This window comes from Sphingomonas yantingensis, from assembly GCF_014199325.1.
In the GTDB taxonomy this organism is placed as follows: domain Bacteria; phylum Pseudomonadota; class Alphaproteobacteria; order Sphingomonadales; family Sphingomonadaceae; genus Sphingomonas; species Sphingomonas yantingensis.
In genome coordinates this window covers 338007-394544 of sequence record NZ_JACIJJ010000002.1, presented here as the reverse complement: position 1 = coordinate 394544, position 56538 = coordinate 338007, and the positions used below count along the sequence as shown (strand labels likewise).

Here is a 56538-nt window from a genome sequence, read left to right as displayed (position 1 = left end):
CGGCATTCATGCCGGTGCCGGTGTCGGCCACCGACAGACAGATATAGCGCCCCGCCGCCGGCCCGCCGGGCGTCGCCGCCACGTCGCGCAGCGACAGCGCGATCTTGAGCTCGCCGCCCTCCGGCATCGCATCGCGCGCGTTCACGGCAAGGTTGAGCAGCGCCATTTCGAGCTGGTTGCGATCCACCACCGCGGGCGGCAGGCCCGTCTCCGCCGCCAGCACCAGCCTCACCTGCGGCCCGAGCGTCGTCGCGAGCAGCGCCGACATGTCGTGCATCATCGCCGCCAGATCGACCGCATCGGGCTGCAAGGGCTGGCGCCGGGCAAAGGCGAGCAGCCGCTGGACCAGCGTGCGCGCCCGCTCCGCCGACTGGATCGCGCCGTCGATCAGGCGAAGGTTGCGCGTGTCCCCCTCCGACTTGCGACGCAGCAGGTCGAGGCCGCCGAGGATCGGGGTGAGAAGGTTGTTGAAATCATGCGCGACGCCGCCGGTCAGCTGGCCCATCGCCTCCATCTTCTGGCTCTGGCGCAGTGCCCCCTCGGTCCGGCGCAGCGCCTCGTCCTTTTCCCGGCTCTCGGTCACGTCGCGGCCCGAGGCATAGATGAGGTCGCCGTCGATCGCGGTCAGCCACGATATCCAGCGGATCGTGCCGTCGGCGGCGAGATAGCGGTTCTCGAACACCGGCACCTGCCCCACGCCGCCCGCCACCGCCGCGCGGGTCAGTTCGGCGTCATCGGGATGCAGGAAGTCGAGATAGCTGCGCCCGACCACCTCGTCCGGCCGGTGGCCGAGGATCGCGGTCCAGGCTGGATTGACGGTGCGGAACACCCCGTCGAGGCCGAGAACCACGAGCAGGTCGCGTGACATCGTCCACACGCGGTCGAGCTCGGCCGTCCGTTCGGCCACGCGCCGCTCCAGCGTCTCGTTGGCGGCGGTGACGGCGGTCAGCAGCCGGGCATTCTCGATCGCCACCGCGGTCTGGGCGGCGAGGCCGACGATCAACGCCTCGTGCCGCGCGGTGAAGACGCCGGGCCGCGGATGCCCGAACAGCAGCCCGCCGAGCACCCGGCCCTGCCCCGACACCACCGGCACCGCGAGGTAGCTTGCGACGTCGGGATGGCCCGGCGGCATCCCATTGAACGGCGCGTTGCCGCCGTATCGCGGATCCCGGGTGATGTCGTCGGACCGGATGACGACGTTGCGGAAGATCGGCTCGAACAAATCGGTCGCGCGCGGGCGGCCGAGGCGCACGAAATCCTCGCGCTCGTGCCCCGCGAGCGTGAACAGGTGCAGCCGCTCGCCGCTTTCGTCCATGACGTTGTGGAAATAGGCGCCGATCGACGCGCCGGTCAGCTCGACCCCGGCATCGGTCACCATCTGCACCAGTCGCTCGACATCATGCTCGGCGGCGAGCGCGGTGTTGATGCGGTTGAGCGCCTCGACCGCGCGCTGGGCGCGGCGTTCCTCGGTCACGTCCTCCGACGCGACGCCGACCGCGACCATGCGCCCGTTCGCGTCGCGGATCGGCATCCAGTGCTGGCGCCAGACGCTGGTGCGGTCGGGACTGCCGCCCGTCGCACCCACCAGCTCGACGCCGCGTACGGCCTCGCCCGCCATCATCCTTGCGAAGATCGTGCGCGCCTGTTCGGCAAGGTCAGGCACGATCTGGTCGATCGTGCGGCCGAGATGCGCGGCGGGCTCGATACCGTTGAGCGCGGCGAGCCGGTCGTTGACCCAAAGATAGCGAAGGTCGAGGTCGAGCATCGCCAGCGCGATCGGCGACGCCTCGTGCATCGCGGCGAGCTGTTCGGCGACCTGCTCCACCGAGAATCCGTTTTCGCCCAACTGAACTGCCGCAACCTTCAACGAATCGCACCTCCCGATCGCCCGCTATACGCGATCGCCCCGGAAAGGCTCCGCGCGAAGCGGACGACTGACCCCAAGTGGCGGGGCGCCGACACGAAAAGGGCCCGCGGACCGATGCCCGCGAGCCCCTGGAAATCGCGATAACCTCGGCGGTCAGAACGGCACGTCGTCGTCCAGATCGTCGGGGAAGCCGCCATAGTCGTTCGAGCGGCCACCGCCCGACCCGCCCGCGCCGCCGCGCGACCCGCCGCCGCTGCGGCCCGACGACTGGCCCGCGAAATCGCCGCCGCCGCCGAAATCGTCACCGCCGCGCGAGCCGGCGCCACCGCCGCCCTGGCCGCCGCCCGGACCGTCGAGCATCGTCAGAACGCTGTTGAACCCCTGCAGGACCACCTCGGTGCTGTACTTGTCCTGGCCGTTCTGGTCCTGCCACTTCCGGGTCTGGAGCTGGCCCTCGATATACACCTTCGATCCCTTGCGCAGGAACCGCTCGGCGACGTTCGCCAGCCCTTCGTTGAAGATCGCGACCGAGTGCCACTCGGTCTTTTCCTTCTTCTCGCCGGTATTGCGGTCCTTCCAGCTTTCCGATGTCGCGATGCGCAGGTTCACGACCTTGCCGCCGTTCGAGAAGCTGCGCGATTCGGGATCGCGGCCAAGGTTGCCGACGAGGATCACCTTGTTCACCGAACCTGCCATGTCTTGTTCCCTTCTTTATCTTAAATTCAACGCGTTCGCGTCGTTTCTCCCCACCAAGACAGTCTGGATAGGCGTCACGCTCGGCCGCAGCTGCTGCGTATATAATGCCCGTTTTCGGCGGCGTCACGCCTTCCGGTCACGACCCGGGATCCCGGCCGCGCACGCCCCCGTAATGTTACGGGTGCGACGGGTTAGGCAATTCTTATCCGTAATGCGTCAGTACCGGATCGTACTCAGCGACAGCGGGAAACGTGGGACGAGGATCGGTATTTGGAACGGCTTCCGGTACAGGTTGCGCAGTTGCTCCATCTGCGTCGGCAGATTCCCCCGCTCTACGCGCTGCTCGCGGTCAATGCTTCCGCGCTTGCCTTTACCCATCGCCATCTTGCGCCCGCGTGGCTGACGATCGGCGTCGCCGGGGTGCTCGTCGCCGCCTGCGTCGTCCGGCTGCTGGCCTGGACGCTGCCGGTCGACCCGGCGCGGCTGACCGTCGAGGCCGCGACCGCGCAGATGCGTCGGACCACGCGGCTTGCCGTCGTCCTTGCCGCGGGGTTCGTCACCTGGGCGCTGAAGCTCGACCAATATGGCGGCCCGTACGAACACGGCCATGTCGCGATGTTCATCGCGGTCACCGTGCTCGGCTGCGTCTTCTGCCTCACCTATCTGCCGCGGGCGGCCGAGCTTGTCTGCGTGCTCGTGATCGGCACCTTCCTCGTCTACTGCCTCATCAAGGGAACGGAGGTGCTGGTCGCGGTGGCGATCAACATCGCGCTGGTCAGCGCGGTCATCATCAAGGTGCTGAACGATTCCTTCTCCTCTTTCCTGAAGCTCGAACAGTCGCAGGCCGAACTGAGCCGGGAGCGGCAGCAGGCCAACCGCCTCAGCGAGCAGAACAAGGTGCTCGCACATACCGACGCGCTGACGGGCCTGCCGAACCGGCGGCTGTTCTTCAGCGAGCTCGACCGGCTGCTCACGGTCGACGGCGCCGGGCTGACGGTCGGCGTCGTCGACCTCGACCGGTTCAAGCCGATCAACGACATCTACGGCCACACGCAGGGCGACCGACTGCTCCAGGCGATCGGGGAGCGGCTGCGCACGCTGGTGTCGCCCGACGTGATGATCGCGCGGCTGGGCGGTGACGAGTTCGGCCTTCTCGTCAGCGGCGGCACCGACCGGGTCGCCGGGATCGCCGAGGCGGTGTGTGCGGCGATCAACGACCCGATCCGGGCGGGCGACACCCGCCTGTCGGTCGGCTGCTCGCTCGGTCTAGCCTCGTTCCCGGAGGGCGGGCGGACCGCCCACGACCTGTTCGACCATGCCGACGCCGCACTCTATCACGCCAAGGAGAACCGGCGCGGCGGCTGGGTGTCGTATACACGCGAACTCGACCAGGTGCTGCAAACGGGCAAGCTGGTCGACGCTGCACTCCAGACCGCCGACCTGACGCAGGAACTGAGCGTCGTCTTCCAGCCGATCTACGCGGCGCGAAGCCTCGACATCGTCGGCTACGAGGCGCTGGCACGGTGGCATTCGCCCCGGATCGGCATGGTGCCCGCCGACATCCTTATCGCCGCGGCCGAGCGGACGGGAATGATGAACCGCCTGACGCTCGAGCTGTTCGACAAGTCGCTGTCGGTGCTGGGCGCGCTGCCGCCGGGCAAGCGGATCAACTTCAACCTGTCGGCGCTCGACCTCGTCAGCGATCCCACGGTCGAGGCGCTGCTGCGAAAGATCGCGCGCGCGAACGTCGACCCGTCGAAGGTCGTCTTCGAGCTGACCGAATCCTCGCTCATCACCGACATGGAGGCCGCGGGCCGATCGCTGCGCCGGTTGCGCGAGGGTGGCTGCATGCTGGCGCTCGACGATTTCGGGACGGGCTATTCGAGCCTGTCGTCGCTGCACCAGCTGCCGTTCCAATATGTGAAGATCGACCGCAGCTTCACCGCCCGCCTGTCGGATGCCGAGGGGCGCAAGCTGATCGGCGCGATCCGCGGCCTGGCGCAGTCGCTGTCGCTGCAATGCGTGCTCGAGGGGATCGAATTGGAGGCCCATCTCCTCGAGGCCGGGCTGATTGGCATCGATTTCGTCCAGGGCTATTATCTCAGCCGCCCGCGCACGTGGGAGGAGATCATCTGCGAAACGCCGCAGTTGCTGGCGGGCTAGCGGCGGCGCGAAACGAGGATGACTTCGCCGCCGCGGCCCGCCAAGATGCCGGCGAACTGCGGAGAGCCGTTGATGGGCGACCTGATAAACCTGAACCGCGCGCGCAAAGCCAAGGCAAAGGCCGCGCGTACCGCGATTGCCGACGCGAACCGCCTCCGCTTCGGCCGGACAAAGGCCGAAAAGGACGCCGCCGCGATCGACAAGGCGCGGGCCGAGCGGCTGCTGACGGGCGCCAAGCGCGAGGAGGCCGAATGAAAGCCGCCCTGCTCGCCGCCGCCTTCTTCGCTGCGCCCGCCTTCGCGCAGACCGCCGCGCCGCCGCCCGCCGCGGCGAGCACCGCCCCCGCCCCGGCCCCGACGCGCTGGCCTGTAAAGGAAGGCAACTATGTCATCCGCGACTTCGCCTTTCAGAGCGGCGGGCGATTGCCCGCGTTGCGGATGCACTACCGCACGCTCGGCAAGCCGCATCGGGACGCCTCGGGTGCGATCGACAATGCGGTGATGGTGCTTCACGGCACCGGCGGCACGGGCGCGCAGTTCCTCCAGCCGCAATTCGCCGACCGGCTCTATGGCCCCGGCCAGCCGCTCGACATCGCCAGATACTGGATCATCCTGCCCGACAATATCGGCCATGGCGAGTCGTCGAAGCCGTCGGACGGGCTGCACATGCGCTTTCCCGCTTATGACTATGACGACATGGTCGATGCACAGGTCGCGCTAATGACCAAGGGGCTGGGCGTCGCGCATCCGCGCCTCGTCTTCGGCACCTCGATGGGCTGCATGCACGGCTTCGTGATGGCGGAGCGGCATCCCGATTTCGCCCGCGCGCTGATGCCGATGGCGTGCGAGCCGGTGGCAATCGCGGGGCTCAACCGGATGTGGCGGCAACTCGCGATCGACGGGATCAAGGCCGATCCGGTCTGGGCGGGCGGCGATTACAAGGCGCAGCCGGCGGCGGGACTGCGCACCGCGGCGAGCCTGTTGTTCGTCGCGGGCGGCGCCCCGCTCTATCTTCAGGCCACCTATCCGACGCGGACGAAGGCAAGTGCCTATGCGCAGGAGCGGGTCGCCGCCTCGATCGCGGGGCTGGATGCCAACGACCTCATCTATCAGCTCGACGCCAGCCGGAACTACGATCCGTGGCCGCGGCTGGAGGCGATCCGCACGCCGATGACGTGGATCAATTCGGCCGACGATTTCATCAACCCGCGCGGGCTGCCTTATCCGGCCGAGGCGCTGAAGCGGATGCCGACCGCAAGGTTCCGGATGATCGCCGAGACACCCGAAACGCGCGGGCACGGCACGCACACCTGGGCGCGGTTCTGGGAAAAGGATCTGGTCGAGCTACTGGCGCGGACGGCTAGCCCAGCCCCGCCGCCACCGCGATCCAGTAGGTGATCCCCGCCGCGACGTACGCCACTGCGAACAGGTAGCCGACCATGAACAGCGGCCATTTCCAGCCATTGGTCTCGCGCCGCGTCACCGCGATCGTCGAGATGCACTGCGGCGCGAACACGAACCACGCGAGGAAGGCGAGCGCGGTGGCGAGGCTCCAGCGCTTCTGAAGCTGCTCGCGGATCGTCGCCTGTCCCTTGTCCCCCTCGGCATCGTCGACGGCATAGACGGTACCGATCGCCGCCACCGCGACCTCGCGCGCGGCCATCGCGGGGATCAGCGCCAGCGCAATGTCGTGGTTGAAGCCGATTGGGCGGACGATCACCTCCAGCCCGCTCGCGATCCGGCCGGCGACTGAATATTCGGTCTGCGGCACACCCGGCGGCGCCTTGGGGAAGCTGAGGAGCGCCCAGAGGATCACGGTGGTGAGGAGGATGATCGTCCCCGCCCGCTTCAGGAACGCCACCGCGCGGCTCCACAGGCCGAGCGCGAAGTCGCGCAGGTTGGGCATCTGGTAGCGCGGCATCTCGAGCATGAAGCCCGAAGACGCCCCCTTCGTCACCGAGCGGCGCAGCGCCAGCGCGGCGACGAACGCCCCCGCGATCCCGGCGATATAGAGCCCGAACAGGACGATCCCCTGAAGCCCCACGCCCGGCAGCACCGCGCGGTCGGGGATGAACGCGCCGATGATGATCGTGTAGACCGGCAGCCGCGCCGAACAGGTCATGAGCGGCGCGATCAGAATCGTCGTCAGCCGGTCCTTTTCATCGTCGATCGTCCGCGTCGCCATGATCCCCGGCACCGCGCAGGCGAAGCTGGACAGCAGCGGGATGAACGCCCGCCCCGACAGCCCGACGCTCGCCATCAGCCGGTCCATCAGGAACGCGGCGCGGACCATGTAGCCCGACGCCTCGAGCAGCAGGATGAAGCCGAACAGGATCAGGATCGGCGGCAGGAACACGATCACCGCACCGACACCGGCGATGATGCCATCCACGATTAGCGAGCGGACGAACCCCTCGGGCAGCGTCGCCGAGACGGCGCTGCTCAGCGCAGCCATACCGTCCTCGATCCAGCCGACCGGCACCGCCGACCAAGCGAAAACCGACTGGAAGATGACGAACAGCAGCGCCAGCAGCACCGCCATCCCCCAGACCGGATGGAGCAACACACCGTCCAGCCGGTGCGCGAGCCGGCGCGAGCGCGTCTCGCTGACCGTCGCGGCGGCGGCGAGCTGGCGCGCCTCGCGCTGGAGCATGGCGATGTCGAGCAGCACCGGCTCGGCGGGCGTGTCGGAGACGTGGCGCAGCGCCTCGACCAGCGCCTCGCGAAGCGCGTCGAGGCCGCGGCGGCGGACCGCGACGGTGGGCACGACGGGCAAGCCCAGCGCCTGCGACAGCCGCTCCGGATCGAGCGTCAGGCCGTCACGCTCGGCGAGGTCGATCATGTTGAGCGCCACGACGATCGGCATCCCCAGCGCCTTCAACTGAAGGACGAAGCGCAGGTGGTTGTCGAGATTGCCCGCGTCGACGACGACGAGCAGCGCGTCGGGCCGCCGCTCGCCCGCCAGCTTTCCGAGCACCACGTCGCGCGTCACGCGCTCGTCGGGGCTCGACGGATCGAGGCTGTAGGTGCCGGGCAGGTCGATGAGTTCGGCCGGGCGCCCGTCGGCAAGCGACAGACGGCCGGTATGCCGCTCGACCGTGACGCCGGGATAGTTGCCCACCTTCTGCCGCGCGCCAGTGAGGGCGTTGAACAGCGCCGACTTGCCGGCATTGGGATTGCCGACCAGCGCGATCAGGGGGGCGGAATGCACTAGGTTGCGGGCGCGACGTGAATCGCGCGCGCCACGTGGCGGCGGATGGCGATGGTCATGCGGCCGATGCGGCAGGCGATCGGCCCGCCGCCAAGCGTCGAGCGGTGCACCATCTCGACCGCCACCCCTTCGTCGAGCCCGAGTTCGCGCAGCCGCCGCGCCTCCGGCAGCGAAAGCGACTGCCAGTCGACCGCCTGCACGACCGCGCGGGCGTCGCGCGACAACTGGACGAGGCTGAGCGTCGGCGAAAGCATTGCGAGCGATTATCAATAGAAGCGCGCGAGCGCCAGCGTTAATTGTACGAACGACGACGACGCCGCCGCCGGGCGAGGCGGGCAGCGGGGCTGGCCTGTCGCGGCCCGACGCCCTATCTTCACTCAATGACCTTCCTCGAACGTCTCTCGCCGCTGCGCGCGTGGCGCGACCTGCGCCTGTTCCTGTCGTACCGGCAGCCCTATGAGCTGATCTTCCTCGCGCTGGCGATCATCGTGACGACGGTCGTCATCGCCGCCTTCTACGTCGATTCGAAGATCGAGAAGCCGTACAAGCCGCCCGAGATCACCTATTTCGAAAGCTGGCCCGCCAACCGGACCGACGCGCAGATCAAAGCGCAGCAGGCGATCGACCAGGCCAAGAAGGAAAAGCTGATGGCCGAGCTCAAAGCCAAGCAGGAAGAGCGAAAGGCCGAATTCAAGCGCCTCAATGACAAGCTGGAGCGCTGGGGCCTTTGACCGACGACGAGCGCTGGATGGGGGCGGCGCTCGCGCTGGCATCGCGCGGCGTCGGGCGCACGTCGCCCAATCCCAGCGTCGGATGCGTGATCGTGAAAGACGGGCGCGTCGTCGGCCGTGGCTGGACCCAGCCCGGCGGTCGTCCCCACGCGGAGGCGATGGCGCTTGCCATGGCGCGCGACGCAGCGAGCGGCGCAACGGCCTATGTAACCCTGGAGCCTTGCGCCCACCGGTCGGTGCGCGGGCCGGCATGCGCCGACCTGCTTGCTGAATCGGGTATCGCCCGCGTGGTCGCCGCCATCCGCGACCCCGATCCGCGCACCGACGGCGCGGGGCTCGCTCGCCTCGCCGCCGCGGGAATCGAGACTTGCTGCAACGTGCGCGCGGCAGAGGCGCGGGATACGATGGCCGGTTTCCTCACCCGCCGGACGCAGGACCGCCCGCATGTCACGCTGAAGCTTGCGCTCTCGCTCGATGGCGGCGTCGCGATGGGCGACGGACGGAGCCAGTGGATTACCGGCGCGGAGGCGCGCGCGCACACGCATCTGGAGCGGAGCCGCCACGACCTGATTCTCGTCGGCGCGGGCACGCTCGCCGCCGACACGCCTCGCCTCGATGTGCGTTTGCTGGGCGTTGAGGATCGTGCGCCGCGGCGCGTCCTGCTCAGCCGCGGTCTGGACGCGCCCGATGGCTGGCTGACGGTCCGCGACCCGGCTTCAATTGCCGAGTTGCCGGGCGACCTGTTGCTGATCGAGGGCGGCGCGGTTGCCGCCGCCGCCTTTCTCGCGGCCGGCCTTGTCGACCGGCTCCTGATCTACCGCGCGCCGATTTTGATCGGGGCGGCGCGGACGCTCGGCGATATCGGGCTTAGGGATTTGGGGCAGGCGCATGGGCGCTGGCGGCTGTCCGACCGGCGGACGCTTGGCGTCGATACGCTTGAGGTGTACGGGCGCGCCTGATGTTTACCGGAATCGTCACCGATGTCGGCCGGATCGAGGCCGTCGAAACGCAGGGCGACCTGCGCGTCATCGTCTCCACCGCCTATGACACTGCCGCGATCGACCTCGGCGCGTCGGTCATGTGCTCGGGCGTCTGCCTGACCGTGGTCGACAAGGCGCCCGGCCGCCTTTCCTTCGACGTGTCGGCCGAAAGCGTGTCGCGCACCGCCGACGGCATGTGGACCGAGGGGCGCGCGCTCAACCTCGAACGCGCGCTGCGGCTGGGCGACGAACTGGGCGGGCATATCGTCACCGGCCATGTCGATGCGGTCGGCACCGTCGCCGCGGTCGTGCCCGAGGGCGGGAGCCTGCGCGTCACGATCCAGGCGCCGCGCGATCTCGCCCCCTATGTGGCGGCCAAGGGTTCGATCACCGTCGACGGCATCTCGCTGACCGTCAATTCGGTCGAGGACACGGCCGACGCCGTCCGCTTCGGCCTGAACATCATCCCTCACACGGCCGAGGTCACGACCTTTGCCGATCTCAAGCCGGGCCGCGCCGTCAATCTCGAGATCGACGTGCTCGCCCGCTACCTCCAGCGCATGGAACAGGCGCGTGCCGCAACCTGAAGTCTCCCGTCTCCGCCACGCTTTCCTCTCCAGCCCCGAGGAGATCATCGACGAGGCGCGCAACGGGCGCATGTTCATCCTCGTCGACGACGAGGATCGGGAGAATGAGGGCGACCTCGTCATCCCGGCTCAGATGGCGACGCCCGCCGCGATCAACTTCATGGCGACGCACGGCCGCGGCCTGATCTGTCTCGCCATGACCAAGGCGCGGACCGATCAACTCGGCCTGCCGCTGATGAGTGCGGCCAACGGCACCCGGCACCAGACCGCCTTCACCGTCTCGATCGAGGCGGTGAAGGGCGTGACGACCGGCATTTCCGCCGCCGACCGCGCACGCACCATCTCGGTCGCGATCGACGCGTCGAAGGGGCCGGAGGAAATCACCACCCCCGGCCACGTCTTCCCGCTGGTCGCGCGTGAGGGCGGCGTGCTGGTCCGCGCCGGCCATACCGAGGCGGCGGTGGACGTGTCGCGGCTCGCCGGGCTCAACCCCTCGGGCGTCATCTGCGAGATCATGAAGGAGGACGGGACGATGGCCCGCCTCGACGACCTCGTCTCCTTTGCGCAGTTCCACAACCTCAAGATCGGCACGATCCGCGACCTGATCGCCTATCGCCGCCGCTACGACCATCTGGTCGAGAAGCGCGCGGAGACCCGCTTCGACAGCGCCTGGGGCGGCGAGTGGCGGGCGATCACCTATTGGAATCGCGCGCAGGGGACCGAGCAGATCGCGCTGGTCAAGGGCCGGATCGACCCGACCAAGCCCACCCTCGTCCGTATGCACGCGCTTTCTCCCCTGCCCGACCTGTTCGGCGAGGCGGGGCAGCGCGGCTCGCTTCTCCGCCGCTCGATGGAGATCATCGGCGAAGAGGGCGCGGGCGTCATCGTCGTCATCAACAAGCCGCGCAGCGACGCCTTCACCACCGCGCTGATGGCGCGCGAGGGCAAGCTCGCGCCCGCGGACATGGACGAACTGCGCGACTATGGCGTAGGCGCGATGATCCTGACCGAACTCGGCGTCGAGGAGATGACGCTCCTCACCAACACCCACCACACGCTCGTCGGGCTCGAGGGCTATGGCCTGTCGATCGTCGGCGAGCGGCCGATCACCCTGGAAGAGGACGCCGCCTGATGGGCAAGCTGTTGATCGTCGAGGCGCGCTTCTACGACCATTTGAACGACATGCTGATCGCGGGCGCCCGCGCCGCGATCAAGGCCGCGGGCCACACGTCGGAGACGGTGACGGTGCCCGGCGCGCTCGAGATTCCCGCCGCGATCGCGCTTGCCGATCAGAGCGGGCTCTATGACGGCTATGTCGCGATCGGCGTCGTCATCCGCGGCGAAACCTATCATTTCGAGATCGTCGCGGGCGAGAGCGCGCGCGGCATCCTGGCCATGACGATGGACGGCCTCGCCATCGGCAACGGCATCCTGACGACCGAGAACGAGGAACAGGCGATCGTCCGCGCCGACCCGGCCCAAAAGGACAAGGGCGGCGAGGCGGCGAAGGCCGCGCTCGCGCTGATGGCACTGCGCGAACGCTTCGCGTGACGACTGGGCCGGTCCTCTTCACCGACCGGCTCCTCCTTCGCCTGCCGGAACCGCAGGACCTCGACAGTTGGGCCGAGATGGCCGCCGATCCCGAGACGATGCGATTCCTCGGCGGGGCGCGCGGGCGGGAGGAGGCGTGGCGCGACTTTGCGCTGCGCCGCGGTGCATGGGACGTGCGGGGCTTCTCGATGTTCTCGGTGATCGAGCGCGCGACCGGCGCCTGGGTCGGCCGGATCGGCCCGTGGCAGCCCGAGGGGTGGCCGGGGACCGAAGTCGGCTGGGGCGTCCACCCCGCCTTTGCCAGGCGCGGTTACGCGCATGAGGCGGCGTTCGCCTGCATCGACTTCGCATTCGACCTGCTCGGCTGGGACGATGTGATCCACACGATCGCGCCCGAAAACACCCGCTCGATCGCGCTCGCCGAGCGGCTGGGATCGCGCGATCGCGGGCCGGTCGCGCTGCCCCCGCCGCTTGACGATCTGGCCGTCCACGCCTGGGGCCAGACGGCGGCCGAGTGGCGCGCCCGCCGCCGCTGACAAACTTTGCGACAAACGCGTCGTTGCGCACTGCGGCGAAAGCGGCGACATGGTCCAAAGTCCGTTGGAACCCAAATCGTTGATGGTCCGTTCCGGTCGGCGTTTCACCGCAGCATGCTGCGGTGCCCTGTCATGCCTGCAATCTTCGGAAGGCCCGCCTTGCGACCCGTCCTAGCGCTCCTGCTCCCCGTCGTGCTGATGATCGCCGCCTGCTCGGGGGGCGGCAAGGATCAGGAAAAGGCGAAGGGCAAGGGGCCGAGCGGCCCGCCCGAAGTCGGCTATGTCGTGATGAAGAGCGAGGCGGTGCCGCTCGTCAACGAACTCGCCGGTCGCACCGCGGCGTATGAGACGAGCGAAGTGCGGCCGCAGGTGTCCGGCGTCATCCAAGCACGGTTGTTCACCGAGGGCAGCGTCGTTCGCAAGGGCCAGACGCTCTATCGCATCGACCCCCGCCTCTACCGGGCCGCGGTGAACGAGGCGGCGGCGAACGTCGCCAATGCAGAGGCGAACCGCGTCGCGACCACCGCCAAGGCGGAGCGGTTCCGCCCGCTGGCCGAGATCGAGGCCGTCGCCAAGCAGGATTACACCGACGCCGTCGCCGCCGCGCGCCAGGCCGCGGCGCAGGTGCAGCAGGGCCGCGCCCAGCTCGACACCGCGCGCATCAATCTTCGCTTCACCGACGTGCCCGCGCCGATCACCGGGCGCATCGGCCGCAGCCTGTTCACGACCGGCGCGCTGGTCACCGCGAACCAGGCCGATCCGCTGGCGATGATCCAGCGGCTCGACCCGATCTTCGTCGATATACAGCAAAGCTCGACCGAGCTGCTCCAGCTTCGCCGCGCGCTCGCGACCGACGGCGTGATCCCGTCGACCGCCGAAGTGCGGCTCAGCCTTGAGGACGGCAGCGACTATGGTCAGGTCGGGACGCTCCAGTTCGCCGAGGCGATGGTCGATGCCACCACCGGCGCCGTCACGCTGCGCGCGCGATTCCCCAATCCGCAGGGCATCCTCCTGCCCGGCATGTATGTCCGCGCCCGCTTCAGCCAGGCGACGGCCGAGGAGGCAATCCTCGTGCCGCAGGCGGGCGTCGCCCGCGACGCGCGCGGCAACGCCACCGTCTTCGTCATCGGCGCGGACAACAAGGCGGTGCAACGCAAGGTGCGCGCGACGCGAACGATCGGCGACAAGTGGCTGGTCACCGCGGGGCTCCGAGCCGGCGAGAAGGTGATTACCGAGGGGCTGGCGAACGTGAAGCCCGGCACCGCGGTGCGCCCGGTCCCCGCCGGCTCGCCGCCCCGCCAGCAGCCCAAGCCCAGCGGCGACGCCGCCAAGAGCGGGCGCTAACCCCTCGTGATTTCACGGATCTTCATCGATCGGCCGATCTTCGCCTGGGTCATCGCGATCGTTATCATGCTGGCGGGCGTCGGCGCGATCCTGACGCTGCCGATCGAGCAATATCCCGACATCGCCCCGCCGCAGATCAACGTGCGCGCCAATTATCCCGGCGCGTCGGCGGAGATCCTCGAAAGTTCGGTCACGCAGGTGATCGAGCAGCAGCTCACCGGCATCGACGGCCTGATCTACTTCTCGTCGCAGTCGAGCTCGGCGGGCTCGGTCACGGTGACGGTGACGTTCGAGAAGGGCACCGACCCCGACATCGCGCAGGTGCAGGTCCAGAACAAGGTGCAGCAGGCGCTCCCCCGCCTGCCGGCGCAGGTGCAGCAGCAGGGCCTGACCGTCACCAAGTCGAACGCCGACTTCCTGATGGTCGTGTCGGTCTATGACGAAAGCGACAAGACGACCGCGATCGACGTCGCCGACTTCCTCGTCTCGAACCTTCAGGATCGGCTGGGCCGCGTCACCGGGGTCGGCGACGTCAACGTGTTCGGCACGCAGTACGCGATGCGCATCTGGCTCAATCCCTATGCGCTGTCGTCCTACCAACTCATGCCCAGCGACGTAACGGCCGCGATCGAGGCGCAGAACACGCAGGTCGCCGCCGGCCAGATCGGCCAGCAGCCCGCCCCGCCGGGCCAGATGCTCAACGCGACCGTGACCGCCAAATCGCGCCTCCAGACGCCCGAGCAATTCAAGAACATCATCGTCAAGACGCAGACCAACGGCAGCCGCGTGCTCCTGTCCGACGTCGCGCGCGTCGAGCTCGGCGCGGAGAACTACACGACGATCAGCCGGCTGAACGGCCATCCGGGCGCGGGTATCGCGATCCAGCTGGCGCCGGGCGCCGACGCGCTGAAGACTGCCGAACTGGTCAAGGCCGAGGTCGAGAGCCAGGCGGCGTCCTTCCCGCCGGGTTACAAATACGCCTATCCGAACGACTCCACCGCCTTCATCAAGCTGTCGGTCGAGGAAGTCGTGAAGACGCTGATCGAGGCGATCATTCTCGTCGTCATCGTCATGTTCGTCTTCCTGCAAAGCTGGCGTGCGACGCTGATCCCGGCGATCGCGGTGCCGGTGGTGCTGCTCGGCACCTTTGCGATCCTCGCCATCGCCGGGTTCACGATCAACACGCTGACGCTGTTCGGCCTCGTCCTCTCGATCGGCCTGCTCGTCGACGACGCGATCGTTGTCGTCGAGAATGTCGAGCGCGTGATGGAGGAAAATCCCGAGATGTCGCCCAAGGAGGCGACGATCATCTCGATGGGCGAGATCCAGATCGCATTGATCGCCATCGCGCTCGTTCTGTCCGCGGTGTTCGCGCCGATGGCGTTCTTCGGCGGGTCGGTCGGCGAAATCTATCGTCAGTTCTCGATCACCGTCATCTCCTCGATGATCCTGTCGGTGATCGTCGCGCTCGTCCTGTCGCCGGCGCTGACCGCCACGCTGCTCAAGCGTCCGGCGGACAAGAAGAAGCCGAAGAACAAGGTCGGCCAGTTGGTCGAGAAATTCGGCGAGAAGTTCAACCGCGGGTTCGAGCGGACGTCGGAGAAGTATCGCGACACGGTGAAGTGGGTGTTCGGCAGGCGCGTGCTGGCGCTTGCCGTCTATGCCGGGCTTTGCGCGCTCTTCGTCCTCGTCTTTATCGGCCTGCCGACCAGCTTCCTGCCGAGCGAGGATCAGGGGCGCGCGCAGATCCAGTATACGCTTCCCGCCGGTGCGACGCAGGAACGCACGCTCGCCGCCGCGCAGGCGATCGAGAAATATTTCCTCGGCCCGGCCAAGAACAATGTCTCGATCGTCTACACGATCAGCGGATCGGGTCCGGGCGGCGCGGGACAGAATGCCGGCCGCGGCTTCGTCGCGCTTGCCCCCTGGGACCAGCGCGAGGGCGCGGAGAACAGCGCGCAGGCGATCACGCGCCAAGCGACACAGGCGCTGCGCGGACTTCGCGACGTGCAGTTCTTCGCACTCAACCCGCCGCCAGTCCGGGGCCTCGGCCAGGCGGGCGGCTTCACGCTGCAATTGCTCAACACCGGCGGTCTCGACCGCGAGACGTTCAAGGCGCGGCGTGACGAGCTGCTGGCCAAGGCGTCGGCCGATCCGGCGCTGTCGAACGTCCGCCAGAACGAGTTGCCCGACGTGCCGACGCTCCAGATCGAGATGGATCAGGCCAAGCTCGGCGCACTCGGCCTCAGCGCCACGCAGGTCGACCAGACGCTGTCGGCGGCTTGGGGCGGCGTCTATGTTAACGATTTCGTCGACCGCGGCCGCGTGAAGCGAGTCTATGTCCAGGGCGATGCCGGCTATCGCTCGCGGCCCGAGGACCTGTCCAACTGGTTCGTTCGCGGATCAAGCGGCCAGATGGCCCCCTTCACCAGCTTCGCCAGGGCCGAATGGGGCGTCGCCCCCACCGTCCTCGCCCGCTTCCAGGGCCAGCCCGCCTATCAGATCCAGGGCGAGCCGGCCGCTGGCGAAAGCTCCGGCGCGGCGATGGACAAGATGGAGGAACTGGTCGGCCAGATGCAGGGCGTCAGTGTCGCCTGGTCCGACCTCTCCTATCAGGAGCGGCTGTCGGGCGGCCAGGCGCCGCTACTCTACGGGCTGTCGATCCTCGTCGTGTTCCTGTGCCTTGCCGCACTCTACGAAAGCTGGTCGGTGCCGTTCTCGGTCCTGCTGGTGGTGCCGCTCGGCCTGCTCGGCGCGGCGATCGCGGTGTGGCTGCGGGGCCTTGAGAACGACGTCTATTTCCAGGTCGGGCTGCTCACCACCATGGGCCTGTCCGCCAAGAACGCGATCCTGATCGTCGAATTCGCGGAACAGTCCGAGCGCGAGGGGATGAGCCCCGTCGAGGCTTCGCTTGAGGCGGCACGCCTTCGTCTGCGCCCGATCCTGATGACCAGCTTCGCGTTCATCTTCGGCGTCGTGCCGCTGGCGATCTCGACCGGCGCGGGTGCCGCCAGCCGCGTCGCCATCGGCACCGCGGTGATCGGCGGCATGATCGCCGCGACCGTGCTCGCCATCTTCTTCGTGCCGCTATTCTACGTGCTCGTGCGCAAGCTCTTCGGCGGCAAGGTGCACGGCGCCGACGAGGAAGAAGCGCATCGCCGCGACCAGCGCGAACGCGGGACCGAGGGTGAACCCACGCTATGATCCGCCGCCTGACTTTCCTTACCCTGCCGCCGCTGGCGCTCGCGGCATGCAGCCTCGAGCCCGCGTACGAGCGCCCCTCCCCCGCGGTGCCCAGCGCCTTCCCGGTCGTTCCGGGCGGCGACCAGCCGCCGCTGCCCGCCAGCGGTGCGCGGCCGGTCGGCTATCGCGAGATCTTTCGCGACCCGCGGTTGATCGCCGTCATCGACCGGGCGATCGCCAACAATCAGAACCTGCAGGTGTCGCTGGCGAACGTGCGCGAGGCGCGCGGGCAGCTTCGCGTCGCGCGGGCCGAGTTCCTGCCGCAGATCGACGCCACCGCCGGCGCCTCGATCGCACGCAATCGCGGCGCGGCGCAGGGGCTGGGCGCGAACGGCGGCAGCGTCAGCGAACAGTACAACGCCTCGATCGGGCTCAGCGCGTTCGAGATCGATCTGTTCGGCCGCATCCGCTCCCAGTCCAACGCCGCGCTTGCCGAGTATCTGGGCACCGTCGCGGGCGTGCGCGCCGCCCGGCTGACGCTCGTCGCCGAAACCGCGACCGCCTATTACACGCTGGCGAGCGACCGCAGCCTCCTCGCCATCGCCGAGGAGACGGTGAAGAGCGCCGAGCGCACGGTCGCGCTTACCCGCGCGCGGCTGACCGGCGGGATCATCGCACGCACCGACCTTCGCCAGGCGGAGACGGTGCTGCGTCAGGCGGAGGCCGATCGCGCCGACCTGACCGCGCTGGTCCAGCAAGATCGCAACGCGCTGCAACTGCTGGTGGGGGCGCCCGTCACCGATGCCGAGCTGCCCGCCGCGATCGAAAGCGCCGAGCCGCTGATCGCCGATGTACCCGCCAATCTCGATTCGCGCGTACTGCTCGCCCGGCCCGACGTGGTGCAGGCCGAATATACGCTGCGCGCCGCCAATGCGCGGATCGGCGCGGCGCGCGCTGCCTTTTTCCCGACGATCAGCCTGACGGGCCTTGTCGGATTCGCCAGCAATGCGCTCACCTCGCTGTTCACGGGCAACACGCTGATCTGGAACGCCGGTGCCGACGTGAATGCGCCGATCTTTCAGGGCGGCGCGCTGACCGGCAATCTGGAAAGCGTGCGCGCGCGGCGCGATGCGGCGACGGCGACCTATCGCCAGACGATCCAGACCGCGTTCCGCGAGGTCGCCGATGCGTTGGCAAGGCGCGCGGTCATCGCCGACCAGTTCAGGGCGCAGCAGGGACTCTACGAAGCGGCAGCGGACACGCTGCGGCTGTCGGAGGCGCGCTATCGCGAGGGGATCGACCCGTTCCTCAACACGCTGGATGCGCAGCGGACGCTCTATTCGGCGCGGCGCGCGCTGGCGTCGGCGCGGCTGGTGCGCGCGACCAATCTGGTCGAGCTCTATCGCTCGCTCGGCGGGGGCGAACTGGTGCCCGACGCGGTCGAGGGGCCGCCGGAAAACCCGCGCGCGGGTGAGGCTCTGAAGACCAACCGGTAAACCGTCACCCCGGACTTGATCCGGGGTCCCACTTCTTCTGCGACGTGGGAGAAGAAGCGGGACCCCGGGTCAAGCCCGGGGTGACGAGACAGGTTTACGCGCGCGTGCCGGTCAGCGGGAAGCTGCCGAAGGCCCCTGCGGTCACCTTGCCGTCCAGATTGTCGCCCGACACCTGCGCCTCGCAATCGAGGGTCATCGGCATCGGCACGGTGATGTCCATCTTCCACGTCAGCGTGTCGCCCGAGAGCGCGCCGTTGACCTGGCTGGTGCCCATTCCGCCCGAAAAGGTGCCCGAGAAATTGTCGCCCGCGCTCTGCACGTCGAGCGTCGCCTGCTGGTCGCCCAGCGGCGACTTGACCGTCACGTTCCACTTGCCGTCGACGTTCGCCATCTCATCCACTCCTTAATTGGCCGCGGCGCGCGCCGGGGCGGCGCCGCTCTCTACCACCTCGACAGGCAGGCCGAGGCTGTCAAGCTGGCCGCGCACCTTGGCGGCGTCGCCGACGACGACCCAGACGAAGCGGTTGGGGTCGATCGCCCGCCTTGCCGCAGCGTCAAGTTGCGGCGCGGTCAGCGCGCGATATTTTTGCGCGATCGTGTCGTAATAATCGTCGGGCCGGCCATAGAGGTCGTTGGTCTCCATCGCGGTCAGCACGCTCGCGCTGGTCTCGAACGTGCCGGCCAGCTCGCGCGTCTCGCCGTCGATCGTGCGCGTGAACTCCACCGGCGTCACGCCCTTGGTCGTCAGGAACCCGCCGATCTGGTCGCGCAGCGCCGCGATCGCCGGCCCCGTCTTGTCGGCCTGTACCGGCGCATTGATCGTGTAGGGGACCGCCCCCTCCATCCGCGAGAAGCCACCGCGCACGCCATAGGACCAGCCCTTCGCCTCGCGCAGGTCCATGTTGATGCGGCTGAGGAAGCCCGACCCCAGCACCTCGTTGGCCGTCAGCACGGGGAGTAGGTCGGCGCGCGCGTCCAGCGGGGTCAGCTGCCCCGCGGCGATCAGCGACTGCGGCGAATCGGGCCGGTCGATCAGGACGATGCGCGGGGTGGCGGTGGCCCCAGCCGCGACCGCCGGCTTGGTCCCCGCCGGGCCGCCCGCACGCCAGTCGCCGAACGCGGCGTCGAACGCCGCCTTCACCTCAGGCAGCGGGCGATCGCTGACGACGAAGACCTTGGCCTTGTCGGGCCTCAGCCACGCCTGCTGATAGGCGATAAGGTCGGCGCGCGTCGCCGCCTTCACCGCCGCCGGATCGCCGGTGCCGGCCGCGAGCTTCGCATAAGGCGACGCCGTGCCGTAGACGAGCGGCGGCAGCGCGCGCGCGGACAGCCCCTGCGGGCTCGTCGTCTCGGCGGCGATGCGCGCCAGCGTCTGGCCGCGCACGCGCTCGATCTCGGTAGGCGCGAAGGCGGGATTGCGCACCACGTCGCCCATCAGCGCAACGGCGCCCTTGAGGTTCACGCTCGGCGCGAACACGCCGACGCGCGCACGGTCGGCGTCGTTGGAGGTGGAAATCTGCGCGCCGAGCCGCTCCTGCGCCTCTGCCAGCGCCAGCGCGTCGCGGGTTTTCGTCCCCTCGTCCATCAAGGCGAGGGTGAGGCTGCCGAGGCCGAGCTTGTCCGCCGGATCGGCAACGATGCCCGCGTCGAAGCTCATCACCGCGCGCGTGACCGGCAGCGCCGCCTGACGCGCATAGACGAGCTCGATGCCGTTCGACAGGCGAGTGCGCTCGACCTTGGGGAAGGCGATGTCGCGGACCTCGCCGACCGCGGGCAGCGCGCCGCGCGTACCCTTGGCGGGACCCTCGGCATTGGCGGGCTGCGGCGCGGCATTGTTGCCCGGCGTCGCAGCGGGGGCGCCGCCGACCTCGGCATAGGCCTCCCGCTTGCCCGGCACGACGGCGAGCGAATAGACAGGGCGGGACAGCCATTTGGTCGTAACTGCCTTCACCGCCGCGGGCGTCGCCGCTGCGAGTTCGGCCAGCTCCTTCTTGTAATAGTCCGGATCGCCCGCGAAGATGAGGCCGGAGGCGAGCGTTCCCGCCTTGCCCCCGCCGCCGCCGACCGACTCCAGCCCGGCAAGCCGCCCGGCGATCGCGGTGGTGGCGATGCGCTTCACCTCGTCCGCGGTCGGACCAGTGGCGAGGTAATCGGCGATCGCCTTGTCGAGCGCCGCCTCTGCCACCTTCCGGTCCGTGCCCGGCGCCACGTCCATCGTCACGCCGAAGATGCCGACCTGCGTGAACGACTGATTATAGGCCGAAACGCTGACCGCCACCTTCTGCTTGCGGACCAGTTCGGTATCGAGCCGCGAGCTGGCGAGGCCGCCCAGTGCCCCCGCCGCCACGTCGAGCAGCGCGGAATCGCCGTCGCGAAGGCCCGGCACCGCCCAATAGCGATAGAGCCGCGTGGTCGCGACGCGATCGGTGATCGTCTCGCTGACCGGCGCGGGCAGCGTCGGGACAGGCGCGTCGGGCGCGACGACCTTTGGTCCGGCGGGGATGCCGCCGAAATATTTCTCCATCAGCGGGCGGGCGGTCGCCACGTCGATATCGCCCGCCAGCGCGACGACGGCATTGTTGGGGCCGTAATAGCTCCGAAACCACGTCTTCACGTCGGCAAGGCTGGCGGCCGACAGGTCCGCCATCGAACCGATCGTCGAGTGGTGATAAGGGTGGCCGACGGGAAACAGCCCCTCGACCGACTTGTAGCGGACGAGGCCATAGGGCTGGTTGTCGCCCTGTCGCTTCTCGTTCTGGACGACGCCGCGCTGCTCATCGAGCACCCCTTGCGTCACCGCGCCGAGCAGATAGCCCATGCGGTCGCTTTCCATGAACAGCACCCGGTCGAGCGCCGCGCGCGGCACCGTCTCGAAATAATTTGTGCGGTCGAAGCTCGTCGTGCCGTTGAAGTCGGTCGCGCCCGCTGAGCGCAGGGGATCGAAGAAGTCGCCGGGCGAGTTCTCGGTCCCGTTAAACATCAGATGCTCGAACAGGTGCGCGAAGCCGGTCTTACCCTTGGGCTCGTGCTTCGACCCCACGTCGTACCAGACCGACACTGCGACGACGGGCGCCTTGCGGTCGGTGTGGACGAGGACGCGCAGGCCGTTCTTCAGCGTGAAGGTCTCGTATGGAATGTCGACCGACTTGATGAGGTCGGCGACGGGCGCGGGGGCCGGATCGGCGGGGCGGGCGAGAAGCGGGGTCGAAAGCGCCGACAGCGCGGCACCGATCATCAGGAAAGAACGCACGGATTCAAGGCCCTCTCGGCAGTTTCGATTGTGACGATAGCGGGCCTGCCGGGGCGTGCAAGCGGCGCGCGTTTCTGGCAAGGGCGCGGGCATCCACGATTCCGAGGTTCGCCATGTCCATCCGCTTCCTCGCCCTTGCCGGAGTGCTCGCCATGACCGCCGCCCCTGCCCATGCCGACGACAAGATCGGCTGGACCCTCGTCATCCATGGCGGCGCCGGCGTGATCGAGCGCGAGCGGATGACGCGCGAGCGGGAGGAAGCGGCGCGCGCGGGCCTCGATGCCGCGCTTACCGCGGGACAGAAGGTGCTGGCCGGCGGCGGCAGCGCGCTCGATGCGGTCGAGGCGGCGGTGCGCGTGCTGGAGGACGATCCGAGCTTCAACGCCGGGCGCGGCGCGGTCTTCACCTATGAGGGGAAGAACGAGCTCGACGCAGCGATCATGGAGGGGGCGACCCGCAAGGCGGGTGCGGTCGCAGGCGTCACCGCGACGAAGAACCCGATCGGCCTTGCCCGCCGGGTGATGGAGAACAGCCCGCACGTGATGCTGGCGGGCGCGGGGGCCGATGCCTTTTCGAAGGAAGAGGGGCTTGAGCAGGCCGGCCCCGACTGGTTCGGGACCGAGGAGCGCCGCCGCCAGCTTGACGAGCTGAAGTCGCGCAAGGCCGATGCATTCGACATCGACATGAAATACGGCACAGTCGGCGCGGTCGCGCGCGACGCGAAGGGGCATGTCGCCGCCGCCACCTCGACCGGGGGCGTCACGGGCAAGCGCTGGGGCCGGATCGGCGATTCGCCGCTGATCGGTGCGGGTACCTATGCCGACGATCGCGCCTGTGCGATCTCCGCCACCGGTGCGGGCGAGTTCTTCATCCGCGAGGGCGTGGCGCACGAAATCTGCGCGCGCGTCCGCTTCAAGGGCGAGAGCCTCAAGGTCGCCGCCGACACGGTGATGGCGGAGACGAAGGCGCTCGGCGGCACCGGCGGCGTCATCGTCACCGGGCCGACCGGCGAGATGGCGTGGAGCTTCAACACCCCCGGCATGTATCGCGGCCGAGTGAGCGCAGGCGGCGAGCGCGTCGTCGCCATCTATGGGGACGAGAAGTGATCCGCCGCCTGATCCTCGCGCTCGCACTGCTGTTCGCGCCGGCGAGCGCGCAGGCGTACGGCTTCTTCACGCATGAGGCGATCGCGCGGATCGCGCTCATGAACGTGCGCCCGGAAACGGCGCGAATGGTGCGCGCGATGCTGCGCGGCGCCCCGCCGCTCCTCCAGACGCCCGAATGCAAGGTGGCCACGCCCGAGCAGGCGGCAACCTGGCCCGACTGCGTCCGCAATCTGGGTGAGCGGTTCAGCTATACCGCGAGCTGGCACTATCAGAACGTCGATATCTGCAAGCCCTTCGACCTCAAGACCGCGTGCAAGGACGGCAATTGCGTGTCGGCGCAGATCGAGCGGCAGGTGAAGCTGATCCAGAACCGCACCGTGCCGGCTCGCGAAAAGGCGATGGCGCTGGTCTTCCTCATCCACTTCGTCGGCGACCTGCACGCGCCCCCGCACGGCGGCGACCGCGGCGATCGCGGCGGCAACGACGTGAAGGCGAGCTATGGCCCGGTGACGGCGAAGTGGCTCAACCTCCATTCGATCTGGGACTCACCGCTCGCCGAGCGCGCGGTGACGACCCCGCCCTCCCCGTTTCGGGTGTATTCGCCGGAGGAGCGTGCGGCGCTGGGAAGCGGCAGTGTCGAGGACTGGAGCCGGCAGAGCTGGGAAGCGAGCCGTGACGCCGCCTACGGTCTGGCGCTGGGCGATGCATGCGGGCCGAAGCCGGCGAGACCGGTCACGGTGACGCCGGAAGCGATCGAGAAGATGGTGCCGGCGCAGCGGCTACAGATCGAGCGCGCGGGGCTCAGGCTGGCGCGGATGCTGGACGAGGCGCTGGATCCGGCCAAGGCGTTCGTGCCGGAAAAGAAGCCGCCGTATCGCGGGGGGTGAGGCCGCAGAAGAAGCGGTATCCCGGGTCAAGCCCGGGGTGACGATGTTAGGGAAGGGCTGCCCCGTCCAACTTCCGTCATCCCGGGCTTGACCCGGGATCCCGCTTCTTCTTCTGCCCGGTCAGGAAATCACCACCGTCACCGCGCGGCGGTTCTGGGCATAGGCGCCCTCGTCCGATCCGACCGCCAGCGGGCGTTCCTTGCCGTAGCTGATCGTCGTGATCCGCCCGGCGTCGATGCCGCGCGCGACGAGATAGTTCTTGGCCGAATTGGCGCGCCGGTCGCCGAGCGCGAGATTGTATTCGCGGGTGCCGCGCTCGTCGCAATGGCCCTCGATCGTGACGCGGACGTTCGGATACTGCGTCAGCCACTGCGCCTGCGTGTCGAGGATCGCCCGCGCCTCCGGGTCGATATCGTAGCTGTCGAGCGCGAAGTTGACCGTGTCCGACCGGACGGTGCGCTTGAAGTCCGCGGCCGAGCCGGGGAGCGCGCCGTTGCCGACCTGGCCCGATCCCTCGCCGCCGGTGCCGGGGGCAGTCGTGCTCTCACCCGGTGCGGGCGGCAGGACGGGCGGACGCTTCTTGGCGCAGCCGGCGACGGCGATCAGTGCGACGCCCATCATGAGGGCGGCGGTACGGTTGGCCATGTCGGTCTCCTCCTTGGAAATGCGGGTCCGTCGTCACGACGAACCGTTCAAAGCAGTTTTCGTTTCGGGGTCAGGGCCTGACCGGTCCCCAGCTCGGGTCCGATCCGTCGAGCGGGGTGCCGATGCGCCGTTCGTTGACGCCGGTGAGGTCGACCGACCACACCTGCGACCGGCCCGAGCCCTGCGCCGACCGCAGGAAGGTCAGCACGCGGCCGTTCGGCGACCAGCTCGGCCCCTCGTCGCCCCAGGCGTCGGTGAGCAATTTCTCGCCGCCGCCATCGGGGCTCATGATCCCGATCTTGAACCCGCCCTGGATGCGCGTGAAGGCAACGAGGTCGCCGCGCGGGCTCCACACCGGCGTGCCGTAACGCCCGCCGCCGAAGCTGATCCGCCGCTGGTTCGATCCGTCGGCGTTCATGACATAGAGCTGCTGCGAGCCGCCGCGATCGCTTTCGAAGACGATGCGGCTGCCGTCGGGCGAATAGCTGCCGCCGGTGTCGATGCCGGGCGAGTTGGTCAGCCGCTGCGGACTGCCCCCCTGTGCCGACACGCGATAGAGGTCGGTGTTGCCGTTCTGCGCCATCGAGAACAGGATCGACCGCCCGTCTGGCGAGAAGCGCGGGGCGAAGGTCAGGCTGACGCCCTGCACCACCTTGCGCTGCCGCCCGCTGGCGAGGTCGTAGACATAGATCGCCGGCTGGTCGCCGACATAGCTCATATAGACGATCGACTGCTGGTTGGGCGCGAACCGCGGGGTCAGCACGATCGACTGGCCGTTGGTCAGAAAGCGGTGATTGGCGCCGTCCTGATCCATGATCGCAAGGCGCTTGATCCGCTTGTTCTTCGGCCCCGTCTCGCTGACATAGACGATGCGGCTGTCGAAATACGGCCCCTCGCCGGTCAGGCGGGTATAGACCGTGTCGGCGCACTTATGCGCCGCGCGCCGCCAGTCGGACGGCTGGACGACGAAGCCCTGCCGCGCCAGCTCGATCTTGGAGAACACGTCGTAGAGGTAGCAGCCGACGGTCAGCGTGCCGTCGCCGTTCGAGCGAACGAACCCTTGCACCAGCGCCTGCGCGCCCGTGCCGCCCCAATAGTCGTAGGCGGGCGCGGTGACTTCGGGGAAGACCACCGCGCGAAGCTGACCCGGCTGAAGCGGGGTGAACAAGCCCGAGTTCTTGAGGTCCGCGGTCACGATCTCGGCAAGCTGCCGGCCGAGGTCGTCGGTCGACCCGGCCGGCGTCGACTGCACCGCCGGAGTCGGCATGTAGGGGATGGCGATCGGCATCGGCGCCGAAATGCCGCCGGTCACGTCGACCTCCAGCGGCGGCGCATCCTGTCCGGCGGGCGCGCCGGGCGTCGCCACCTGCGGCACGTCCAGCGGTGCGGGCGGCGGCGCTTCCTGCGCGGCGAGCGGGCCGAGCGCGAGGCAGCCCGACATCGCGATCGTCATCCGCAGTTTCAGCATCGAACGCTCCTCTCGAACATGGGATGGCCGGCTCAACGGAGCTGCCAGTTATAGTTGATATTGCCCCAGCCGCCATTGGCGGTCTGGTAATATTCGGCCGGCAGCTTGAGCGGCGTGCAGGCGCGGAACGCCGCGATGCCGAGGTCGACGACGCGCTGGGCGTACCGCTCGTTCTCACCCGAGATGCCCGACTGGCGCACCATCTTCGGATTGCCCGCCAGCGTGCCGTCGCGGTTGAGGCGCAGGTTGAGGACGGTGACGATGTTGTTCGCCCCCGGCCCCGGATTGACCTGCTTGTCGGCACAGGGCTGGATCTGGCGCCGGATCGCGTCGCGGATGCCGGCGAGCGCGCGCGCGTCGATCTTCGCCGCACCGGGCGGATTGGTCGCCTTGCTCTCGCTCGGCGTGTCCGACAGGCCCTTGAGGAAATCGTCGCCGAGGCGCGAGCCGCGCGGGCGGCTGGCCTTGGCAGCGACGTCGCTGCCCGCTCCCTTGGTCGCCGCCGGTTTCGCCGCGGCCTTCGGCGCGGGGGCTGCCTTGGGCGCGGGCTTTGCCGCCGCCTTGGCAGCCGGCTTCGGCTCGGCCTTGGCCTTTTCGGCCGGCGCTTCGGCCGGTTTCTTCGGCTGCGGCTGCGCCTTAGGCACGGGCTTGGGCGCCGGGCGCGGCTTTGGCGCGGGTTGCGGCGGGGCGGGCCTGGGCGCCGGGCGTGGCTCGGGGGCAGGCTCGGGCGGTGCAGGTTCGGGCTGGGGCTGCGGCTCGGGTTCGGGCTGCGCGGCGGGTTCGGGCGGCGCGGCGTCTTCGGGCGGGCCCTGTTCGGGCGCGATCGAGGTGGCGGGCGGCTCGATCGAGGCGGGCGCCTGCGCCTCAAGCCCCACCTCGTCGACGAGGCTGACGTCGATCGGCACGGGCTTCAATTCGGTCGGATTGGGCGTCGCGAGGAACCCGACCGAGAGCAGGCCGAACAGCACGACATGGCCGACAACGGCGACGCCAAGGCCAATGCGTTCGGCGCGATCCATCGCTGGCTCAGCGCTCGTTCGAGCCGAGCGTCACCAGCGACACGCGGTTCAGCCCGGCGCGGTTCAACTCGCCCATCACGCTCATGAACTTGCCGTAATTGGTCGTCCGGTCGGCGCGGACAAGGATCGCGGGCGGCTCGCCCGTCGCATTGGCGCGCGCGATCTCGGCCAGCGCGTCGGGCAACTGCGCCTCGGTCAGTTCGCGGTCGTTGACGAAGATGCGGCCGGAATCGTCGATCGCGACCTGTACCGGCTCCTGCTCCTGATCCAGCGCCTTGGCGCGGCTCTCGGGCAGGTTCACCGGCACGCCCGCGGTCAGCAGCGGCGCGGTCACCATGAAGATGATGAGCAGCACCAACATCACGTCGACCAGCGGGGTGACGTTGATGTCCGCCATCGGCGCGCGCCGCCCGCGCCCCCGGCGGGAGGGAAGGTTCGCCCCCATCAGGCGAGCTCGAGCTGGCGGCTGAGCGTCGCGTGGAAGCCGTCGGCGAAGCGGTTGAGCCGCGCCTCGATCCGGTCGATCGCGTGGCTAAAGCGGTTGTATGCGATCACCGCAGGGATCGCCGCGAACAGGCCGATGGCGGTCGCGAACAGCGCCTCGGCAATGCCCGGCGCGACGACGGCGAGGCTAGAGTTCTGCTCGGCGGCGATGCTGGTGAAGCTGCGCATGATGCCCCAGACGGTGCCGAACAGCCCGACGAACGGCGCGACCGAGCCGATCGTGGCGAGGATGTTGAGCCGGTCGCCAAGCCGGTCGATCTCCGCCGCCACCGCCGCGCCCATCGCGGTGCCAAGCCGCTCGCGCGTCCCCTCCCGGTCGATCGTCTTGCCCGCCGTCGAGCGGCGCCATTCGGCGACCCCGGCGGAAAAGACGCGCGCGATCGGCAGGTCGCTCTCGGCATGCTTGCGGTGGAAGGCGTCCACGTCGTCGGCGCGGCGATAGTCGGCCTCGAACGTGTCGATCGCCTTCTTCGTGCGGCCGACCTTCACGCGAAAGCCGATGATGATCGCCCAGGTCCAGATGCTGGCGAGGAGCAGGCCCAGCATCACCCCCTTCACGACGAAATCGGCCTGAATAAACAGCGCGATGGGCGACAGCGTGGCGGCATCGGTACTGACGAAGGCGGCGTCCATGCGGGCTCAGTTCCCTTGAGGCAAAAGGCGGGCGAAGATGTCGAGCCACTGGGGCGGCTGGCGGCGCGGGCGGCCCGAAGGGGTGATGAACACCGCCTCGACGCTGGCCTCGACCAGAATGGCCGTCCCCTTCATTACTCGTTGCTGAATGGTGGCGGATGCGGGGCGGAACCCCGTCAGCCGGCTGACGACGACGAGGTCGTCGTCGAGGCGCGCGGGCGCAGCGAAGCGGAGCGACACGTCGCGCACCGCATAGACGCCCTCTCCTGCCTCGAAGGCCGCACGCTGGTCGATTCCGGCGACGCGCAGCATGTCGGAGCGGGCGCGCTCCATGTAGCGCAGGTAATTGGCGTGATAGACGACGCCCGACAGGTCGGTATCCTCGAAATAGACCCGCACCGGGAAGCGGTGGTCGGGACCTTCGAAATGGCCGGAGGCGGGAAGGACGTCTGACGTCATGCCCTCGCGGCTTTATCGGCGGTTGTCCGGGGGGTCAAAGCGTTAGGGCCGCTTAGTCGAACAATCCGTCCTGCGATCCCGCCGGCGGTTCGATGCCGAGGTGCTTCCAGCCGGCGGCGTTCAGGCAGCGGCCGCGGGCGGTGCGGGCCACCATGCCGATCTGGATGAGGTAGGGCTCGATCACCTCCTCGATCGTGTCGCGCGGTTCGGACAGGCCGGCGGCCAGCGTCTCCACCCCCACCGGGCCGCCGCGATAGATGTCGGCGATCATCGTCAGGTAGCGGCGATCCATCGCGTCGAGGCCGAGGCGGTCGACCTCCATCCGGTTGAGCGCGCGGTCGGCCACGTCGGCATCCACGACCGGCGCCCCCGCCACGTCGGCGAAGTCGCGCACGCGGCGCAGCAGCCGCCCGGCGATGCGCGGGGTGCCCCGCGAGCGGCGTGCGACCTCGGTGGCGCCGTCGGGCGCGATGGCGAGACCGAGCAGCCCCGCCGCGCGCGTCACCACCCGCGTCAGTTCCTCGACCGTATAGAATTGCAGCCGCACCGGGATGCCGAACCGATCGCGCAGCGGCGTCGTCAGCAGCCCCTGCCGCGTCGTCGCGCCGACCAGCGTAAAGCGCGGCAGGTCGATCCGCACGCTGCGCGCCGACGGCCCCTCCCCGATCATCAGGTCGAGCGCGCGGTCCTCCATCGCGGGATACAGCACTTCCTCGACCGCGGGGGCGAGGCGGTGAATCTCGTCGATGAACAGGACGTCGCCGTCCTCGAGGTTGGTCAGCAGCGCGGCGAGGTCGCCCGAGCGCGCGATCACCGGGCCGCTGGTGGCGCGGAAACCCGTCCCCATTTCGCGCGCGATGATCTGTGCCAGCGTCGTCTTGCCGAGCCCCGGGGGGCCGAAGAACAGGACATGGTCCAGCGCCTCGCCGCGCGCGCGCGCCGCCTCGATGAACACGCGCAGATTCTCGCGCGCGGCCTTTTGCCCCACGAACTCGTCGAGGTGCCGCGGGCGGAGCGCCGCATCGACGTCTTCGGGGCGGCGTGCGGGGGTCAGGATGCGGTCGGTGTCGGTCACGCGCCCACGCTTAGCCGCGTGCGCGGCGGAACGAAAGCAGGACGCGAGGGGACGAGATTGGAGGTCGCCGGTCGGGCGGCTAGAACGTAACCATGCTGATGCTTGTCCTCGCGCTCCAGGCCGCCGCCCCTGCCCCCGGCGAAGAACTGACGATCGTCGCCAAGGTCGAGATCGACGTGGCCGGGCGCATCACCAACTGCGCGATCGAGAAGAGCGAGGCGCCGCAGAACGTCAACGAGGCGACGTGCCGCACGCTCGCCACCAAGGGCCGGTTCAAGCCCAAGCTGGAGGACGGCAAGCCCGTCGCCTCGACCCGCGAGGTCCGCATCCGCTGGCGCAAGGACGCGGCCCCCGCGAAGGCAAGCTAGCTCCGCACGCTCGTCGCCGCGAACGACTGCCGGATCGCGTCGTATAGCGGCTTGGGCTGGGCCGACGCGTCATAGGGGCACGGGCGCACGGGCAACCCGTCGGGGCGCTTCTGGAAACTTTGCAGCCAGCTGTACTTGTCGTTGAGCCCCCAGGCGAGCACGTCCTTGAGCTGTGGATAGCTGAAGAGCAGGTCCAGCCACGCCTTGCCATAGGTGGCCACGTCGGCGTCGCGTTGTTCGATTGTGCCGGTCCGGTTCTGGTCGCTCACGTCGAATTCGGTGATGATGAGCTTGTAGCCGAGTCCCGTCACCTGATCGAGCCAGGCGCGCATCTGCGGGATCTGCGCATCGGCAATCGATTGGGCGGTGCCCGACGAATAGAAGCCGATGTGCGACTGGATACCGAGCGTGTCGACCGGCACGTTCCGGTCGCGAAAGCCGCGCAGCAGGTTGAGCACGCCATTGCGGTGCGTCGTCGAGCCCCAGTCCATATAGTCGTTGTAGACCAGTTCGGCACCCGGCAGTTCCTCTCGCGCGGTCCTGAAGGCAAGGTCCATGATGTCCGCACCGCCGCCAGTCGCATCGCCCAGGATGTTACGCCGGATCGCGCCGGTCGCGGGCTCGATCGCCTCGTTCACCACGTCCCAGCTCTTGATCCGGGTGCCGAAATGGCGGGCGACGTTCTGGACATGGCTGCGGGTGATCCGCTCGGCCGTCGCACGCGGGTTCGTGCCCATGTCGTAGGTGCGCAGCCATGCGGGCAAGCGATCCTGCAGGTACCAGAGCATCACGTGCCCGCGCATCTGGAGGCCCTTGCTTTCGGCGTAATTCAGCATCGCGTCGGCGCGGGTCCAGTCATAGACGTTCTCGGCGCTCGACTGATACTCCCACTTCATCTCGTTCTCGGGAACGACGAGCTGGCAGTCGCGCTCGATCAGCGCGGCATAGGCCGGATTGTTGAACGACGCTGCGTCCGCGCCGGGCGCCGCCCAAGCGAAGGTGGTGCCGAACCGCATGCCCTTGGCCGCCGCCGCGGCACCGAGCGTCGTCGTCGTCGAGCTCGGTGATGGCGACGGTGTGGGCGTAGGGGTCGGTGTCGGTGTTGGCGTGGGGGCTGGTGTCGGGGCCGGAGTCTCGCTGTTACCGCTACTGCCGCTGCACGCCGTCAGCCCGAGCGCGCCGGCGAACGCCAGCGTCTGGCGCCGCGAATAGCCTGTCATATCCTCTCATCCTCGTAGCACGGCTATGGTGCCACCCCCGCCGCCGGGTGTTTCCCCGGTCGACGGGGCGGATGCTATAGGATGGACACAAGCCGGCAATCCCAATCGCTTGGGTGCCCGCATGAATACGTAACCGCTATTTAGCCGCGCGCTTCAGTGCCTCTCGCACCAGCGCGTCGAAGGGGGCGGCTTCGCCCAGCGCATCCTCCGCCGCGCGTACGGCCGTGCTGGCCTCGGCGGGCCGGAAGCCCAGGTTGAGGAGCGCGGCGACCGCATCCTGCGCCTGGCCGCCGAGCGGGCCGACCGGGCCCGCCGGGCCGATCGCGATCGTGCCCTTGTCTTTCAGTTCGCGCACGATCCGTTCGGCGAGCTTCGGCCCGACGCCGTTGGCGCGGCCGACCATCGCCTTGTCCCCGCGCGCGATTGCCGTCGACAGCTCATCAGGGGACAGCACCGACAAGATAGCGAGCGCCACCCGCGCGCCCACCCCCTGCACCGCGGTCAGGTATCCGAACCAGTCGCGCTCCTCCGGGCTGGCAAAGCCGACGAGGCGGATGAAATCCTCCGCCACCAGCATCTGCGTGTGGAGGACGGCAGTGGTGCCGATTGGCCCTAGCGAGGCGAGCGTCTTGGTCGAGGCCCCGACCAGATAGCCGACGCCGCCCACGTCGATCACCGCATGGTCGAGCCCGGCGGCGGTCAGCACGCCCTTCAGATGCGCGATCATCGCCGGCTCAGTCGAGGCTTTTGCCGACCTGCTCGGCCATGTCCTTCGACAGGCCGGGCGTGCGCATGATCCGCTCGAGCTCGGCGCGCATCAGCTTTGCGCGCCCCTCGTCGAAGCGACGCCAGCGGCCGAGCGGCGGGACGAGCTTCGCGGCGGTCTGCGGGTTGAGCTTGTCGAGGGCGATCAGCTGGTCGGCGACGAAGCGATAGCCCGCACCGTCGGCCGCGTTGAACGCGCGCTGGTTGACGCTAAACGCGCCGACGAGCGAACGCGCGCGATTGGGATTGGCAAGCGTGAAGTCGCGGTGGTGCGACAGTTCGACCACCCGCGCCAGCGTTTCCGGCCGCGACGACAGCGCCTGCGTCGAGAACCATTTGTCGAGGACGAGCGCGTTGCCGGCGTAGCGATTGTAGAAGATGTCGAGCGCGGCTTCCCGCGCCTCGTCGTCGGCGGAATTGACGAGCGTCGTCAGCGCGCCCTGCCGGTCGGACATGTTGTCCGCCGCCTCGAACTGGCGAAAGGCAAGGCTGCTGGCGTCGGCCGCGCCGGAAGCGGCGATATAGCCTAGCGAGACCGTGCGCACGCGGCGGCGCCCCTTGGCGGCAGGCGAATATTCGAAGCGGTCGTCCTGCGCGCCCTCGTACGCGGTGCGCCAATGGTCGGCGAGCGTGCGGCCAAGCTCGCCGCGCAAGGCTTCGCGCGCCTGGTAGATCGCCTCCGGGTCGACGACCGCCAGCTGATCGCCGATGAAGCTGTCTGAGGGCAGCAGCACCGCCTCCGCCACGAACGCGGGATCTAGGTTCGGGTCGGTCAGCGTGTTGCGCACCGCCTCCACCACCGGCGCATGATCGGCGCGGCCGTGGCGAACGGCTGCGACGAGCGTGTCGAGCATCAACTGCTGCATCGCCTCGTAACGCGCGAACGGATCGTCGTCGTGCGCGGAGAGGAAGGCGAGTTCGGCCGCGCTGCGGTCGGTCTCGACGATCACGGGGGCGGAGAAGCCGCGGTTGATCGACAGGACGGGCGGCTCGGTCACCGTCTCGAACGCGACCTCGGCCTCGCCGTCCTTGAGGAGGACGAGCTGCTCGGTGCCGAGCGCGCTCGCGGTCTCGCTGCCGAACAGCTTGAGGCGGAGCGGCAGGACCATCGGGTCCTTGGCCGGCTGACCCGGCGTAGGCGGGACGGTCTGGCGCAGATAGAGGTGCGCGCGGCCGCTGCCGACCTCATGCTCCAGCCGCGCCGAGACGCGGGGGGTGCCGGCCTGCGAATACCACAGGCGGAACTGCGACAGGTCGACGCCGCCGGCATCCTCCATCGCGCACACGAAATCCTCGACCGTCGCGGCGGTGCCGTCATGGCGATCGAAATAGAGGTCGCTGCCCGCGCGAAACTTCTCGGGGCCCAGGATCGTGGCCATCATGCGGATGACCTCGGCGCCCTTGTTGTAGATCGTAGCGGTGTAGAAGTTCGAGATTTCGAGATAGGCGTCGGGGCGGACGGGGTGCGCCAGCGGCCCGGCATCCTCGGGAAACTGCGCGGCGCGCAAAGACCGCACATCCTCGATTCGCTTGACCGCGGCCGATCCCTGATCGGCGGAGAAGCTCTGGTCGCGATAGACGGTGAAGCCCTCTTTGAGGGAAAGCTGAAACCAGTCGCGGCAGGTGACGCGGTTGCCCGACCAGTTGTGGAAATATTCGTGCGCGACGACCGCGGCCACCGCGTCGTAATCGTAATCGGTCGCGGTGTCGGGATCGGCGAGGATGTAGCGGCTGTTGAAGATGTTCAGCCCCTTGTTCTCCATCGCACCGAAGTTGAAGTCGTCGACCGCGACGATGTTGAACACGTCGAGATCGTATTCGCGGCCATAGACATCCTCGTCCCACCGCATCGAGGTCTTGAGCGCCGCCAGCGCATGGTCGGTCTTGGCAAGATCGGGCGAACGCACCCAGATGCCGAGTTCGACCGCGCGGCCCGAGCGGGTGACGAAGGTGTCGCGATTGGCGACGAGGTCGCCGGCCACCAGCGCGAAGAGGTAGCAGGGCTTCGGGAACGGATCGTCCCACTCGGCGAAGTGGCGTCCGCCGTCCAGATCGCCCGCGCCGACCGGATCGCCGTTCGCCAGCAGCACGGGGAAGCGCGCCTTGTCCGCGCTCATCCGCACCGAATAGCGGGTGAGCACGTCGGGCCGGTCGGGAAAATAGGTGATGCGGCGAAAGCCCTCCGCCTCGCACTGCGTGCAAAGGAGGCCGCCCGAAGCGTAGAGGCCCATCAGCTGGGTATTGCGCTCGGGGTGGATCAGTACCTCGGTCTCGACGCGGTGCCGCTCGCCGGTCAGCGCGATCGCAATGCCGCGGTCGGTCGCCTGCCACTCCGCGGGCTGGCCGTCGACGGTGATCGACAGCGGCTCCAGCCCGTCGCCGTCCAGCTGCAACGGCGCATTGTGGTCGCCGCTTCGCTCCACCTCCAGCACCGCGCGCACGCGTGTCGCGGCAGGGTCGAGGTCGAAGTCGAGCGCGATGCGCGGCACCTGCCATTCGGGCGCGCGGTAATCGGCGCGGCGGACCGCACGGGGGGCAATGGGGGCGTTCAGGGCATCGAGCATGGCGAAGGAGTTAGGCCGTCCCCCGCCCCGCGGCAATGGCGCTTACTTGATTCGATAAAGCCTGAGCGGCGAGGTCGGCGGGAGCAGGATCGGCTCGAGGAACGGGAGCAACTGGCCGCGCGCGATCTGCGCATAGAAACCGTTCTTCGACCGCGCGCGATAGACCGTCGTCTCCGCCATGTTGGGACAGGTGAGGAGCAACGTCGCGCCATGCGCCTTCGCGATGCGATAGAAGGTCGCGGGCGATCCCTGGAACGCGTGATGCACGTCGAGGATCGCGTCGCCGTTGCGATGGTAAGGCCCGGCGATCGCATTGTGGTGCGTCAGCGTGATGAGCCGCGGCCCCAGGTCGACATGCGTGAACACCGTCTGCGGCGGCAGGCGGTCGAGCGGGCGCATCGCCGGGATCGTCGCGCACCGCTGGTTCGCCTTGCCCACGCGCTGCTGCATCGCATTGGGCCGGTCGATCGGCAGCCAGCGGATCATGAGACCGGCGAACAGCCCCGACACGATCAGGAAGCCGCCAACCGTGCCGATCACGCGCACGGGCATCAGCCGGTGATGGAGCAGCCACGGAAAGATCACCCAACCGAGCGCGGTGGCGCCGGGCACCGCCAACAACTGCGCTGCCGGTCCCGCGCGCACCTGCCAGAGGAGGAGGCCACAAGCGAGCGCGGTGAACAGCATCACCGGCACCCAACCGGCCAGCCGCGCCGCATCGCCGCGCGCGCGCCACGTGGCGAAAATCGCGCCGATGAGGCCGACGACGGGCAGCGCCGCGATCGGGAAAGCGGTGCGCAGCGGATGCTTGTAGATCGGTCGCGCTTCGCGGACGTTGTTGAGCCAGGTGCGCGCCAGTTCCTCCGACACCCCCTCCGGCCGCGACAGGCATTGCGGGAACAGGCTGGCGAACGCCCCCGCCAGCAGCCCGCCGGCGATCAGCGCGAGCACCAGCCGCAGTTCGCGCCGCGCCGGGTTGACCACCGCGAGCGCGAGGAGCAGCGCCCCGCCCGCGACCGTCGCCGACAGCCACACCGGCGTCAGCGCGTCGCAGCGCATCGCATAATTGGCGTTGGAGGCGAACAGGACGAAGCCGATCGCGCTGCCGCCCGCGAGCGCCGCGCCGTATGCGGCCATGCGCGGCGCCTCTGCCCGGTCCCACACCCAGCGGAGGGCCAGGATGCCGCCGGCGCCCACGGCATAGGGCAGCATCTCCAGCCCGATCGACAGCGAAAAGGCACTGGCGCCGCCGACGATCGCGCCGCCCCGCGCCTTTTTCGGGTCGGCGAGCGCCGCGACCGTGACGGCAAGCGCGGCAAGCTGCCAGCCGTGATGGTCGATGCGCGTCGGCATGTACATGAGCAGCGTCGCCGAACAGCCGAACAGGAACACCAGCGCCAGCGGCCACGCGCGCGCGTCGATCAGCCGCCGGGCGGCGACGGCGACCGCGGTCATCGCGATCGAGAAGGGCAGAAGCGGCGCAATGCCCACCGCCAGCCGCTCTGCCCAGGCCGGCGTCGTGAACAGCCGGAAGAACAGGATCAGCCCCGCGATCGGCAGGTCGACGATCCGGCTCCAGTGGATATTGAACCCGCCCGGCGGATTGAGCCGGTATTGCGTGAGGTCGTACCAGCCCTGTCCATTCATCCACGCGCGCACCTGCATCAGGCGCATATTGTCGTCGGTGTCGGACAGCGCGAGCCAGTAGATGCCGCCCCAACGCTGCCACAGGAACCAGCCCGCGAACACACCCCAGGCGAGCAGCGTCCAGCGCAGCCAATGATGGCGGAGTTGGACGTCAAGGAAGTCGCGCTGCATGTCGGGCTTTTCTCGGGGAGCGTGGGACGATAGGGCGGCCCCTACTCCGAAGTGCGTAAAGGGCAAGTGCGTGGGGGCAAGTAGGTGACAGGCGTGGCGGGCGGCATCGAACGATTGAGGGAAGCGCCGATCGTCGGGCAGCTGATGCGCTTCCTCGTTGCCGGAGGAATCACGACGGTCCTCTATACCGCGGTTTACCTGCCGCTCGCGATGTGGGTGTTCGGGCGCGAGCGCGCGGTATTGGCGGTGCCGTTCGCCTTTGCCGTCGCGGTGACGGCGGGGTTCTGGCTGCACAGCAACTGGAGCTTCAAGGGGCACGGGACGCGGTCGGAAGGGCCGGGGCAACGAGCGAAGTTCGTCGGGGTGCAGGCATCGGGCCTCCTCATGCACGCGGCGATCACCTGGTTCGTGACCGATCGCCTCGGTATGCCCGCCTGGGCGCCGCTGATCCCGGGGCTGATCCTCGTCCCCCTCGTCACTTTCTTCCTCAACCGTCAGTGGGTGTTTCGCTAAGCCATGGATCGCATCGTCTACGACCGCATGGCGGCCCACGACACCACCCACTGGTGGTATCGCGCGCGCCGCGAGATCCTCGCCGACTATCTGACGCGGGAAGCGGCGCTGCCGAAGGGTGCGCGCATCCTCGAGATCGGCTGCGGCACCGGGCACAACCTGCCGATGCTGGCGGGGTTCGGCGAGGTGGATGCGATCGAGATCGATCCCGCCGCGCGCGGGTTCGCGGCCGAACGGCTGGGCAAGCCGGTGGGCGACGCCCCCCTCCCCGCGCTCACCGGGGTCGAGCGTAGCGCTTACGACCTCGTCGCCGTCCTCGACGTGGTCGAGCATGTCGAGGACGACGTGGCGGCGCTGAAGGGTATGGCCGAGGTGCTGAAGCCCGGCGGCGCGATCCTTGTCACCGTGCCCGCGCATCCGTGGATGTGGTCGGCGCACGACACGGTGAACCATCATCACCGGCGTTACTCGAAGGGAACGCTGGACAAGGCGATCCGCGACGCGGGGCTGCGCCATAACGGGCTGCGCTATTTCAACTCGCTGCTGTTCCCGGTCGCGGTCGCGGCACGCGTGGCGGGCAAGCTGACCGGCAAGGACGACAGCGACGATTCGCCGCCCGCCGCGCCCGTCAACAAGGCGCTGGAGGCGGTGTTCCGGCTGGAGCGGCACCTGGTCGGCCGCGTGCCGCTGCCGCCGGGGTTATCGATCATTACGCTGGTCCGGAAGTAAGTCAGAAGAAGAAGCGGGATCCCGGATCAAGTCCGGGATGACGGGATCGGCGAGCGCATCCTCCAACCAAGTCCGTCACCCCGGGCTCGACCCGGGGTCCCGCTTCTTCCTGCTCCTACTGGCTTCTACCGCACCACCCGCGTCACATGCCCCATCTTGCGGCCCGGCCGCGCCTCGTGCTTGCCGTAGAGGTGGAGGTGGAGGCCGGGCTCCGCCGCCAGCGCCGCCCACCGCGCGGCGTCGTCGCCGATCAGGTTGGTCATGCTCACCGCCGTCCCCGTCAGCCGCGTGGGGCCGAGCGGCAGGCCGAGGATCGCGCGCGCATGGTTCTCGAACTGCGAGGTCTCCGCCCCCTCGATCGTCCAGTGCCCTGAATTGTGAACCCGCGGCGCCATCTCGTTGAACACCGGGCCATCGCTGCCGGCAAAGAACTCCAGCGTCAGCACGCCGACATGGCCGAGCGCCTCGGCCACGCGGCCGGCGAGCGTCGCCGCCTCGGTCCATTGCGCGGCGATTTCGGCGGGCGCGGGGAGCGTCGAGGTGTCGAGGATCCCGTCCTTGTGGACGTTGCGCGGCGGCGGGTAGCTGACGGTGCGGCCGTCCAGACCGCGGGCGATGACGATCGAGAATTCGTGCTCGAAGTCGACGAACCCCTCGAGGATCGCGGGCCCACCGCCGATCGCATCCCACGCGGCATCGGCATCGGCGGGCGAGGCGAGCCGCGCCTGCCCCTTGCCGTCATAGCCGAAGCGCGTGGTCTTGAGGATCGCGGGGCAGCCGATGGCGGCGATCGCGGTGTCGAGCGCCGCACGATCGGGCACCTCCGCCCAGCGCGCGGGGCGACCGCCAAGATCCTCGACGAACCGCTTTTCGGAGACGCGGTCCTGCGCGACCTTCAGCGACTTGGGCGACGGCCGGACGGGGACGAGGTCGCCCAGCCGCTCGATCGGCGCCGCCTCGACATTCTCGAACTCGTAGGTGACGACGTCGACCTGGGCGGCGAACGCCGCCAGCGCCGCGTCGTCGTCATAGGCCCCCTGGGTGAAGGCGGGGGCCACGTCGTTCGCGGGGCCGGTTTCGGGCGCATAGATGTGGCAGCGATAGCCGAGCTGCGCGGCGGCGATGGCAATCATTCGCCCGAGCTGGCCCGAGCCGAGGATGCCGATGGTCGATCCGGGGGGCAGCGTTTCGGTCATTGCGGGCTGTCGGGCACCTTGTCGGTCTGTGCCTGCCGCCACGCGACCAGCCGGTCGCGCAGCCCCTCGTCGTTCAGCGCGAGGATCGAGGCAGCCATCAGCCCGGCATTCGCGGCCCCCGCCTCGCCGATCGCCAGCGTGCCGACGGGGATGCCGGCGGGCATCTGGACGATGGAAAGCAGGCTATCGAGGCCCGAGAGCGACTTCGACCGGACGGGCACGCCGAGCACCGGCAGGTGCGTCATCGCCGCGACCATGCCGGGCAGGTGCGCCGCGCCCCCGGCCCCCGCGACGATCACGCGGATGCCGCGCCCCTCGGCCTCGCGCGCATAGGCGACCAGCCGGTCGGGCGTGCGGTGGGCGGAGACGACGCGCGTCTCGTGCGCGATCCCCAGCGTTTCGAGCATTTCGGCGGCGCGCGACATGGTTTCCCAGTCCGACGTGCTGCCCATGATGATGCCGACGAGCGGTTGGCTCACAGTCTTTTCTCGCCCCCGAACGGGAAAGCACGGCCCCTAACGGGGTGCGATCGAAAGGGCAACGTGGTTCAGACCCGGAAGCCGTCACCCCGGACATGTTCCGGGGTCCACCGTGCCAGCATCGGCAACAGCGCGATTTGAAAGGTGACCCCCGGAACAAGTCCGGGGTGACGGATGAGGATTATGGCCCTTCGCCCTCCGGCGGCAGCGGTTCCTCGTCCTCGGGGCGGCGGCGGTCGGGGAGGAAGCGGTCGCGGTCGATCTCGACCGCGCCGTCGCGGCCGACGCGGACGCCCAGGTCGTCGAGCTGGCGCTGCACCTCGCCCGGCAGCGTGTCGACGCCGTTGCCGATCGCGTCGATCAGGTTGCCGACATCGTCGCCCGCATCCTCGATCACGTCTTCGATCACCGGGTCGGGCCGCCCCGCCGCGCTCGCGCCGGTCGCGCGCATCATATAGTCGCGCCAGATCCGCGCGGGCAGGCCGCCGCCCGACAGGCCGGCATTGGGCGTATTGTCGTCGTTGCCGACCCAGACGCCGGTGACGATCCCGTCGGCATAGCCGATGAACAGCGCATCGCGATTGTCCTGGGTCGTCCCGGTCTTGCCGAACGCCTCGACCGACAGGTTCGCCTGCCGCCCCGTCCCCTCGCGGATCGAGGCGGCGAGCAGCGTGCGCAGCCCGGCAAGCTGGTCGGCGGGAATCTTGCGCGTGTCCAGGCCGAGCTTTTCGAGCCAGCTCCCCTCGGGCGGCTGGGCAAGCCCGCGCGGGCGCACGGGCGCCTCGCCCGCCGCGACCGCGGCATAGGCGGCGGTCAGTTCGAGGAGTGATACCGACGAGGTTCCGAGCGCGATCGTCGCCTCGTTGGGGATCGGAGTGGAGATGCCGAGGTCGCGCGCCGCCTTGATGACCGCCTTCGGCCCCACCTGCTGCGTCAGCCGGGCGGAGGCGACGTTGCTCGACCGCGCGAACGCCTGGGAGAGGCTGATCTCGCCCAGATAGCGGCCGTCGCTGTTCTTCGGGCTCCAGTTGCCGATCGTCACCGGCTTGTCCTCGACCGTGTCGTCGGGAGTCATCCCCGCGCGCAAGGCGGCGAGATAGACGAACAGCTTGAAGGTCGAACCCGCCTGTCGCCGCGCCTGCGTCGCGCGGTTGAACGGGCTGTTCGCATAATCCTTTCCGCCGACCATCGCGACGATGCGGCCGTCGGGGCGCATCGAGACGAGCGCCACCTGCGCCTGCCGCAGCCCCGCCGAGCCGACCGCGCGGATCGCCGCGCGCTGGAGCCGCATTTCGAGCGTGGTCTTGACCGTCTGGTCCGCGCCGATCGCACCGGCCTGATCGCGGGCCTGCGGCAGCACCCAGTCGGCGAAATAGGTGCCGGTCGGCAGCCGCTTCGACCGCGCGACCTTGAGCCGCGCGGGTTGGACCGCCCGCGCCTCGCCCGCGGTCAGGTAGCCGGCGTCCTCCATCGCGGCGACGACGATTTCCTGCCGGTCGCGCGCGCCCTTCAGGTTCTGCGTCGGGGCGAGGCGGCTGGGCGCCTTGACCAGCCCCGCGAGCATCGCCGCCTGTCCGGTCGTCAGTTCGTCGGCGTCGCGGCTGAAATAGTGCCGTGCCGCCGCCTGAAGCCCGTACACATTGTCGCCAAAATAGACGTTCGAGAGATAGCGCGAGAGGATTTCGTCCTTCGACAGCCATGCCTCCAGCCAGAAGGCGATCATCACCTCACGCAGCTTGCGCGCGAGCGTCCGGTCGCTGCTGAGGAACGCGTTCTTCGCCAGCTGCTGCGTGATCGTGCTGCCGCCCTGCGAGCTGTTCGAGGTGAAGGTGTTGTTGACGAACGCACGCAGGATACCGCGCGGATCGACGCCCAGGTGGCTGCGGAAGCGGCGGTCCTCGATCGCGAGGAACGCGCCGGTCACGTGCGCGGGCAGCTTCGTCGCATCGACCGGCTTGCCGATCTCCGCCCCGTGGCGCGCGATCGGCTCGCCCTCTGCCGACAACAACGTGATCGAGGGCGGGACCGGCGGTTCGAGCGATTTGGACAGGGGCGCGGTGATCGCCAGCCAAATGATCGCGATGACGATGAGCACGATGACGACGCCCAGCCCGCGCGCCACCCAGCGCATCGGGCTCGGCCGCCAGCCGGGCGGCAGCGGGGGCGGCGGGCCGCCGGTGCCCGTGGTGTCGAACCCCGCAGGTGCAGGACCGGCGGGTTCGGGCGGGGCGGGCGGCTGGCCCCAGGCGTCGTAGCTGTCGATGCGCATCGGAAATACTGTATTACCGCGCCAACACACTGGACGCAATCGCGCTTATCGCACGCAGCCGATGCGCTCGGCAATGGCGCGGGCGTCAGGCCGCCTCGTGCGTCCCCAGCATGTCGGCGGCGCGGCGCGTGGCGGCGGCGGTGTCGCCCGCCAGCCGCTTCACCTCGGCCGCGACCACGCCGAAGCCGCGCCCCGCGTCCCCGGCCTTTGCCGCCTCGATCGCGGCATTGAGCGCCAGCATGTTGGTCTGGCGCGCGATCCCCTCGATCGCGATCACGGTCTGGCGCAGTTCATCCAGCATCTTCTCGCGCTCGGCATCGCGATCCGCCAGCGCCGCCTGCAGCCGTTCCGCCTCGGCCAGCTGAGACGACACGGTGCGTTCGAGCTGCACCTGACGCGTCACGTCGGTCGCCATCTTGAGCACGCCGATCGGCTGCCCCTCGCGCCCCAGGATCGGATTGTAGGTCGCGTGCAGCCACAATTCGCGCCCGGCCGCGTCGACCCGGCGATAGGTCCCGCTGTCATATTCGCCCGAGCCGAGCTTGCGCCAGAAGGCGGCATAGTCGGGCGATGCCGCCTCCGCGGCGGTACAGAAGATGCGGTGATGGCGCCCGATGACGCTTTCACGCGTATAGCCGGTCAGCCTGAGGAACTTGTCGTTGGCGTCGACGATCTCGCCCGTCGGGGTGAACTCGACGATCGCCTGGCTCTTCAGGATCGCCTGCCACACCGCCTTGCCACCGAACCGGATCGCCAATGGACCTCTCCCCTCCCCCGCCGATTACGCAGAAATGGGCAAGCGGACGGTTAACGAACCGCGAATGTTCATTTTCGTACAAAAGGGGTCGGAACGGATGATCCGGCACCTTTGGAATCTGGGCGGTGGCATCGCGATCCTGCTGGGCTTCATCGGCGTGTTCCTGCCGATCATGCCGACGGTGCCGTTCCTGATCCTCGCCGCCTTCTGCTTCACGCGCGGCAGTCCGCGGTTCGAGGCGTGGCTGCTCGCGCACCCGACCTTCGGCCCGCCGGTGGTGGCGTGGCGGGAGCGCGGCGCGATCCCGCGGCGGGGCAAATGGGCCGCGACGATCGGGCTTGCGGGCAGTGCAGCGCTGGGGTTCGCGTTCGTGCCCTGGCCTTACAGCCCCACTCCCGCGCTGATCGCGATGGTGACGCTCAGTTGGATGTGGAGCCGTCCCGACGCGTGACGGCCGCGCGGATCATGTCCGATGTCTCGCGGCTACCGTCGTGGCTCCAGCCGGGTTCGCGGAGCAGATAGCCGAGCTTCGATCCCCACGGTGCGCGCCACATGTCGCGGGCGATCCCCGCCCATTCGTGGAACGCGGCCCACAGAACGTTGAAGCTGCCGAGATCGTGGACGAGGCCGTAGCGCACGCGCTCGCCCTCATGCTCCGGCTCGAACGTCCCGAACAGGCGGTCCCAGACGATAAACACGCCGGCATAGTTGCGGTCTAGATAGCGCGGGTTCGCGCCGTGGTGGACGCGGTGGTGGCTGGGCGTGTTCATCACCGCCTCGAACCACCGGGGCATCCGGCCCACCGCCTCCGTATGGATCCAGAACTGGTAGACGAGGTTGAGGCCCGCCACGAAGAAGATCATCGCCGGCGGGAAGCCAACCAGGAACAGCGGCAGCCGGAACAGGAAGCCGAGGCTGAAGAACCCCGTCCATGTCTGCCGGAGTGCGGTCGACAGGTTGTAGTGCTGGCTGGAGTGGTGGACGACATGGCTAGCCCAGAACAGCCGCACGCGATGCGCCGAGCGGTGAAAGACGTAATAGGCGAGGTCGTCGAGGACGAAGGCGACGACGAACCAGTACCATGCCCAGCCGATGTCGAAGAGGCGGAAGCCGTGGACCCATGTCGCGATGGCAAACACCGCCCCGCCCGCGAGCACCCCCGCGACGGTGCTGCCGAGCCCTAAGAGCAGCGAGGTCAACGTGTCGCGCGGGCAATAGCGGGTAGCGTCGCGCCGCTTGGCGATCAGCATCTCGATCAGCACGAGTACGACGAAGCCGGGGATCGCGAGCGTGACGGGATCGGGCAAGTGCGGTGCCATCGCCGGATTACTTACACCGCTGTCAGCGGCGGCTCAATGCACGGTCGGCCGCTGCGCCAGCGCTTCGGCCTGTCTCACCTGATCGTCGGTGACGCCGAACAGCGCGACGCGGCCGAACATCGCCTCGCCGCTGTCGATCGCCACCCCCTCGACCGCGGGCGCGAGGGTGAGCGGCGGGATAAGGCGGCGGACCGCGACGCGCGCGCCGTGGCGCTTCAGCAGCGCGAGCGTGCCGTTGCCCGCAACCAGCGCGCCCTCGCCATTGCCGCCGACCAGTGCATGGCGCGCCTGGAACCCGACCAGATGCTGTTCGGCGAGACGCATCGCCGTCGCCGGATCGGAAATGTCGATGTCACCGAGCCGCAAATGCCGGGCGATCGCGGCGAGCGCGAGCACCGCGACCAGCGACCCGGCGAGCATCTGCCAGCTCATGCGCGGCCCGACAGCGCGTCGAGCATCGGGCGCAGGCCGGAAAGGTTGTACCCCGCCCCTGCACCACTTTCAGTGATCGCATCCGGGTCGCCACCCGCCTTCGCCTGCGTCAGCGCCCACAGGTTGCAGGAGCGCGTGCCCGAGCGGCAATAGGCGAGGACGGGGCCGTCCGCTGACCGGAGCGCGTCGGCCATCGCGTCGATCTGCGGGTGGCTGAACCCGGCATGCGTGATCGGGATCGAGGTGTAGGCCAGCCCCGCCGCCTCCGCCGCCGCGCGCATGTCGGCGTCGCTCGGCTGGCCGGGCTCCTCGTCGTCGGGGCGGTTGTTGACCACCGCCTTGAAGCCCAATGCCGCGATGTCGGCCAGTTCCTCGGGGAAGAGTTGCGGGGCGACGCTCACCTGGTCGTCGATACGGCGGATGTCGGGCATGGGAGTCTCCTTTGCCCCCGCATCTATGCGTGCGCGGCGATCACCTCAAGGAAGGCGGGGCCATAGGCGTCGAGCTTGCGCGCGCCGATGCCGGTGATGCGGCTCATTTCGGTCAGCGTGGCGGGCTTCGCCATCGCCATGTCGCGCAGCGTCGAATCGTGGAAGATCACGTAAGGCGGCAGGCCGGTTTCCTGCGCGATCTCGCGCCGGCGGGCGCGCAATGCCTCGAACAGCGGATGGCCCACCGGGTTCGCGGTCGCGCCCGTGCTCCCGCGCCGGCCCTTGCGCTCGCGCTTGGGGGGCACGATCAGGCGCAGCTCGGCCTCCCCCTTCAGGATCGCGCGCGCGCCGGGGCCGAACTCCAGACCGCCATGCGGGTTGGCGCGGATCGCGTCACGCAGCATCAGGGCACGGCCGACGGGCTTGAGGAGCGCGACCTCCTCCCCCTCGACGATGCCCCAGACCGACAGGCGCTCGTGCCCGCTCGTCAGGCTGCGGTCGGTCGACTTGCCCGTCAGCACCTGCTCGATATAGCCGGTGCCGAACATCTGGCCGGTGCGGAACACCGCCGACAGATATTTCTGCGCGACGACGGTGGCGTCGACGGTCGCGGGGGGCGTGAGGCAGTTGTCGCAATTGCCGCAATGCGCGGGCGGATCCTCGCCGAAATAGCGGAGGAGGACGGCGCGGCGGCACTCCGCGGTTTCGACGAGGCCGGCGAGCGCCGCCAGCCGCGCCTGTTCGCCCGCGCGGCGATGCGGCTCGACCTCGGCGATGCGCTGGCGGGCGCGGGCGAGGTCGTCGGCGCCCCAGAACAGGTGCGCGACCGCCGGATCGCCGTCACGGCCCGCACGGCCGGTTTCCTGATAATAGGCCTCGATCGACTTCGGCAGCCCCGCGTGGGCCACGAAGCGCACGTCGGGCTTGTCGATCCCCATGCCGAACGCGACGGTGGCGGCCATCACCATGTCCTCGGATGCCACGAACGCCGCCTGGTTGGCGGCGCGCACCGCGGGGTCGAGCCCGGCATGATAGGCGCGCGTCGGGCGGCCCGAGGCGGCGAGCGCCTCGGCCAGCTTCTCCGTCCCGGCGCGCGTCTGCGCATAGACGATGCCCGGCCCGTCCGCCTCGGCGATCACGTCCATGATCTGGCGCGTCGTGTTGTCGCGCGGGGTGATGGCGTAGCGGATGTTCGGCCGGTCGAAGCCGGCGACGATCAGGCCCTCCTGCGGGATGCCGAGCTGGTCGAGGATGTCGGCGCGCGTATGCGCGTCGGCGGTGGCGGTGAGCGCGAGGCGCGGCACCTGCGGAAACTGGTCGAGCAGGGGTTTCAGCAGGCGATAGTCGGGGCGGAAGTCGTGCCCCCATTCGCTGACGCAATGCGCCTCGTCGATGGCGAACAGGCAGAGCGGCGCGCTGCCCAGCAATTCGCGGAAATGCCCGGTCGAGGCGCGTTCGGGGGCGATGTAGAGCAGGTCGAGCGCGCCGGCGCGGAAACGGTCGATCGTCTCGGCGCGGTTGCTGTCGGCGCTGGTCAGCGTCGCCGCGCGGATACCCACGGCTTCGGCCGCGCGAAGCTGGTCGTGCATCAGCGCGATCAGCGGGCTGACGACGACGCAGGTGCCGGGGAGCATCACGCTCGGCAACTGATAGGTCAGCGACTTGCCCGCCCCGGTCGGCATCACCGCCAGCGTCCGCTGTCCCGCGAGCACGCGGCCCACCACCTCGGCCTGCACACCGCGAAACTGGGTGAAGCCGAACGTGGCATGGAGGACGTCGAGGGGGTCGGGCATGGCGTGCCCTTAGCAAGGATTGGCGCGGGGGGAACGGGTCCGCGGCCCCGGCGAAACACCAGCGGCTTATCAAAACGACTAGCGAGACTCTGCAAAGATACTGTTAGGGTGGGTGGATGCATCCATTTCCGCCCAGTGACCAGCTTCAAGGATTCGTTGGCGACTCGATCGCCCAAGTCTGGCTTGATCCGTTCGCAGTCCAATTTCGTTTCAAAAGCCAACGCCATCTGACAGCCGAACTTCGTCTCGAACATCAAGAAGCGGATGGCACGTGTTGGGTGTATTCTTGCGAAGCAGCCGGCGGCCCGCCGCTGGTTCTTCACCGGCTCTTATACAAGGCGATCGTTGCAGTCGAGCGGGATGAGCTTTGTCTAACGTTTAGGTTTGACGACGGTGCGTCTCTCACGATTCTCTCGGACTTAGGCCCTTACGAAGCGGGCCATATTGTATAGCCGGAAACAGGTTTCGCTGTTTTCTGAAGCTTTGCGCTATCCCACCACCCCCCGCACGAACGCCGCCGTCACCTCCGCATGCGTCACCGGCAGCATGTGGCCGCCGTCGACCAGTTCCAGCCGGCAGCCGGGGATCGTCGCCGCCGTCGCCCGCCCGTGCATCTCGGGGTCGAGCACCGCGTCGCCGCGGCCGAACAGGATCGCGCTCGGCAGCGATAGTTCGCCGTAGTGCGCGGCCATCCAGGCGACTTCGGGCTTGGCGTTCATCACCTCGAACGATCCGGCGCGATAGCTTTGCGGGCGGGCGGACAGCGCGCCGCCGCCCTTCGTCACGAAATCGTCGGGGACGGCATCGGGCGCGAACACCATCTTCGCGACTGTAGGCCCGGTCAGCGTGGCGCTCGGCACCGCGAGCGTCCAGGACAGGACCTCGCGCACGCCGGGGGGCGAGACGAGGCCGGCGAACTGCGGCGGCGCGGTCTCGACCGGCTGGGTCAGCGGCGCGATCAGCGCGAGGCCGGCGAAGCGGCCCGGCGCGGCGAGCGCGGCGGCGAGGCTCACCGCGCCGCCCAGCGAATGGCCGACCAGCAGTGGCTGCTCCAACTCCAGCGCATCGGCGACCGCGACGACCGTTCGCCCCTGTTCGAGGATGTTGGGCCGCCGCCCGGTCAGCACCGAATGGCCCCAACCCGGCCGGTCGATCGCGACGATGCGATAGTCGGCGGCGAGCTTGTCGGTCAGCGCATATGTGAAGTTGCGAAGCTGACCCATCAGGCCGTGGACCATCAGTAGCACCGGCGCGTCGCGGGGCCCGAGATCGACATAATGGATGCGTGCGCCCTCGACCTCAACGAACTTGCCGTCCGCGGGCACCGCCCGCTCCGCCGCGCGCGCGCCGAGCGCCGACCAGAGCGCAAGGCCGCCGCCGATCGCGCCCGCGGCGATCGCGGCGATGCCCCAGGGGTTGGTGCGCTGCTTCTCGGCCATCACGTGCTCCCTCATTCGGCGGCGAGCGCTTCCTCGCGCTCGCGCGCCTGGCGCGTCCACATCTCGGCATAGATGCCGTTCGCGCGCAGCAATTGCGCGTGGGTGCCCTGTTCGGCAACCCTCCCTTCCTCCAGCACGACGATACGGTCGGCATGGACGACGGTCGACAGGCGGTGGGCGATGACGATCGTCGTACGCCCGCGTTCGATCGCCTCGAGCGTCGCCTGAATCTCCGCCTCGGTCCGGCTGTCGAGTGCGCTGGTCGCCTCGTCGAGGATCAGGATCGGCGGGTTCTTGAGCAATGTGCGGGCGATCGCCACCCGCTGCTTCTCGCCGCCCGACAGCTTCAGGCCGCGCTCGCCGACACGGGTCTGGTAACCGTCGGTCAGGCTCTCGATGAAGTCGCCGATCGCCGCGCCCCGGGCGGCGTTGGCGATCTCCTCCTCGGTCGCGCCCTCGCGGCCATAGGCGATGTTGTAGCCGATGGTGTCGTTGAACAGCACCGTATCCTGCGGCACAATGCCGATCGCGGCGCGCAGCGTCTCCTGCTGGACCCGCGCGATATCCTGTCCGTCGATCAGGATGCGGCCCGACTGCACGTCGTAGAAGCGGAACATCAGCCGCGCGATCGTCGACTTGCCCGCCCCCGAATGGCCGACGATGGCGACCGTCGCGCCAGCGGGTACGTCGAGGTCGATGCCCTTCAGGATCGCGCGGTCGGGCTCGTAGCCGAACACGACATTCTCGAACCGCACGCCCGCATCGCCGACGACCAGCGGCGGCGCGCCCGCCACGTCGCGCACCTCCGCCCCGGTATCAAGCAGGTCGAACATCGCGCCCATGTCGATCACCCCCTGCCGGATGGTACGATACACCCAGCCGAGCATGTCGAGCGGACGGAACAGCTGGCTGAGCAGCGTCGACACCAGCACCACGTCGCCCGGCGTGAACCGCCCGGTGGACCAGCCCCAGGCGATCACGCCCATGCCGATCGCCAGCATCCCGTTGGTGATGACCGACTGGCCGATGTTGAGCCAGGCGAGGCTGTTCTCGCTCTTGGTCGCGGCGTTGGCATAGGCGTTGACCGCGCGCTCGTACCGCTCGGCCTCGCGCCGTTCGGCATTGAAATATTTCACCGTCTCGAAATTGAGGAGCGAGTCGACCGCGTGCGCGACCGCGCCGGTGTCGAGGTCGTTCATCGCCTCGCGCAGCTTCTGGCGCCAGTCGGTGACGATCCGCGTGAAGGCGATGTAGATCACCACCATCGCCAGCGTCGAGGCGACGAGCCACCAGCCGAACCGCGAGCCGAAGATCTGGAGCACCATGCCGAGTTCGAGGATCGTCGGCGCGATGTTGAACAACAGGAAATAGAGCATCGTGTCGATGCTCTTGGTCCCCCGCTCGACCACCTTGGTGATCGCGCCCGTGCGCCGCTCCAGATGGAAACGCAGCGACAATTGGTGGAGGTGCCGGAACACCGCCGCCGCCAGCCGCCGGGTCGCGTCCTGTCCCACCCGCTCGAACACCGCATTGCGGAGGTTGTCGAAGAGGACGGTGCCGAGCCGCGCGGCGGCATAGCCAATGACGAGCAGCACGATCAGCGTCGCCGCGCTGCGATCCCCGCTCGCCATCCCGTCGACCGCGCCCTGCAACGCGAAGGGCGCGCCGTAGACCTGCACCAGCTTCGATGCGAGAACGAAGACCATCGCGACGATGATGCGCGCCTTCAGCCGCGGCGATCCCTTGGGCCAGAGATAGGGCAGAAAGCGTCGGACCGTCGGGATCAGCGGGCGCTCGACGGTCGAACCGGTGGTGTCGATGGGTGGCATGCGGCCTCGTATCTGGGGTCAAGCGCCCGGCGATGCAACACAGGTGAAAAACGCAACCGTTCGCCGTGACTTGCGTTGGAGAAGGCGAAAGGAAGGACCGATGGAACCGCTCTATTTCGTGATGGCGATCATGGGCTGCGGCGATGCCGGCGCCGCGTGCGAGCAGGCACGGGTCGAGCCGGTCCGCTATCGCACCGCGCTCGAATGCCAGGCGGCGATGCCCGGCGTGCTGGCACGCAATTCGGACCTGTCCTTCCCCGAGATCACCGGCGCCTGTCAGCAGCAGGGCCTGCGGATGGCAAAGACCGGCGGTCGTTCGCGCGGCTGACGCCTTATGGCGCGGCGGTCGCCCATGTCGCCGTCAGCGTGTCGCCGTTGCGCACCGTTCCCGCCGTTGCCATGACGCCCGCGCCGGTCAGCGTATTTACAGCGGCCTCGACCGCTGGCTGAGGACCGCTGAGCGTGATCGGCACACCAGTTCGCGTGCCTGCCCACGCAAGCAATGCGAGCCCTGTTGCGTCAGGCACGCCTTCCGCCAGCGGCACGCCGGGCAACGCGGTCAGCGGTGGCACGAGTTCGACGCGCCAGCCCGGCGCAATCGTCGCGACGCGCGCCTCTAGTGTGCGATAGGCGGCCAGCGTCGCCCCCTCCAACGGCTGAGCCCGCACGACCGCATGGCGCTGCTCGGCATCGATCAGGATCGACTCGCGCGGCGCACCCGATACGAGCGCAAGTTGCTCGATCAAACGCTCGGCCGTGCGGTCGCCCAAGCGGCCGGCGGCGTTGGCGATCTGTGCCTGCTCGGCCTCTGCCCCGGTACCGACGCGGTACTGGTCGATCGTGACGGTCACGGGCCGGTCGGTGCGCTGACCGAGCACGGTGGCGGCGTGCTTCTCGGCCGCGGGGTTCAGCTTCGGCGTCAGCACCGTCGCATCGATACTGATGCGGTCGGCGGCGTAGACGATATCGACTTGGCTGAGGCGTGCGTCGGCCCCGAATTCGGCGGTCAACACTTCACGCGCCTGCCGGGTGAACAGCGATTCCCAGGCGATCTGGCGCAGCGATACGCCGAGCGGCAGTGCCAGCGCGGCGAGCGAGCCGAAAACCAGCACCGTCTGCACCAGCGTATGCTGCGGCGACAGGTGCGAGCCGAAGCCGTGCAGCCGCGCGATCATCGCCGCCGACAGCGCGATCGTCATCAGGTTCGTGACGAACAGGAGAAGCGCACCGCCGAACACCGTCCAGTTCTGCGTTGCAAGGCCGAAGCCTACCACCGCGAGCGGCGGCATCAACGCGGTGGCGATGGCGACGCCGACCACTGTCCCCGCCCGCCCGTGAATGACTGCATAGGCGCCGGCGAGCGCCGAAAAGAGTGCGACGACGAGATCGAACAGGTTGGGCCGAGTGCGCGCCGCGATCTCGTCGGTCACATTCTGAAGCGGCGACAGCGCGACGACGAGCGCGGTAAAGCCCACCGCCAGCACCGTGCCGAGGATCAACGCGGCAAAGCTCGCCCGGATTTCGGGCCAGTCGAACGTGGCGAGGCCAAAGCCCAGACCGATGATCGGCCCCATCAGCGGCGAGATCAGCATCGCGCCGATGACCACCGCCGGCGACGACAGGAGCAGGCCGAGCACCGCGATCCCCGCCGACATGAGGATCATGAACGCATAGCGCCCGTTCCACCCGGCATCGTCGCGCACCTGCGCCAGCACGCTTTCGTGATCGACGTCGCGGCGGACATGCGCGCGCCACCAGCGGCGAATGGCAAGCAACGACGGGCGACGACGAGCGGAAACCGACATGTGTCGACCGTTAGGGGCTTTGCCGCACGACGACCAGTGCATAGGGACGGGTAAGCAGGCCGAACAAAGGGGACGAACAATGGCGGTCAAGCTGGTCCGACCCTCGGCGTCGGCGCTGCGGCGTTTTCTGCACAGCGAGGCGACGGGCGGGATCGTCCTGATCGTCGCGGCGGTGCTGGCGCTGGTCGCCGCCAACCTGCCTGCGACGCGCGAGGCCTATTTCCACCTGCTGCATCATGAAACCGGCCCGGTCATCAGTCCCAAATACGGGCCGATGACGGTGCATCTGTGGATCAACGACGCGCTGATGGCGGTATTCTTCCTGCTCGTCGGGCTCGAGATCAAGCGCGAGATGGTCGACGGACGGCTGGCGAACTGGGAGCGGCGGCGGCTACCCGTCGTCGCGGCGGCGGCGGGGATGATCGTGCCCGCGATCGTATATCTCGCGACGACGCGCGGCGACCCGGCGCTGACCGCGGGCTGGGCGATCCCGGCGGCGACCGACATCGCCTTTGCGATCGGGGTGCTGGCGCTGCTCGGCAAGAAGGCGCCCGCCTCGCTGAAACTGTTCCTGACCACGGTCGCGATCGTCGACGACATGGGCGCGGTGGTGGTCATCGCGATCGCCTATACCGCCGGCATCGGCTGGGGGTGGCTGGCGGCGGCGGCGGGCGTGCTGGCGGTGATGATGGCGCTCAACCGGCGCGGGGTGCTGGCGCTCTGGCCCTATCTGATCCTCACGCTGCCGCTCTGGCTGTTCGTGTTCAATTCGGGCGTCCATGCGACGGTGGCGGGCGTGCTGGCGGCGATGGCGATCCCGATCGTCAAGTCGCCCGCCGCGCCCGATGCGGTCGATTCGCCGCTCCACCGGCTGGAGCATGAGCTGCACACGCCGGTCGCGTTCGTCATCGTGCCGTTGTTCGGCTTTGCCAACGCAGGCGTATCGTTCGCGGGACTGTCGCCGGCGGTGCTGCTGAAGCCGCTGCCGCTCGCCATCCTGCTAGGGTTGTTCGTCGGCAAGCAGGTCGGCATCTTCTCGGCGATCTGGGTCGCCGATCACACCGGCTTCGCCGCGCGGCCGCACTGCAGCTGGCGTCAGATCTGGGGCGTGTCGATGCTCGCGGGCATCGGGTTCACGATGAGCCTATTCATCGGCGGCCTCGCCTTCCCCGGTAACGAACTGCTAGTGGACGAGGTAAAGATAGGCGTGCTGGCGGGGTCGGTGGTGTCGGCGCTGGCGGGCTTTATAGTGCTGGCGACGGTTAAAGCTCCGAACCGGTTCACTTCCGCACAATAAACACAGACATAGTCTGAAACGGATCGTTCTCATCATCGAGTTGCGCAATTTGCGCACTACAATGTCTCAATGGACATCTCGACTGGCAACGCCGCACTCTTCAGCCTGCTAGGCGTCGCGTTGGGTGGCGGCCTGACGATTGCAAGGGACCAAGCGCAGCGCTGGCGGGAACGGCGCGCACTCCGATCTGGACTGCGCGGGGCGTTGACCGCCTTGCTTGATGTAGTCGAAGCGCGGGGTGTTCGACGGCACCTTGATAATAGCGCGCAAGAGCTTGAGGACGTCATCCGGCGCGGCGACGGACATCGCAAGGTCTACTTCCCCCAGATTCCCGCCAACAACGACTACTTAGCCGCGTTCGACAAGCTTATTCCGAGTATCGGGCTCCTGAACCGCAGGGAGGCCCACCGATTTCTTCGTTTCATCAATTTTGCGAAATCATCGACAGAGGTGCTGATTTTTCGTCCCGGCGTCAGTTTCGGCATCGCGCCCGCGAGTGAGATGATCGAGACGATCCGTAGCGAAGCGCGCGTCATGGATTTGGCCATCGAAGCCGGAAGGGCCATCCTCGAACGGCGGGAGGAAGCACCCGCGCCGTTTAGACAACGCGATCGGCCGCGTCGCAAATTCTTCGCCGCCGTCTCGCCGCCGGTGGTACCGCCGATCGCGGGACGACCGGAGGACCGGGAGGACTAACCGCCCTCCCGGCCATTCAGTTACAGTTTTTCGGTCAGTTCCGGCACGACCTTGAACAGGTCGCCGACGAGGCCGAGGTCGGCGACCTGGAAGATCGGGGCGTCCTCGTCCTTGTTGATCGCGACGATGACCTTCGAATCCTTCATGCCGGCCAGATGCTGGATCGCGCCCGAGATGCCGACCGCGACATAGACTTCGGGGGCGACGATCTTGCCCGTCTGGCCGACCTGATAGTCGTTGGGGGCATAGCCCGCATCGACCGCCGCACGGCTCGCGCCGACGCCGGCACCGAGCTTGTCGGCGAGCGGGTCGATCAGCTTGTGGAACTCGTCCGACGAGCCGAGCGCCCGGCCGCCCGAGACGATGATCTTGGCGCTGGTGAGCTCGGGCCGCGAGGACTGCGCGATCTCGGCGCCGACGAAGCTCGACACGCCGGCATCCGCGCCACCGCCGACCGCCTCGATCGTGCCCGACCCGCCCTCGGCCGCCGCCTTCTCGAACGCGGTGCCGCGCACGGTGACAACGAGCTTCTTGTCGGCGGTCTTGACCGTCGCGATCGCGTTGCCGGCATAGATCGGCCGTGTGAACGTATCCGGCCCCTCGACCGACAGGATGTCGGACAGCTGCATCACGTCGAGCAGCGCGGCGACGCGCGGGGCGATGTTCTTGCCCGTGGTGGTCGCCGGCGCGACGAACGCGTCGTGGCTGTCCATCAGGTCCGCCACCAGCGGCGCGACGTTCTCGGCGAGCGCGTGCGCGAACGGCGCGCCGTCGGCGACGTGCACCTTGTCCACGCCAGCGATCTTCGCCGCCGCCTCGGCGACGCCGCCGACATTCTCGCCCGCGACGAGGAGGTGGACTTCGCCCAGCTTGGCCGCGGCGGTTACCGCCGAGAGCGTGGCATCCTTGACGGCCTGACCGTCATGCTCGACCCAAACCAAGGTCTTCATTTCGATGTTCCTCTGATCCGTTGTGCCGGCAGGCTTACTTGGCGACGCCCATCGCCTTGAGCTTCATGACCAGCTCGTCGACATTGGCGACCTTGGCGCCGGCCTGGCGCTTGGCGGGCTCGGCGACCGAGACGATCGTCAGGCGCGGGGCGATGTCGACGCCGTAGTCGGCGGGCGTCTTGGTCGCGAGCGGCTTGGACTTGGCCTTCATGATGTTCGGCAGCGTCGCATAGCGCGGCTCGTTGAGGCGAAGGTCGGTGGTGACGATCGCGGGGAGCTTGAGGCTCACCGTCTCCAGCCCGCCATCGACCTCGCGCGTGACCTTGGCCGTGTCGCCTTCGACCTCGACCTTGCTGGCGAAGGTGCCCTGCGCCCACCCGGTCAGCGCGGCGAGCATCTGGCCGGTCTGGTTCGAATCGTCGTCGATCGCCTGCTTGCCGAGGATGACCAACTGCGGCGCTTCCTCGTCGACGATCGCCTTGAGGATCTTGGCGACGGCGAGCGGCTCTACCTCGGTCTCGGCCGTCACCAGGATCGCGCGGTCGGCACCCATGGCAAGCGCGGTGCGCAGCGTGTCCTGCGCCTTGGGAACACCGATCGACACCGCGACGATTTCACTCACGACGCCCTTTTCCTTCAGGCGGATCGCTTCCTCGACCGCGATCTCGTCGAACGGGTTCATGCTCATCTTGACGTTGGCTAGGTCGACGCCCGACCCGTCCGCCTTCACCCGCGGCTTCACGTTGTAGTCAAGCACGCGCTTGACGGGCACGATGACTTTCACCGGTGGCTCCACTTCCTGAAATACGTGTTTTCGAGTTTCGGGTTACGACCGTTTCTGGCCATTCCGACGCCGTTTCGCAAGTCCGGTACGGCTGGACCGGGTTGCCGTAGCGTCAAACGAAAGGGGCCGGGGCGTCGCCGCCCCAGCCCCCGTTCAACGCGATTCGGGCAGAAGGGTTCAGGCCGCCTTCTGCACCTCGGCGACGATCTTCTTCGCCGCATCGCCCAGGTCGTTCGCCGGCACGATGGCGAGGCCCGAATTGGCGAGGATCTGCTTGCCCTGCTCGACGTTCGTGCCTTCGAGACGGACGACCAGCGGGACCGACAGGTTCACTTCCTTCGCTGCGGCGACGATGCCGTCGGCGATGATGTCGCACTTCATGATCCCGCCGAAGATGTTGACGAGAATGCCCTTCACCGCCGGATCGGAGAGGATGATCTTGAACGCCGCCGTCACCTTCTCCTTCGAGGCGCCGCCGCCGACGTCGAGGAAGTTGGCGGGGAACATGCCGTTCAGCTTGATGATGTCCATCGTCGCCATGGCGAGGCCCGCGCCGTTGACCATGCAGCCGATATCGCCGTCGAGCTTGATGTAGGCGAGGTCGTACTTCGACGCCTCCAGCTCCATCGCGTCCTCTTCGGTGGTGTCGCGCAGTTCCATCAGGTCCTTGTGACGGAACATCGCATTGCCGTCGAAGCCGACCTTGGCATCGAGGACCATCAGCTTGCCGTCGTCGGTGACGGCGAGCGGGTTGATCTCGATCTGCTCGGCGTCGGTGCCGAGGAACGCGTCATAGAGCTTGGCGGCGACGTTCGCGGCCTGCTTGGCGAGGTCGCCCGACAGGCCGAGCGCAGCGGCGACGGCGCGGCCGTGATGCGGCTGGAAGCCGGTCGCGGGATCGACCGAGAAGCTGTGGATCTTCTCCGGCGTGTCGTGCGCCACGGTCTCGATATCCATGCCGCCCTCGGTCGAGACGACATAGCCGATGCGGCCGGTCGCACGGTCGACGACGAGCGCGAGGTAGAATTCCTTGGCGATGTCGACGCCGTCGGTGACGTAAAGGCGGTTGACCTGCTTGCCCGCGTCGCCGGTCTGGATCGTCACCAGCGTGTTGCCGAGCATGTCGGTCGCGGCCGCGCGAACCTCGTCCTCGGTCTTGGCCAGGCGGACGCCGCCCTTGGCGTCGGGGCCCAGTTCCTTGAACTTGCCCTTGCCGCGGCCGCCGGCATGGATCTGCGCCTTCACGACATAGAGCGGTCCGGGCAGCTTCTTCGATGCCTCGACGGCTTCCTCGACGCTCAGCGCGGCAAAGCCGGCGGGAACGGGAACGCCGAACTTGGCCAGCAGCTCTTTCGCCTGATATTCGTGAATGTTCATCGCGCGGGTATCCTTCCTCGCAGGGGCGCCGCATCGCGGGCGCGAAACGGGACGCCCTAAGCACAGCCGCGCGCCGGAATCCACCCCCTCCGAAACGCGGCCGCCAGATCGTTCGGGCAGTTGCGTCTCAGTTGCAATAGGGCACGGTCCAACGCCCCGGTTTTCAGTCGCACGCGCGCCGACTATATGGGCGCCATGAACGTGCTGACTGGCCTGCTGATCCTGATCGCCACCGTCGCTGTGATGGAGGGCGTGGCGTACGGCGCACATCGCTGGATCATGCACGGACCGGGCTGGTTCCTGCACAAGAGCCATCAC

General features: G+C 68.6%; 53 protein-coding genes (2 of these 53 running past the window's edge). 22 read left to right on the top strand and 31 right to left on the bottom strand.

Going from position 1 to position 56538, the window contains the following annotated elements; all coding sequences use genetic code 11:
* Both FHR19_RS08095 and ssb read right to left on the bottom strand, forming a co-directional pair.
* Positions 1-1825 carry the 5' portion of a GAF domain-containing hybrid sensor histidine kinase/response regulator gene (locus FHR19_RS08095; protein ID WP_343053211.1) on the bottom strand. Its footprint begins 611 nt before the window's first position, so 1825 of the gene's 2436 nt are visible here — the first part of the coding sequence; the start codon lies at positions 1823-1825; the stop codon falls past the left edge of the window.
* Between the two features lie 195 nt (positions 1826-2020).
* Positions 2021-2563, bottom strand: a complete 543-nt coding sequence (ssb, locus tag FHR19_RS08090; RefSeq protein WP_184026779.1) for a single-stranded DNA-binding protein — start codon at positions 2561-2563, stop codon at positions 2021-2023.
* A 270-nt stretch (positions 2564-2833) separates the two neighbouring features.
* Between ssb and FHR19_RS08085 the strand changes: the two genes are divergently transcribed.
* From FHR19_RS08085 to FHR19_RS08075, 3 genes are all read left to right on the top strand, one after another.
* Positions 2834-4726 (top strand): putative bifunctional diguanylate cyclase/phosphodiesterase, encoded by a 1893-nt coding sequence (locus FHR19_RS08085; RefSeq protein ID WP_184026777.1) that lies wholly within the window; start codon positions 2834-2836, stop codon positions 4724-4726.
* 72 nt (positions 4727-4798) lie between these two features.
* A complete protein-coding gene (locus FHR19_RS08080) occupies positions 4799-4981 on the top strand; it encodes a DUF4169 family protein (protein WP_184026775.1) in 183 nt (60 codons plus the stop codon).
* Positions 4978-6123, top strand: coding sequence for an alpha/beta fold hydrolase (locus FHR19_RS08075; RefSeq protein ID WP_184026773.1), 1146 nt, complete (start codon positions 4978-4980; stop codon positions 6121-6123). Before FHR19_RS08080 ends, FHR19_RS08075 begins: the two co-directional genes overlap by 4 nt.
* Here FHR19_RS08075 and feoB read toward each other — a convergent pair.
* Both feoB and FHR19_RS08065 read right to left on the bottom strand, forming a co-directional pair.
* Positions 6086-7936: a FeoB small GTPase domain-containing protein gene (feoB, locus tag FHR19_RS08070; protein ID WP_184026771.1), complete on the bottom strand. Its 1851-nt coding sequence runs from the start codon at positions 7934-7936 to the stop codon at positions 6086-6088. The genes FHR19_RS08075 and feoB overlap by 38 nt on opposite strands.
* Positions 7936-8190 (bottom strand): FeoA family protein, encoded by a 255-nt coding sequence (locus FHR19_RS08065; protein WP_184026769.1) that lies wholly within the window; start codon positions 8188-8190, stop codon positions 7936-7938. Before FHR19_RS08065 ends, feoB begins: the two co-directional genes overlap by 1 nt.
* 126 nt (positions 8191-8316) lie before the next feature.
* Here FHR19_RS08065 and FHR19_RS08060 point away from each other — a divergent pair, with 126 nt between their 5' ends.
* From FHR19_RS08060 to FHR19_RS08020, 9 genes are all read left to right on the top strand, one after another.
* Entirely contained in the window at positions 8317-8667 is a 351-nt protein-coding gene (locus FHR19_RS08060; protein ID WP_184026767.1) for a hypothetical protein, read from the top strand.
* Positions 8664-9626, top strand: coding sequence for a bifunctional diaminohydroxyphosphoribosylaminopyrimidine deaminase/5-amino-6-(5-phosphoribosylamino)uracil reductase RibD (gene ribD, locus FHR19_RS08055; protein WP_281375660.1), 963 nt, complete (start codon positions 8664-8666; stop codon positions 9624-9626). Before FHR19_RS08060 ends, ribD begins: the two co-directional genes overlap by 4 nt.
* A complete protein-coding gene (locus tag FHR19_RS08050; RefSeq protein ID WP_184026765.1) occupies positions 9626-10234 on the top strand; it encodes a riboflavin synthase in 609 nt (202 codons plus the stop codon). The genes ribD and FHR19_RS08050 overlap by 1 nt, the downstream gene beginning before the upstream one ends.
* Positions 10221-11366, top strand: a complete 1146-nt coding sequence (gene ribB, locus FHR19_RS08045) for a 3,4-dihydroxy-2-butanone-4-phosphate synthase (RefSeq protein WP_184026761.1) — start codon at positions 10221-10223, stop codon at positions 11364-11366. Before FHR19_RS08050 ends, ribB begins: the two co-directional genes overlap by 14 nt.
* A complete protein-coding gene (gene ribH, locus FHR19_RS08040; RefSeq protein ID WP_184026759.1) occupies positions 11366-11785 on the top strand; it encodes a 6,7-dimethyl-8-ribityllumazine synthase in 420 nt (139 codons plus the stop codon). Before ribB ends, ribH begins: the two co-directional genes overlap by 1 nt.
* Positions 11782-12321 (top strand): GNAT family N-acetyltransferase, encoded by a 540-nt coding sequence (locus FHR19_RS08035; RefSeq protein WP_184026757.1) that lies wholly within the window; start codon positions 11782-11784, stop codon positions 12319-12321. The genes ribH and FHR19_RS08035 overlap by 4 nt, the downstream gene beginning before the upstream one ends.
* Positions 12322-12453: 132 nt before the next feature.
* Positions 12454-13665 carry an efflux RND transporter periplasmic adaptor subunit gene (locus FHR19_RS08030; RefSeq protein WP_184026755.1) on the top strand — a complete coding sequence of 404 codons (1212 nt, stop codon included), beginning with the start codon at positions 12454-12456 and terminating at the stop codon, positions 13663-13665.
* Between the two features lie 6 nt (positions 13666-13671).
* The gene (locus tag FHR19_RS08025) at positions 13672-16869 is read left to right on the top strand and encodes an efflux RND transporter permease subunit (protein ID WP_343053210.1); all 3198 of its coding nucleotides are present in this window, start codon (positions 13672-13674) and stop codon (positions 16867-16869) included.
* Positions 16866-18344: an efflux transporter outer membrane subunit gene (locus FHR19_RS08020; protein ID WP_184026753.1), complete on the top strand. Its 1479-nt coding sequence runs from the start codon at positions 16866-16868 to the stop codon at positions 18342-18344. The genes FHR19_RS08025 and FHR19_RS08020 overlap by 4 nt, the downstream gene beginning before the upstream one ends.
* Before the next feature lie 94 nt (positions 18345-18438).
* On the opposite strand, the gene FHR19_RS08015 is transcribed toward FHR19_RS08020, so the two are convergent.
* Positions 18439-18735 (bottom strand): hypothetical protein, encoded by a 297-nt coding sequence (locus FHR19_RS08015; RefSeq protein ID WP_184026751.1) that lies wholly within the window; start codon positions 18733-18735, stop codon positions 18439-18441.
* Positions 18736-18747: 12 nt separating this feature from the next.
* On the bottom strand, positions 18748-21579 hold the full coding sequence (locus tag FHR19_RS08010; protein WP_246359436.1) for a M16 family metallopeptidase: 2832 nt from the start codon (positions 21577-21579) through the stop codon (positions 18748-18750).
* A 167-nt stretch (positions 21580-21746) separates the two neighbouring features.
* Between FHR19_RS08010 and FHR19_RS08005 the strand changes: the two genes are divergently transcribed.
* Both FHR19_RS08005 and FHR19_RS08000 read left to right on the top strand, forming a co-directional pair.
* Positions 21747-22700 carry an isoaspartyl peptidase/L-asparaginase family protein gene (locus FHR19_RS08005; protein WP_221228471.1) on the top strand — a complete coding sequence of 318 codons (954 nt, stop codon included), beginning with the start codon at positions 21747-21749 and terminating at the stop codon, positions 22698-22700.
* Entirely contained in the window at positions 22697-23587 is an 891-nt protein-coding gene (locus tag FHR19_RS08000) for a S1/P1 nuclease (protein WP_343053209.1), read from the top strand. Before FHR19_RS08005 ends, FHR19_RS08000 begins: the two co-directional genes overlap by 4 nt.
* A 120-nt stretch (positions 23588-23707) precedes the next feature.
* Here the strand turns inward: FHR19_RS08000 and pal are convergent, their stop codons facing one another.
* From pal to ruvB, 7 genes are all read right to left on the bottom strand, one after another.
* Positions 23708-24232 carry a peptidoglycan-associated lipoprotein Pal gene (gene pal, locus FHR19_RS07995; protein ID WP_184026745.1) on the bottom strand — a complete coding sequence of 175 codons (525 nt, stop codon included), beginning with the start codon at positions 24230-24232 and terminating at the stop codon, positions 23708-23710.
* A 70-nt stretch (positions 24233-24302) separates the two neighbouring features.
* Entirely contained in the window at positions 24303-25700 is a 1398-nt protein-coding gene (gene tolB / locus FHR19_RS07990; RefSeq protein ID WP_184026742.1) for a Tol-Pal system beta propeller repeat protein TolB, read from the bottom strand.
* A 32-nt stretch (positions 25701-25732) separates the two neighbouring features.
* Entirely contained in the window at positions 25733-26719 is a 987-nt protein-coding gene (locus tag FHR19_RS07985) for a cell envelope biogenesis protein TolA (protein ID WP_184026740.1), read from the bottom strand.
* A gap of 7 nt (positions 26720-26726) precedes the next feature.
* Complete coding sequence (gene tolR / locus FHR19_RS07980) at positions 26727-27164, bottom strand: protein TolR (RefSeq protein ID WP_184026738.1); 438 nt, start codon at positions 27162-27164, stop codon at positions 26727-26729.
* Positions 27164-27856 carry a protein TolQ gene (gene tolQ / locus FHR19_RS07975; protein ID WP_184026736.1) on the bottom strand — a complete coding sequence of 231 codons (693 nt, stop codon included), beginning with the start codon at positions 27854-27856 and terminating at the stop codon, positions 27164-27166. Before tolQ ends, tolR begins: the two co-directional genes overlap by 1 nt.
* A 6-nt stretch (positions 27857-27862) precedes the next feature.
* On the bottom strand, positions 27863-28315 hold the full coding sequence (ybgC, locus tag FHR19_RS07970; protein ID WP_184026734.1) for a tol-pal system-associated acyl-CoA thioesterase: 453 nt from the start codon (positions 28313-28315) through the stop codon (positions 27863-27865).
* A 52-nt stretch (positions 28316-28367) separates the two neighbouring features.
* Positions 28368-29390 (bottom strand): Holliday junction branch migration DNA helicase RuvB, encoded by a 1023-nt coding sequence (gene ruvB, locus FHR19_RS07965; protein WP_184026732.1) that lies wholly within the window; start codon positions 29388-29390, stop codon positions 28368-28370.
* A gap of 92 nt (positions 29391-29482) precedes the next feature.
* On the opposite strand from ruvB, the gene FHR19_RS07960 reads away from it, so the two are divergent.
* The gene (locus tag FHR19_RS07960; protein WP_184026730.1) at positions 29483-29758 is read left to right on the top strand and encodes an energy transducer TonB; all 276 of its coding nucleotides are present in this window, start codon (positions 29483-29485) and stop codon (positions 29756-29758) included.
* Here FHR19_RS07960 and FHR19_RS07955 read toward each other — a convergent pair.
* The 4 genes from FHR19_RS07955 to FHR19_RS07940 form a co-directional block, all read right to left on the bottom strand.
* Positions 29755-30978: an endo-1,4-beta-xylanase gene (locus FHR19_RS07955; RefSeq protein ID WP_184026728.1), complete on the bottom strand. Its 1224-nt coding sequence runs from the start codon at positions 30976-30978 to the stop codon at positions 29755-29757. The genes FHR19_RS07960 and FHR19_RS07955 overlap by 4 nt on opposite strands.
* A gap of 136 nt (positions 30979-31114) precedes the next feature.
* Positions 31115-31705, bottom strand: a complete 591-nt coding sequence (gene ruvA / locus FHR19_RS07950; protein ID WP_184026726.1) for a Holliday junction branch migration protein RuvA — start codon at positions 31703-31705, stop codon at positions 31115-31117.
* Positions 31706-31712: 7 nt separating this feature from the next.
* Positions 31713-34307, bottom strand: coding sequence for an aminopeptidase N (gene pepN, locus FHR19_RS07945; RefSeq protein ID WP_184026724.1), 2595 nt, complete (start codon positions 34305-34307; stop codon positions 31713-31715).
* 42 nt (positions 34308-34349) lie between these two features.
* Entirely contained in the window at positions 34350-36125 is a 1776-nt protein-coding gene (locus tag FHR19_RS07940; protein WP_184026721.1) for an AcrB/AcrD/AcrF family protein, read from the bottom strand.
* 84 nt (positions 36126-36209) lie between these two features.
* Here FHR19_RS07940 and FHR19_RS07935 point away from each other — a divergent pair, with 84 nt between their 5' ends.
* Together FHR19_RS07935 and FHR19_RS07930 are read left to right on the top strand one after the other, a co-directional pair.
* Positions 36210-36638, top strand: a complete 429-nt coding sequence (locus FHR19_RS07935; RefSeq protein ID WP_343053208.1) for a GtrA family protein — start codon at positions 36210-36212, stop codon at positions 36636-36638.
* A gap of 3 nt (positions 36639-36641) precedes the next feature.
* Positions 36642-37367 (top strand): class I SAM-dependent methyltransferase, encoded by a 726-nt coding sequence (locus FHR19_RS07930; protein ID WP_184026719.1) that lies wholly within the window; start codon positions 36642-36644, stop codon positions 37365-37367.
* Between the two features lie 125 nt (positions 37368-37492).
* Here FHR19_RS07930 and FHR19_RS07925 read toward each other — a convergent pair whose 3' ends face one another.
* The 4 genes from FHR19_RS07925 to FHR19_RS17850 form a co-directional block, all read right to left on the bottom strand.
* A complete protein-coding gene (locus tag FHR19_RS07925; RefSeq protein ID WP_184026717.1) occupies positions 37493-38563 on the bottom strand; it encodes a 5-(carboxyamino)imidazole ribonucleotide synthase in 1071 nt (356 codons plus the stop codon).
* Positions 38560-39015, bottom strand: a complete 456-nt coding sequence (purE, locus tag FHR19_RS07920; protein WP_184027638.1) for a 5-(carboxyamino)imidazole ribonucleotide mutase — start codon at positions 39013-39015, stop codon at positions 38560-38562. Before purE ends, FHR19_RS07925 begins: the two co-directional genes overlap by 4 nt.
* Before the next feature lie 208 nt (positions 39016-39223).
* A complete protein-coding gene (locus tag FHR19_RS07915; protein WP_184026715.1) occupies positions 39224-41311 on the bottom strand; it encodes a transglycosylase domain-containing protein in 2088 nt (695 codons plus the stop codon).
* Positions 41312-41396: 85 nt separating this feature from the next.
* A complete protein-coding gene (locus tag FHR19_RS17850) occupies positions 41397-42068 on the bottom strand; it encodes a PAS domain-containing protein (RefSeq protein WP_184026713.1) in 672 nt (223 codons plus the stop codon).
* Positions 42069-42165: 97 nt separating this feature from the next.
* Here FHR19_RS17850 and FHR19_RS07905 point away from each other — a divergent pair, with 97 nt between their 5' ends.
* Complete coding sequence (locus tag FHR19_RS07905; protein ID WP_184026711.1) at positions 42166-42519, top strand: YbaN family protein; 354 nt, start codon at positions 42166-42168, stop codon at positions 42517-42519.
* Here the strand turns inward: FHR19_RS07905 and FHR19_RS07900 are convergent.
* The 6 genes from FHR19_RS07900 to FHR19_RS07875 all read right to left on the bottom strand — a co-directional run bounded on the left by FHR19_RS07900 (position 42488) and on the right by FHR19_RS07875 (position 49311).
* Positions 42488-43387 (bottom strand): sterol desaturase family protein, encoded by a 900-nt coding sequence (locus FHR19_RS07900; protein ID WP_184026708.1) that lies wholly within the window; start codon positions 43385-43387, stop codon positions 42488-42490. The two genes, FHR19_RS07905 and FHR19_RS07900, sit on opposite strands and share 32 nt — an antisense overlap.
* A gap of 33 nt (positions 43388-43420) precedes the next feature.
* Positions 43421-43819, bottom strand: a complete 399-nt coding sequence (locus FHR19_RS07895; protein WP_184026706.1) for a hypothetical protein — start codon at positions 43817-43819, stop codon at positions 43421-43423.
* On the bottom strand, positions 43816-44250 hold the full coding sequence (locus FHR19_RS07890; RefSeq protein ID WP_184026704.1) for a protein tyrosine phosphatase family protein: 435 nt from the start codon (positions 44248-44250) through the stop codon (positions 43816-43818). Before FHR19_RS07890 ends, FHR19_RS07895 begins: the two co-directional genes overlap by 4 nt.
* 23 nt (positions 44251-44273) lie before the next feature.
* Positions 44274-46043 (bottom strand): DNA helicase RecQ, encoded by a 1770-nt coding sequence (recQ, locus tag FHR19_RS07885; protein WP_184026702.1) that lies wholly within the window; start codon positions 46041-46043, stop codon positions 44274-44276.
* A gap of 488 nt (positions 46044-46531) precedes the next feature.
* A complete protein-coding gene (locus FHR19_RS07880) occupies positions 46532-47482 on the bottom strand; it encodes an alpha/beta fold hydrolase (protein ID WP_184026700.1) in 951 nt (316 codons plus the stop codon).
* Between the two features lie 11 nt (positions 47483-47493).
* Positions 47494-49311 (bottom strand): ABCB family ABC transporter ATP-binding protein/permease, encoded by a 1818-nt coding sequence (locus tag FHR19_RS07875; RefSeq protein WP_184026698.1) that lies wholly within the window; start codon positions 49309-49311, stop codon positions 47494-47496.
* Between the two features lie 100 nt (positions 49312-49411).
* Here FHR19_RS07875 and FHR19_RS07870 point away from each other — a divergent pair, with 100 nt between their 5' ends.
* A complete protein-coding gene (locus tag FHR19_RS07870; protein ID WP_184026696.1) occupies positions 49412-49639 on the top strand; it encodes a hypothetical protein in 228 nt (75 codons plus the stop codon).
* A gap of 4 nt (positions 49640-49643) precedes the next feature.
* Here FHR19_RS07870 and FHR19_RS07865 read toward each other — a convergent pair whose 3' ends face one another.
* Entirely contained in the window at positions 49644-51116 is a 1473-nt protein-coding gene (locus FHR19_RS07865) for a DUF389 domain-containing protein (RefSeq protein WP_184026694.1), read from the bottom strand.
* Between the two features lie 79 nt (positions 51117-51195).
* Between FHR19_RS07865 and nhaA the strand changes: the two genes are divergently transcribed.
* Together nhaA and FHR19_RS07855 are read left to right on the top strand one after the other, a co-directional pair.
* The gene (nhaA, locus tag FHR19_RS07860; RefSeq protein WP_184026692.1) at positions 51196-52413 is read left to right on the top strand and encodes a Na+/H+ antiporter NhaA; all 1218 of its coding nucleotides are present in this window, start codon (positions 51196-51198) and stop codon (positions 52411-52413) included.
* Positions 52414-52482: 69 nt separating this feature from the next.
* Positions 52483-53109 (top strand): hypothetical protein, encoded by a 627-nt coding sequence (locus FHR19_RS07855; RefSeq protein ID WP_184026690.1) that lies wholly within the window; start codon positions 52483-52485, stop codon positions 53107-53109.
* Between the two features lie 20 nt (positions 53110-53129).
* Here the strand turns inward: FHR19_RS07855 and FHR19_RS07850 are convergent, their stop codons facing one another.
* From FHR19_RS07850 to sucC, 3 genes are all read right to left on the bottom strand, one after another.
* Positions 53130-54059, bottom strand: coding sequence for an electron transfer flavoprotein subunit alpha/FixB family protein (locus FHR19_RS07850; protein WP_184026688.1), 930 nt, complete (start codon positions 54057-54059; stop codon positions 53130-53132).
* 34 nt (positions 54060-54093) lie between these two features.
* A complete protein-coding gene (locus tag FHR19_RS07845) occupies positions 54094-54843 on the bottom strand; it encodes an electron transfer flavoprotein subunit beta/FixA family protein (protein ID WP_184026686.1) in 750 nt (249 codons plus the stop codon).
* A 177-nt stretch (positions 54844-55020) separates the two neighbouring features.
* Complete coding sequence (sucC, locus tag FHR19_RS07840) at positions 55021-56220, bottom strand: ADP-forming succinate--CoA ligase subunit beta (protein WP_184026684.1); 1200 nt, start codon at positions 56218-56220, stop codon at positions 55021-55023.
* A gap of 186 nt (positions 56221-56406) precedes the next feature.
* On the opposite strand from sucC, the gene FHR19_RS07835 reads away from it, so the two are divergent.
* Positions 56407-56538, top strand: partial view of a sterol desaturase family protein gene (locus FHR19_RS07835; protein ID WP_425505954.1) — the beginning only. It continues 381 nt past the right edge of the window; the window shows 132 of its 513 coding nt (coding positions 1-132); it begins with the start codon at positions 56407-56409; its stop codon lies beyond the right edge, outside the window.

Bases quoted from the DNA above. Each gene is read 5' to 3' on its own strand.
- ssb (WP_184026779.1), bottom strand. From the start codon at position 2,563: ATGGCAGGTTCGGTGAACAAGGTGATCCTCGTCGGCAACCTTGGCCGC.
- FHR19_RS08080 (WP_184026775.1), top strand. From the start codon at position 4,799: ATGGGCGACCTGATAAACCTGAACCGCGCGCGCAAAGCCAAGGCAAAG.
- FHR19_RS08075 (WP_184026773.1), top strand. From the start codon at position 4,978: ATGAAAGCCGCCCTGCTCGCCGCCGCCTTCTTCGCTGCGCCCGCCTTC.
- FHR19_RS08065 (WP_184026769.1), bottom strand. From the start codon at position 8,190: ATGCTTTCGCCGACGCTCAGCCTCGTCCAGTTGTCGCGCGACGCCCGC.
- FHR19_RS08060 (WP_184026767.1), top strand. From the start codon at position 8,317: ATGACCTTCCTCGAACGTCTCTCGCCGCTGCGCGCGTGGCGCGACCTG.
- FHR19_RS08050 (WP_184026765.1), top strand. From the start codon at position 9,626: ATGTTTACCGGAATCGTCACCGATGTCGGCCGGATCGAGGCCGTCGAA.
- ribH (WP_184026759.1), top strand. From the start codon at position 11,366: ATGGGCAAGCTGTTGATCGTCGAGGCGCGCTTCTACGACCATTTGAAC.
- FHR19_RS08030 (WP_184026755.1), top strand. From the start codon at position 12,454: ATGCCTGCAATCTTCGGAAGGCCCGCCTTGCGACCCGTCCTAGCGCTC.
- FHR19_RS08020 (WP_184026753.1), top strand. From the start codon at position 16,866: ATGATCCGCCGCCTGACTTTCCTTACCCTGCCGCCGCTGGCGCTCGCG.
- FHR19_RS08015 (WP_184026751.1), bottom strand. From the start codon at position 18,735: ATGGCGAACGTCGACGGCAAGTGGAACGTGACGGTCAAGTCGCCGCTG.
- FHR19_RS08010 (WP_246359436.1), bottom strand. From the start codon at position 21,579: ATGATCGGTGCCGCGCTGTCGGCGCTTTCGACCCCGCTTCTCGCCCGC.
- FHR19_RS08005 (WP_221228471.1), top strand. From the start codon at position 21,747: ATGACCGCCGCCCCTGCCCATGCCGACGACAAGATCGGCTGGACCCTC.
- pal (WP_184026745.1), bottom strand. From the start codon at position 24,232: ATGGCCAACCGTACCGCCGCCCTCATGATGGGCGTCGCACTGATCGCC.
- tolB (WP_184026742.1), bottom strand. From the start codon at position 25,700: ATGCTGAAACTGCGGATGACGATCGCGATGTCGGGCTGCCTCGCGCTC.
- FHR19_RS07985 (WP_184026740.1), bottom strand. From the start codon at position 26,719: ATGGATCGCGCCGAACGCATTGGCCTTGGCGTCGCCGTTGTCGGCCAT.
- tolR (WP_184026738.1), bottom strand. From the start codon at position 27,164: ATGGGGGCGAACCTTCCCTCCCGCCGGGGGCGCGGGCGGCGCGCGCCG.
- tolQ (WP_184026736.1), bottom strand. From the start codon at position 27,856: ATGGACGCCGCCTTCGTCAGTACCGATGCCGCCACGCTGTCGCCCATC.
- ybgC (WP_184026734.1), bottom strand. From the start codon at position 28,315: ATGACGTCAGACGTCCTTCCCGCCTCCGGCCATTTCGAAGGTCCCGAC.
- FHR19_RS07960 (WP_184026730.1), top strand. From the start codon at position 29,483: ATGCTGATGCTTGTCCTCGCGCTCCAGGCCGCCGCCCCTGCCCCCGGC.
- FHR19_RS07955 (WP_184026728.1), bottom strand. From the start codon at position 30,978: ATGACAGGCTATTCGCGGCGCCAGACGCTGGCGTTCGCCGGCGCGCTC.
- ruvA (WP_184026726.1), bottom strand. From the start codon at position 31,705: ATGATCGCGCATCTGAAGGGCGTGCTGACCGCCGCCGGGCTCGACCAT.
- pepN (WP_184026724.1), bottom strand. From the start codon at position 34,307: ATGCTCGATGCCCTGAACGCCCCCATTGCCCCCCGTGCGGTCCGCCGC.
- FHR19_RS07940 (WP_184026721.1), bottom strand. From the start codon at position 36,125: ATGCAGCGCGACTTCCTTGACGTCCAACTCCGCCATCATTGGCTGCGC.
- FHR19_RS07930 (WP_184026719.1), top strand. From the start codon at position 36,642: ATGGATCGCATCGTCTACGACCGCATGGCGGCCCACGACACCACCCAC.
- FHR19_RS07925 (WP_184026717.1), bottom strand. From the start codon at position 38,563: ATGACCGAAACGCTGCCCCCCGGATCGACCATCGGCATCCTCGGCTCG.
- purE (WP_184027638.1), bottom strand. From the start codon at position 39,015: ATGGGCAGCACGTCGGACTGGGAAACCATGTCGCGCGCCGCCGAAATG.
- FHR19_RS07915 (WP_184026715.1), bottom strand. From the start codon at position 41,311: ATGCGCATCGACAGCTACGACGCCTGGGGCCAGCCGCCCGCCCCGCCC.
- FHR19_RS07905 (WP_184026711.1), top strand. From the start codon at position 42,166: ATGATCCGGCACCTTTGGAATCTGGGCGGTGGCATCGCGATCCTGCTG.
- FHR19_RS07900 (WP_184026708.1), bottom strand. From the start codon at position 43,387: ATGGCACCGCACTTGCCCGATCCCGTCACGCTCGCGATCCCCGGCTTC.
- FHR19_RS07895 (WP_184026706.1), bottom strand. From the start codon at position 43,819: ATGAGCTGGCAGATGCTCGCCGGGTCGCTGGTCGCGGTGCTCGCGCTC.
- FHR19_RS07890 (WP_184026704.1), bottom strand. From the start codon at position 44,250: ATGCCCGACATCCGCCGTATCGACGACCAGGTGAGCGTCGCCCCGCAA.
- recQ (WP_184026702.1), bottom strand. From the start codon at position 46,043: ATGCCCGACCCCCTCGACGTCCTCCATGCCACGTTCGGCTTCACCCAG.
- FHR19_RS07880 (WP_184026700.1), bottom strand. From the start codon at position 47,482: ATGGCCGAGAAGCAGCGCACCAACCCCTGGGGCATCGCCGCGATCGCC.
- FHR19_RS07875 (WP_184026698.1), bottom strand. From the start codon at position 49,311: ATGCCACCCATCGACACCACCGGTTCGACCGTCGAGCGCCCGCTGATC.
- FHR19_RS07870 (WP_184026696.1), top strand. From the start codon at position 49,412: ATGGAACCGCTCTATTTCGTGATGGCGATCATGGGCTGCGGCGATGCC.
- FHR19_RS07865 (WP_184026694.1), bottom strand. From the start codon at position 51,116: ATGTCGGTTTCCGCTCGTCGTCGCCCGTCGTTGCTTGCCATTCGCCGC.
- nhaA (WP_184026692.1), top strand. From the start codon at position 51,196: ATGGCGGTCAAGCTGGTCCGACCCTCGGCGTCGGCGCTGCGGCGTTTT.
- FHR19_RS07855 (WP_184026690.1), top strand. From the start codon at position 52,483: ATGGACATCTCGACTGGCAACGCCGCACTCTTCAGCCTGCTAGGCGTC.
- FHR19_RS07850 (WP_184026688.1), bottom strand. From the start codon at position 54,059: ATGAAGACCTTGGTTTGGGTCGAGCATGACGGTCAGGCCGTCAAGGAT.
- sucC (WP_184026684.1), bottom strand. From the start codon at position 56,220: ATGAACATTCACGAATATCAGGCGAAAGAGCTGCTGGCCAAGTTCGGC.